Here is a 57,671-nt window from a genome sequence, read left to right as displayed (position 1 = left end):
GCGCGCTGCCCCTGCCGCCACAGGCGCGCCATCCGCGCCACCGGGGACGCGCCGGCGCCGCCCGGCACCGTCGGCGCGGACAGCGCTGGCGCCGCCTGGCCCAGGCGGCGGCGCAGCAGGCGGTCGAGCTGCTGCGCGCGGGCCTGGCGGTCGTGCCGGGCGCGTACCCCGGCGCAGTCGGCACCATCCTCGTCCACGTGCCGCTCCGCCAGCCGGATCAGGGTGGCCGCGGCGTCGGCCGGCGTCGCGGCGACCGCCGGCAGGCCCTGGAACGACAGCTGGCACAGCGGCGACCGCCCGAAATCGGCGGCGAGCACCACCGCCGCCCCGCAGGCGGTCCGGTTCAGCAATTCGGCGGCCGCCGCGATGCCCGGCCGGTCGGCGTGCAGCATCACCCGCGCCGAGCGGACCTGCCATTGCAGGCGCCAGCCCCACAGGCGCGGCCGGATGTGGCGGGCCACCGGATCGGGCACGCGCAGGCCCGGCTCCACATCGACGAAGAAGGCCGCCCGCAGCCGCCCATCCAGCACCGCCGGGCTCTCGGCCACCGCCTGCAGGCAGCGCAGGACCCCCTCGGATTCGGTGGTCAGCGTGCCGGCATAGACGATATCCCACAGGCCGTCGGCCATCGCCGCCGCCGGCGGATCCTGCCCGTCGGAGAACGGCAGCAGCCCGCTCAGCTCGCCGGTCCCCGGCCACGGCGCCAGGACATCGAAGCCGTGCGCGCGCGGTTCGGCGGCCGGGCTCGGCCCGCCGACGACCAGCCGCGGACGCCACGCGGTCAGCGATGGGAGACGGCTGGCGAACAGGTCCTGGTCGATGACGTGCAGCACGTCCGGCGCCATCCGCTCGATCTGTGCGGCCAGCACGCGCGTCATCCAGTCGGGCGCCGTCAGCAGGTCGGCGCAGCCCTGCTCGCGCGCCCAGCGCTCCTGGTGCTGGCGGGCGTTGGCGACGACCAGCGCCGCGTCCCAGCCGTGATCGCGCATCGGTTCCGCAAGGTCGCGCCCGATGAGAAGCCCGGATTCCGCGATGGCGGCGTGCTGTTCGGCCGCGCTCCGCGCGTCGAGCCCGTCATGGCCGCCGTAGAGCCAGGAAAGCGCAGCCTGTTCGAGCGTGACGATCTGGAGATAACGCATCCTGCGTTCCTGCACTGGCAAATGGGGGCGGCTCAGGCGAAGATCGGTTGCCAGGCCATGCGGCCCGGGTCACCGATGGGGGTGCGCTCCGGCCGCGGCTCACTATGCCATTCCATCGCCACGTCGAGGAACCGGTCAAATCCGTTGGCGTCGCGGTAGCGCTGCCCGGCCTCGGCCGAGCGGGCGGCGTGCTCGGGGTGCTCCTCCAGCAGGCGCGCCAGGGCGTCCGTGATCTCGCCGGCCTCCATCCGCTCGAAGGTGACGCGACCGGCCTTGTAGGCCTTGCTCTCCACGTCCATCCACGAGGCGGTGGGGACGACCACCGGCGCGTCGTAGTACAGCGCTTCCATCAGCACGCCCGAGGACATGTCGCGGTAGATCTCCGAATCGTACGGCAGAACGAAGGCGCCGGCGCTGCTCACCGTACGGTAGTAGTCCTCGCAGCTCAAGAAACCTTCGACAACCCTGACGTTGGGGTTCGCGGCGGCCAGTTCGCGGATCCGCTCGATTTCCGCGGCGAAGCGGATGCGATACCCCTCCACGCCGTGGATCTGGATGAAGTAGTCCGCCGGCAGGCCGCGCTCCAGCGCCTGCGTCAGCACGTCCGGCACGAGGTGGAAACCCTTGTCGGGCTTGATCTCGCCGATGTACAGCACGACCTGCGGGCGGCGCCCCTGGCGCGCGGCGCGGCCTTCGAGCAGGTACCGGGGGTCGGGCGTGCCGCACAGGGTGGGGTGGAAGCGGATCGGGCCGCCGTACAGCGCCGAGTACGCCCGGATGATCGATTCCGTGTTGGAGCAGAGGACGCAGTTCTCCTGCCCCGGGCGCGCGAAGCCGGCCAGCCCCGTGCGGTAGACGTTGGCCATCTCCAGGTCCTTGACGACGAACTCCGTCTCGGACTCGAACAGGACGCCGGCCTGGAGCATCAGCGATACGATCATCGTCGTGCGGTTGCCGGGGGGCAGCGACACGTTCCAGCGCTGGATCGCGTCGATGAGAAGCTGGTTGGCCGTCGGGAAGACCACGATGCTGTCGCGGAAGTCGTACTGCGCCGACAGCTCCTTCAGGTGCCTGAGGAAGAGCCGGTTGAGGTTCAGGTACTTCCAGGCCAGGGAGGTCGAAGGCTCGGTCGTCAGGGTGGTTTCGGTGAACAGCGGGATCAGGAAGGGTTCTTCCTGCGGCTCCGGCCGGAACAGCCGGTTGGCGAAGATCCGGCAGTCCAGGCCGGCCCGCCGGGCCGTGTCGGCCAGACCGACGGCGATGTTGTACATGTGCCCGCGCCGCTCGGTCAGCGCCGGATCGATGACGTAGAGCGACTTGACGCTTGCCGACATGTTAGTCCCCACCAGGAAGAGGCCGCATCAGTGCACGGGTGCCGGGATCGACGCGGAGCGGACCGGCGCCGTCGGCCGGATGGACGAGGCGACGACGCTTCGCATGCTCCGGCACCACAGCTCGAGGACCAGCGCCTTGAACGGCAGGTCGACCGGGCTGGCGCCGTACGACCGGTCGAAGCGCGCCAGATCGCGGCCGGCTTCCGGCGTCAGGATGCCGGCGCTCACCAGCACGCCGTCCTGCAGCGCGTGGCCGTAGGCGGCGAAGAGGCTGGTCAGCCATTCCTCGACCGGCGGCGTGAAGCCGCGCTTGGGCCGCAGCATGACTTCGTCGGGCAGGATGCCCTTCAGGGCCTGCTTCAGCCAGTGCTTGGGGTCCAGGTTGTCGTCGCGGTAGGTCTTGCGCAGCCCGATCACCGTCTCGGCCAGCCGGTAGTCGAGGAAGGGAAGGCGCTGCTCGATCGACGACGCCATGCCCAGGCGTTCGCCCTGCGTCACGCCGTTGCCCAGAAGGTACGTCTGACAGATGAGCTGCGTCACCGACACCGCCGGCCATTCCCAGAGATGGCTGCCGGTGAACAGGCGCTGCGCCGCGTCCTCGTCCAGCACCGCGCGGTACAGTTCGGTGAACGCGCGCTCACCGGCCCGGGCGGTGGATTCGAAACCGGGCGAGATGTCGTAGAAGACGAGCTGGTCTTCCGGCCCCAAGTCCGGCGCCGGCGCGTTGCGCCGCTGGAGGCGCGCCAGCGCCTTGTCGTGGCTGCGTTGCGCGGCTTCGGCCACCCAGGCATAGCCCCAGAACAGCTCGTCCGCCCCCTGGCCCTGCACCAGGACCGGGATGCCCGCCGCCAGCGCCGTGCGCATGACCATGTCGTAGCCGAAGCCGGAGATGTCGGCGATCGGGTCGTCGCGCCAGTAGACGAGGTCGGCGAAGCCGTCGGTCATCGCCTCCGTTTCGAGTTCGGCGTCATGGAAGACGATGCCGAGGGAATCGGCCAGCGCCTTGGCCTCCGCCCGCTCGTCGCACGGCGGCCGGCCGGGGTAGCCGACCGAGAAGGCGTGCAGGTTGCCGGGGTACTTGCGCGCCAGCAGGCAGGCGATGGCGCCGGAATCGATGCCGCCGCTCAGCGCCAGCCCGACCGGCACGTCGGCGCGGATGATGATGTCGCTGATGGTGTCGAGCTGCTCGGCGATCAGCGTGGCCGGGTCGCCCTCCAGCGGCTCCGCGCGGGTCATGTCCCAGTAGATCGTCTCGGAGATCGTCCAGGTGTCGACGTCGATCACCATCATGCCGCCCGGCGGCAGCTTGCGCACGCCCTTCAGCGGGGTGCCCGGCTCCGGCACGAACAGGTAATGGAAGTACAGGTTGATCTGCGCCGGGTCGAGCTGGAACGGCACCATGCCCGACCGCAGCAGCGACTTCATCTCCGAGGCGAACAGGATCTGCCGCGGCGTCTGGTAGATGTACAGGGGCTTCTCGCCCATGCGGTCGCGGCACAGCACGAAGCGGCGGCGCGTCTTGTCCCACAGCGCGAAGGCGAACATGCCGCGCAGCTTGTGGACGCACTCCAGCCCGTATTCCTCGTACAGGTGGATGATGGTCTCGCAGTCGCTGCCGGTGGCGAAGCGGTGGCCCTTGGCCTGAAGCTCGGCCCGCAGCTCGATGTAATTGTAGATCTCGCCGTTGGCGACGAGGACGATGGACTTCGTCTCGTTGTACAGGGGCTGCCATCCGCCGTGCAGGTCGATGATGCTCAGCCGGCGCATCGCCATGGAGATCCATTCGTCGGAATAGTTTCCGCCGCCGTCCGGACCGCGGTGCGTCATGGCCGCCTGCATGGCCGGCACGGGGTCGGCGGCGCCGGCATCCGGGTTGCGCCTGACGAGTCCGGTGATTCCGCACATGGCTGTCTTCCTTCCCCGATTACCGCGCTGCCGCCCGGCAGAACGCGTGCATCCGCTCGATCACATAGTCGATGTGCGGCTCCTGGAGCCCCGGATAGACGCCGATCCAGAAGGTGGAAGTCATCACCGTGTCGCTGGCGTCGAGCGAGCCGTGCACACGGTACCGCTGGTCCTTCATGTACGGCTGGCGGATCAGGTTGCCGCCGAACAGCAGGCGGGTGCCGATCCTGTGCTCGTTCAGGAACTTCACCAGATCGTCGCGCGAGAAGGGCGCGCCGGCGCGCACGGTGATCGGGAAGCCGAACCACGACGGTTCGGAGCGCGGCGTCGCCTGCGGCCGGATCAGGAACTCGTCCAGGTCGGCAAGCCCCTCGTGCAGGCGGGCGTAGTTCCGCCGGCGCGCGTCGATGAAGCCGTCCAGGTGGTCGAGCTGCGCCAGCCCGACCGCCGCCTGCATGTCCGTGATCTTCAGGTTGTAGCCGATCTGGGAGTACGTGTACTTGTGGTCGTAGCCGGCCGGCAGCTCGCCGAGCTGCTGGTCGAACCGCTTCTTGCAGGTGTTGTCCATGCCCGGCGCGCACCAGCAGTCCCGGCCCCAGTCGCGCAGCGATTCCAGCACGCGCTTGAGCTTGCTGTTGTCGGTGAACACCGCGCCGCCCTCGCCCATGGTGATGTGGTGCGCGGGGTAGAAGCTGACGGTGCCGATGTCGCCGAAGGTGCCGACCGGGCGCCCGTCGTACAGCGCGCCCAGCGCGTCGCAGGTGTCCTCGACCACGTACAGGTTGTGCGCCTTGGCGACGCGCATCACGGTGTCGAGGTCGAACGGATTGCCCAGCGTGTGGGCGACGACGATGGCCCGCGTCCGCTCGGTGATCGCCTCTTCGATCAGGTCGGCGCGGATGTTGTAGGTCGGGATGTCGACGTCGAGGAAGACCGGCACCAGACCGTTCTGCAGCAGCGGGTTGACCGTGGTGGGGAAGCCGGTGGCGCAGGTGATGACCTCGTCGCCCGGCCGCATCGGCCGGCGGATCAGCGGCGAGCACAGGGCCGACACCGCCAGCAGGTTGGCCGAGGAGCCGGAGTTGCAGGTCAGCGTGTGGCGCACGCCCAGCCGCCGGCGCAGGCGCTCCTCGAAGGCATCGTTGAAGCGGCCGGTGGTGAGCCAGAAATCGAGTGCCGAATCGACCAGCGTCCGCATGTCGTGCGCGTCGTAGACGCGGCCGGACACCGGCACCGGCGAGGTCCCCGCCTGGAACGGCTTCGGCGCGTGCGCAAGCCCGGCGTACCGTGCCGTGAGGTCGAGAATGAGCGCGCGCAGGGCGTCGGCATCCTGCAGAACGCTGTCGTTCAGGACCGGGTCAGACATCGGCGATGGGCTCCAGGGTCGGGCGTTCCGCCGCGGGGGCGGACGACGCGCGCTCGTACAGGTCGATCTGGTCGAGGGTGAAGGCCTGCATGGCGCGGCCTTCGGCGTGGGCGCGGTACCACGCCACGGTCTGCGTCAGGGTTTCCTCGAAATCCCACCGCGGCCACCAGCCCAGCAGGCGGCGGGCCTTGGTGGAATCGAGCGTGAGCAGCCCGGCTTCGTGCGGCTGCCGAGGGTCGGCGTCGACGCGCAGACGGTCGGGCGTGCCCCACAGCGCGCACACCGAGCGCGCGACGTCCAGGGTGGTGCGCTCGCTGCCGCCGTCGGGGCCGAAGTTCCAGGCGTCCCACGGCCCCTTGGGCCGGGTGCACAGGCGCTCGGCCACCGCCAGGTAGCCCGACAGCGGCTCCAGCACGTGCTGCCACGGGCGCACGGCGGCGGGCTGGCGGATGCGCACCGTCTCGCCCGCGGACAGCCCGCGCATGAGGTCCACCATCAGGCGGTTGGCGGCCCAGTCCCCGCCCCCCACGACGTTGCCGGCGCGCACCGACGCGATGCCGCCCAGGCGCTCGTCCGCGGCGAAGAAGGACTTGCCGTAGGAGGCGGTCACCAGCTCGGTGCAGGCCTTGCTGCTGCTGTAGGGGTCGTGCCCGCCCAGCGCGTCGCCCTCGCGGTACCCCCAGATGGTCTCGCGGTTCTCGTAGCACTTGTCGCTGGTGACGACGACCGTGGCGGCCACCCCGCCGACCCGGCGCACCGCCTCCAGGACGTTCACGGTGCCGATGACGTTCGTCTCGTAGGTCGCGACGGGTTCGGCGTAGGACTGCAGGACGAGCGGCTGCGCCGCCATATGGATGACGACGTCGGGCGCGCACCGCCGCAGCGCGGCCTCCAGGGCGGCCGGGTCGCGCACGTCGCCGATGGTGCTCTCCATCCCCGCGCCGACGTCGGCGGCGGTGAACAGGTTCGGCTCGGTCGGCGGCGTCAGGGCGTAGCCGCTCACCTCGGCGCCGAGCCGCTGGAGCCAGAGGCACAGCCAGCCGCCCTTGAACCCGGTGTGGCCGGTGACGAAGACCCGCCGGCCCGTCCAGAAGTCGCGGTTCATGCCCCCTCCCGCCACATCTTCCAGGGCGCTTTTCCGCTCTCCCACAGGCCTTCCAGAAGCTTGCGGTCGCGCAGCGTGTCCATGGGCTGCCAGAACCCCTCGTGTTCGAAGGCCATGAGTTCGCCGGCGCGGGCCAGCCGCTCCATCGGTTCGCGCTCCCACACCGTGTCGTCGCCGTCGATGTAGTCGAGGGCGCGACGCGACAGGACGAAGAAGCCGCCGTTGATCAGGCCGCCTTCCGACACCGGCTTCTCGTTGAAGTCGCGCACCATCCCGCCCTCGATCTCGAGCGCGCCGAAGCGGGCGAGCGGCCGCACGGCCGTCACCGTGGCGGTGCGCCCGTGCGACTTGTGGAAGGCGATGGCCTGTCCGATGTCGACGTCGGCGACGCCGTCGCCGTAGGTCATGCAGAAGGTGTCGTCGTCGCCCAGGTATTTGGCGATCCGCTTGATCCGCCCGCCGGTCATGGTGCTGTCGCCGGTCTCCACCAGCGTGATGCGCCAGGGGTCGGCCGCGCTCTCGTGCACGGTCATGCCGTTGCACACATCGATGGTGACGTCCGAGACGTGCAGGTTGTAGTGGTAGAAATATTCCTTCAGCACATAACCCTTGTACCCCAGGCACACGATGAAATCGTGGATGCCGAAGTGCGAGTACATCTTCATGATGTGCCAGATGATCGGCCGGCCGCCGATGGAAACCATTGGCTTTGGTTTGGTCTCCGTCTCTTCGTTCAGGCGGGTGCCCAAACCTCCGGCAAGGATGACGGCCTTCATGATTGCTGTCCTTCGCGACGAAGCGAGCCTGTTGGGTGATGGAGGGTGGATCGGCGCTGGTCCGGCCGGGTCATGCCGCCACGGGATCGGCGCAGCCCGGCTGCGGTGCCGGCGCCGGGCCGGACGACAGCGGACCCACGTCGTACTCGTGCTGCCCGTGCTCCTCGAACCACCGCTGCAGGTCTGCCCGTCCCTCGGCCGTGAGCAGGTCGAAGGCCTGTTGCAGGTCCGGGCGCAGGGCGTGGATCACACCGGCCAGCCGGCTCACCGGCTGGCCGCGGGCGCCCATGTCCTCGTCGTTGGCCGCCGCCGGTTCGAGCGGCTGGCTCAGCAGCCGCTGGATGTCGGCGATGGTGCCGATGCCCACGCCCAGCCCCTCGCGGCGGCCCCACAGCCAGATCCACGCGCAGACGGCGGCGAAGCCTTCGGCGGTGGACGGGTCATAGCCGCCGCGCAGGTCGTCGCGCCGCGTCCACAGGCGCAGCACCTCCAACACCGTGGTGTCGGCCAGCGCGAACGACGTGGCCCCCTGCGCGCCGACCCGCTGCGCCAGGGCGGCGAGCGTGGTCTGCGGAAACTCGGCGGGGCGCGCCGTGCGGGACCAGTTGGCCAGCCCGTCCACCCCGGACGGGGTGAGCAGGTCGAACTGTTCCATCAGGTCCGCCCGCAGCAGGTAGAGCCCGACGGCGAGGTTGCCGAGCCCCGCGGCCTTGGCATACGGGAAGAGCGGCGTCGGCGCGTACAGCGCGCCATAGACGTCGACCCAGCCGGCGGCGCTGAGGCCCAGCCGCTCCTGGTGGCCGTGCAGCGCGCACCACGTCAGCAGGCCGATCCAGCCGGCGATGCCGTCCAGCGGATAGGCGTCCTGCAGGTCGCTGCGCGTCGACCAGAAGGCGTGCAGCACGTCGACGGTGGCGTCGGCCATGCCGAAGACGCGCAACGCCTCGCGATCGATGACGTCCCGCGGATCGGCCATCCACAGCGCCGGCCGGCGCACCCCGCCGGTCTCGTGCGCGGTGTCGGGACGGATGCAGAATTCCGACAGCCGGAGGACGCTGGGGGTTCCCATCTGGCGCACCGCCAGCTGGGCGACGCCGCTCTGCGCCAGCGCGCCGTCCGGGACCGGGAAATGGTAGGCGTGCCAGCCGGGCTTGACCGACACGGTGCGCATCAGGCGGGTGCCCCAGTAGACGCCGACCACGATGGGGGCGTCCACCCCCGACGCCAGCGTCATCTCCACCGCCATCGGCGTTTCCCGCGCGGCAACCGAGAAACGCAGCACGGCCTCGGGCAGGGTCGTCTGGGCGTATCCCGTGGCGTAGCCGTTCCAGCCGGTGCCCAGGTACATGTTCCCGGCCAGCGGAACCTGATTGGCGTCGATGCCGCAGGGGAACGCCTCGCCGAATCCATAGCCCGGGATGGCCGGCCGCGATCCCGGAGGCAACCCGTGCTCGCGGGCCAGCGCCTGCGCCTCGGCGTTCTGCACCATGGTGACGCCGATGAAGTCCAGCAGCGCGCGGTTGCGCGGATCGAGGCCGAGCGAGGGGGGCAGGTCGAGAAGCTCGGGCACGGCCACCCGCTCCCCGCGCTCCACGGTCGCCATCGCCGAGGTGGCGGCGAAACGCTCGGGCATCGACAGCGGCCGGCGGAACCGCGGGCTCAGGTCGTCGTAGAGGTCGAGCAGCTGGCGGGCGGCGATGTCGTCGGTGTGCCGCACCTCGATCGTCCGGCGGGCCCGCCGTCCCATGCGCCACAGCTCGCCCGGAGCCTGCACGAGGTCCACCAGCGCCGCCGCGAACGCTTCCGTTCCGCCACCGTGCGGGACGAGGCGGCCGTTGTCGCCATCGACGATCACGTCCCGGAAGGCGCCGCGATCGAAGGCGAGCAGCGGCAGGCCGCAGCTCATCGCCTCGATGGCGGCGGGGGGGACGTGGTCCGACGGTGTCGGCATCAGCATCAGGTCGGCCATGCCGTAGAAGTCGGCGACCCCCCGTTCCGTCAGCGAGTGCCCGTACAGCAGCGTCGAGATATCCAGGCGGGTGCGGTCGAACGTCGGGAATCCCAGGAAGACCAGCACGACCTTCTGGGCCAGGCACAGCTCGCGGAACGTCGCGCTTTCCAGGGCGCGCAGCAGCGTCGCGTAGATTTCCGGCTCGCCGCCCGAGCGCGCGCTGTGCTCGTCCATGTGGCAGAGCAGGACGACGGAGTCGTTGTCGATGCTGCACTGCTGGCGGCTATCGATCCGGCGCCGCCAGTCGGACGTCCGGTAGATGGTGCTCGGCGTCGGGTGGCCGATGACCTCGACCCGCTTGTCGCGGAACAGCGGGCTGCGCCGCACCTGCTCGGCCACGAAGGGCGTCGGCGCGACCAGCGTCAGGTCGAGGTCGGCCAGCAGGGCGCGCTTGTCGGCCAGATGCCGGCCGGCCAGGACGTTGGGGTCGTAGGGAAGCTGCTCGCAGGGCGAGCATTCGCCAAGGTGTCCCTCGCAGCCGAAGCGGTCGCGGCAGCCGCCGGTCAGCGGCCGGTCGTCGTGCACCGACCAGACCAGCGGCCGGCCGGTTTCGCCCAGCCGCCGGATCGACAGCGGCGACAGGAAGTCGGCGACCGAGTGCAGATGCAGCGCGCGCGCCATGCGCGCGACCGGCAGCACCGAGACGTCGACGCCCGGGACCGGCAGCGTGAACTCGACCACGCCGTCGTTGATCGGGCAATTGCGGCGATACGGGTTCACCACCGTGTCGTTGAAGAACCGCTTGGCCTGCGCCTCCACGCCGTCGTCCGGAACCTCGCGCCGGTCGACGCCGAGGGCGCGCGGGTCGCTGCCGCCCCGGTCCTTCACGACCAGGAAGGACTGGCATCCCTGGCCCAGCAGGCTGCGGTGGGTGCGGGACGCGGCGGTCCCGGCGGCGGTCCGTCCGTCATCGGTGCTGAAATGACAAACCAGCATGTCTCGATCGGCCTTCGGGTTGGGGGCTCGCGAACGCGGTCAGGCCGGGGAAACGGCCGTGGGGGCGCCAAGGAGGCTGAGCAGAGCCTGCTCCATGAGCGCGGAATTGTGGTCCTTGCCGATCACCGACTGGTACGCCAGCATCACGTCCGCGGCGAAGCCCGGAAGCTTGATCAGCACGGAAAACGCGAAAAGGAGCAGCATCGCCCGTTCCCGGGGGCGCGGCGGCAGGCGCAGGACGTGTTCGATCGTGCGCAGGTAGCGCGCCTCGGCGGCGGTCGGGCTCTTGCCCAGCCGGTCGAGGAGAGCGGCGGGTGACGGCGCGCCCACCAGATCGGTCAGGTAGCGGACCGTATCCGGGCGGGTCCGGGCGTACCGCTGGTGATCGAGTTGGGCAAGCCAGAAGCCGTTGTTGATGAGATAGTCGTGGATGACGTGGAACTGGTCTTCCGTCTGGTAATACTCGTGGAAGCCCGGTTCGGTGTCCACGGCCACCAGACGGTCGAAGGCGTCCTGGTGCAGGTTGCGCAGGATGCGCAGGTCGCAGCCCTGGGCATCGACCTTGATCCAGTCGATCTGCGGCAGCCTCAACTCTTCCAGAGTGCGGTTGAGCGACGTCGCCCGCACCTGCACCTCCCGCTTCACCTCGAAGAACTCGTGGAAGCAGTAGTGCGCCAGCACGGGGTCGTTGGGGTACAGGTGGCTGCTGCACGACGGATGCGCGGTCAGCACGATGCGCATGGTCTGGTCGCGGTCGTTGTCGCACACCGCCGCCTGCACCAGCGCCGCCTGCCGGAACCCTTCGCCGAAGCCGCGGTCGATGTCGCGGTCGTCGGGGTCGTAACCGATCAGGTAGGAGTATTGCTTGATCGGCTGCCAGATGGGCAGGGCCGGACCGGAGCAGCCGATATCCAGAAGCACCGGCGTCAGACCGGTTGCCGTCAGAACGCTGTCCAACACCTGCGCTTCCATTCACCACTCCGAATAAGCTCAATGTTCCTGAAAAATCAGGGTTCCTGAAACGTCAGGCCGCATCCACGCCGGCGCGCAAAAGCGCCTGGCGAAGCTCGCGGGCCTGCGCATGGTCCGGCTTGAACCAGAGCACGCGGGCGATGCGGCGCCGGGCCTCATCGTAGCGGTGCAGCTGGAAGGCCAGCACGCTTTGCCGCCACGCCAGCCGCCAGTGAACCATGCCCATCCGCTCCGCCGCGCCGAACGCCGCCAGCGCCGGTTCGAGCGCGCCCCGGCCGGCCAGAAGCAGGCCGAGCCAGTACTGCAGGTAGGGGTCCCGCGGATGCGCCGTGGCGTAGGCGCCGAGCACCGCCTCCAGCTCGCCGCCCCGGAGGGCTCCGGCGCCCTGGATGTCGGCGTCGGCCGGCTCCACCTCGTCGGCGCGCGACGACAGCAGGCTGACCGCGAACGGCGCTCCCGCCGCGCCCAGCGAGCGCACGAACTCAAGCGCCGCTCCGCCGCCGTGCGGCGCCGGCAGCAGCTCGGCGGCGCCGAACTCCCGCGCCGGGGCGGCGGCGGCATCGTCCTGCCCCCACTGCCGGCTGCGCCGCGGCAGCTTGATGAGGCGGCGGTACGCGGCCTCGAGGTCCTCCACGGCCGCACGCTCGCCGAACCCGCGGGCGGCCGCGGCCTGTGCCCGCGCGCCCAGGCCGGCGCGGACGCCCGGATCGGCCAGATAGGCGAGCGCCGCCCTCAGATCCGGAACGCTGTCGGTGGCGAAGCCGGTCACGTTGTCGATCACGCCCGCGGTGCAGGCCGGCGCGAACGCCAGGATGGCGGGCACGCCGGCGGCGGCGGCGGCGCGCAGCAGCGCCGAGTTCCACGACCGCGCGCTTTCCTCGCCGAAGCTGACGATGACGTCGGCGCGGCGGAGCCCCTCGTCGGGGCCGATGGCGGCGACCTCGACGGCGCCGGCGCCGTCCAGGTCCTGGCGCAGCCGCTCGGCGCCGCTGCCGGCGGCGATCAGGAAGCTGACGCCGGGCGCCGCCATGTCCCGCGCCACCTGCACGAAGCGGCGGTGGCAGTCCACCAGCGCGGCGGCCTCGGCGTGGACGACCGTCAGGCCGGCTCCACGCCCGGCCGCGGCGGGGCCCGCGGCGGCCGGCGCGATCACCGGAACGGCGGCGCATCGGGCGGGCCGGCGGTCGGCGGGCCACGCGCGCAGCGGTTCGGGCAGGGCGGTGCCGGCGCGCAGCAGCAGGACGTCGGCGAACGCCGTCAGCGGACGGGTCACCACGTGCGGCGGCTCGGTGCCGGCGGCATAGACAGACACCATCAGGCGGCAGGTCGGCCAGCCGCGGCGCAGCAGCGCGTTGAGCGCCGGCGTGTTCCAATAGTGGACGTGCACCAGGTCGGCCGCCGCGACCTCCTCCAGCACCTGGTCGGCGCTGCAGCCGCCCAGCCATTCGACGGCGTCGGCGTCGGACGGAACCCCGGGGGAGGGATCCAGCGAAACGATGCGGTGGCGGCGCAGGTGCAGCAGCGCCATCGCCCGCGCTTCCTCGGCGATGGCCTTGACCGTGCCGGAGTCTGCGGGCGCGTCGATGATGTGAAGGATCTGGGTCATCAGAAATCGGCCCCTGTGGACAGGGCGGCGAGCAGCGCGGCGCTCACCGGGTCGTGGCCTCCGTCCGGCAGCCGTTCGGAGAGGATGCGGCGCGCCTGCGCGGGCTCGCCGAGGCGGGCGTGCAGAAGGGCGCGGCCGTAGCGGATGCCGCTCACCTCCGGCACGCGCGGCGTCAGCCCGTCGAGGATCGACAGGGCCTGCCGGGACCGGCCGCAGGTCGCCATCAGCGACGCGCGCTGAAGCTGGCGGACCGGGCTTTCGCCGGCCGTGTCGGGCAGCGGAGAGCCGTATCGCCCGCTGAACACCGTCTGCTCGATGAAGTCGTCGGCGTTGGCGTTGCGCACGACCTCCGGCGGGTGGCGCAGCGGGAAGCTGATCGGCGTCAGCGGCGCCGCCGAACGGATCTCGCCGACGCCGGAGTTGGTGGTGTGCGTGGCGCCCTCACCATAGCCGATGTTGGAGATCGCGTTGACCGATGCGTTGGCGCTGAGCCCGGCGTTGTGCCAGCACGACAGCATCCATGGCGTGGCCCAGGAGTTGAACCCTTCGTAGTTCCGCTGGTACCAGTCGTACCAGAAGTTGATGGCCCGGCGGTCGCCCAGCACGTCCTTCAGCCAGTCCGTGTCGGCGAGAACCGGCCACTGGCTCATCTCCAGGTCGAAATGCGCCCAGGCCCGGCGCCACGTCGCCCATCCCCAGATCAGCGCGTAGCGGTTGAAGTAATAGCTGTAGGAATCCGTGTATCCGTGGGCGTTGTCGCCCGAAATCATCATGACGCGTTCGTCATGGAGATACCGCTCCAGCAGCTCCTCGCAGTACCGGAAGAACGTGGGGTGCGGAAGGCAGTCATCCTCCAGCAGGATGGCGCGGTCGACGTTCTCGTACACCCAGGAGATGCCGCTGGACATGCGGCGGCGCAGGCCCATGTTCGCCGGGGCGAAGTTGGTCTTGCACTCGCAGTCCCAATCGACCAGCGTCGCGATGCGCCGCGCCTCCTCGCACGCCTCCGCCTCGCCCGGGCGGTCGGCGCGCGGGCCGTCGGCGACGATGAACAGCTGCCGCGGGCGAACGGCGCGCACCGCGTCCATCACCCGCGCCGTCTGCTCCGGCCTGCGGAAGATGATGACGGCAACCGGCACGTTACAGACATACTCGGCCATGGACCCCGTTCCTGCTTCTGGTCTGTCGGGCTGCGCCGACCGGATCACGGCGTCAGCCGCCAGCCCGAATTGTTGACGACGCCAAGGATGAACGCGTTGCGCGCCGCCAGCAGGTCACCGGGCGTGCAGCCGTACCGTTCCGCCAGCAGGAACAGCGGCTCTCCGCGCAGTTGGTCGCCGATCATCGCGCGCGAGGACCCGGCCAGCCGTTCCAGGAACTGCCACGGCCACGCCCGGATCGGCATCGCCGGCTGCCGTTCGTCGGACCGATCGGCGAAATAGCGTTCGTACGCGCGGCGCTCGGCCTCCAGGTAGATCGCGCTGGGCGGGCCGGACTCCCCGGAATGCGTCAGTTCGCCGAGGATCCCCTCGATCCCCTCCGAGAGCCGGTACGCCGCGAACCGGTCGGCGAGAGGCTGGACGGAGACGGCCCGGAAGAAGCCTTCCTCGTCGCCCTCGTGCCCCGGTATGGCCTGCCAGAGCTTCGACGCGGCGGCCAGACGGTCCGGGAAGCCGCGCTCGAACACGCGCGCCCAGAAGGGGGCGTTCCAGAACCGGTACGTCTTCCCCTTGCCGGCCGACCGCACCCTCACCCGGACCGGCGCCTTGCGCCCGACCATCAGCGCGATCTCGTCCAGCCAGGTGTCCGACCACCAGAAGGGAAAGTCGTCAGGCCAGAAGTAACCCACGCGCTCGCCCCACGCGCGCGTCATGATGGGCAGCGTAACCTGCTGGTCCTCGTTTCCGCCGTTGTCGATGATCGTGGTGTCGGGGACGTAGCCGAGGACGATTCCATCCGGATAGGCCGAGAACACCCGATCGAACTCAAGGTCCCAGGCCTTCGTCTCCATGACGTATTCGTCGCCGATGAAGAAGAAGAGGTCGCTGTCTTCCTTGGCCTTCTCGTAAAGCTGGTTGACGGCGATGCCGAGGGTCAGGGGGCGGGGACCGACGACGATGTCGAACTTGACGGATCCGCCTTCGCGGGACGCGGCCGGCAAGGTCGCCAACGACGCTTCGTCGTCGTCATCGACGTAGCACCAGACCTTGATCCTGTCGGTGAACAGAGCGTTGCGGTGAAACGAATCGACGAGCCTCAGGAATCTCTCGGGGCGGCCCCGCGTGGTGACGAGGATGGCGATGTTGAACTTGCGCATACGCTAACCTCTGCTTCCCAGAGCCCGGTGTGGAGTTTGTCAAAAGGATCGGTCTGACACTTAATTATTTCCGGCGGCGGCGGGCGGCTTCCGGTCCGGGTCGAGACAAGGGCGGAAGGGTGCGGCAAATTGTCTCGACGGACCCGGTGTGTACTCGCCACGCATCACTCGACCGCACCATCATCCAGGCCCACCGCAATCCCAGGTCCGCCGCACATGGCCGTACGTCGCGCAGCCCCGGCCACGCACGTTTCTGCGCCTGTCCGTCCCTCGATCGGGGGGAACAGGCCGCATTCACTTTACCAACATAACAAATTTACTAACGTATGCGCTACATATTCGATAAAAATATCTCAAAACACCTTGAATGAAGACGAGAAAAAGAAAGGAATGACTTAGCCATCCTTCCGAAGGACAGCGCCTAGGTAAGGTTTAATACCATGATTAGTTATTCTCGTCATAATATGAGGATACTCTGTGTTTGTCAACCGCGTTGATGGCTGTGATTTGTTTGTTCATGCGCGCGCGGCGTGCTTGCCTTCCGGATTCAGAAAGATGTTTGCGCATTGCGGAAATATAATGCTTGTGGTGGCGCAACCGTGCGGCACCGCACCGTCCGGTGAGCGCGGGCCTGCGGGCGAGCAGAGCGCGCTCAACAAGCCCGCCGAGTTGCGGTACACCAGCAGCCGTCCTGGACGCACGGTTTCACCGGAGGTGCTTGTGCACGGAAAAGTCGCCGATATCCTGGCCGCCACCGGCCCCGCCGCCACACCGCGCGAGGCGTGGCGGCGTCTGCTCGGCGCCGTCCCGGCCTTCTCGGAAGGGCTCCCGGCCCCGCTCACGGGGGCCATGCTGGCCATCTGGCTTGCACGGCCGGACCTGCAGGCCCTCTACCCGCTCGACACGGAGGACGGCCGCCGCGCCTTCGTCCTCTGGTGCTCGCTCAGCGGGCGGCGCGAATACCGCATCCTGGAGGAGAGCTACAACGCCGAGACCAGCGGCCTGTCCCGCCCGGCGGCGGGCGTGCCGGCCGACCGCTGCGGCCCGCTGGTGTCGGAGCTGATGCACCACCTGCACCGCAGCCGGCCGGACCTGCAGCGCGTCTTCGACCTCGCCACGCCCGACGGGCGCATGCGCTATCTCGGCTGGTTCCTGATGAGCGGCCGCGCCGAGGTGGGCGACGAAGGCCCGCTGCCCCCCTGGCAGGCCGACCTGATCCGCAGACCCTGCACCGAGGTGGCGCAGGACCAGGTCGTGCCGATCAGCTGGGGCATGGTCCTGCTGCGGGCCGCGCGGCCCGACCTGATCGCCGCCTTCGACCTCGCCACGCCGGAGGGGCGGGAGGCGTACGTGCGCTGGTTCTACCTGGACGGCCAGCCGGACCTCCGCCTGCCCGGCCTGCCGGGCGAGGCCGACGCGGCGGTGCTCGCCCGCCCGGTGATCGGCGGCGCCGAGCCGGGCGCCGACGCCGCCATCAGCCTGCTCGGCTGCTGGATCTGGAAGGCGCGGGAGGACCTGCAGCACGCCTTCTCCCTCGCCACGCCGGACGGGCGCCGCGCCTTCGCCGCGTGGCTGGCGGTGGAGGGGCCGGGGCAGTACGGCTACGACACCGCCCTGCTGTTCTCCCCCGCCCCGCCGCGGCCGGCCCCGGCCGCCGCGCGGGCGGACGGCCACCGGCCGGGCGTCAACCTGCTCGGCTACGCCTTCGGCGAGCTGGGCATCGGCGAGGACGTGCGCATGGCCGCGCGGGCGTGCGAGGCCGCCGCCCTGCCCTTCGGCGTCGTCAACTTCGCCCCCGGCGCCGAGGTGCGCCAGCAGGACACCAGCCTGTCCGCCCACGTCCGTCCGGGGTTCGACCACGCCGCCAACGTGCTGTGCATGACCGGGTTCGAGACGGTGCGCGCCTTCGCCCAGCTGGGCACGGCGCCCTTCGCCGGCCGCTACACCATCGGCTACTGGCCGTGGGAGCTGCCGGAATGGCCCGACGCGTGGCGCGTCGCCTTCGACGTGGTGGACGAGGTGTGGGTGTCCAGCCGCTACACCCAGGCGGCCTACGAATTGGTGTCGCCGGTGCCGGTGGTGCACATGCCGATGGCCGTCACCGTGGACCTGCCCCGGCGCCCGCCGCGTTCCGCCTTCGGCCTGCCGGAGGACCGGTTCCTGTTCGTCTTCGCCTTCGACGGGCTGTCGTATCTGGCCCGCAAGAACCCGCTGGCCGCCGTGCACGCTTTCCGCCGCGCCTTCCCGCGCGGCAGCGAGCCCGTCGGGCTGGTGATCAAGGCGATGAACGTCGCCGGCCGCCCGGAGTGGGAGTACCTGTGCGCCGAGGCCGAGCGCGACCCGCGCATCGTGCTGATCCCCCGCACCCTGGACCGCGCCGGCGTGCTGGGCCTGTACGCCGCCTGCGACGCCTTCGTCTCGCTGCACCGCGCCGAGGGCTTCGGCCGCGGGCTGGCGGAGGCGATGCTGCTGGAAAAGCCGGTCGTCGCCACCGCCTTTTCCGGCAACCTGGAGTTCTGCCACCCGCACACCGCCTGCCTCGTCGGCTACCGGACCGTGCCGTTGGAGCCCGGCGACTACCCCTGCGGCGAGGGGCAGAGCTGGGCCGACCCCGACGTGGACGAGGCGGCGGCCCACATGGCGGCGCTTGCCGCCGATCCGGCGCGCGCCCGCGCCCTCGGCCGCGCCGCGCGCGCATACGTCGAGGCGCACCACGCCCCGGCGGTGGTTGGCGCCCGCTACCGCCGCCGGCTCGCCGCCCTCGGCCTGCTCGGCGGCTGAGGCGCGGGGGAACGGCCATGGAGAACGGCCACGGCATCGCCGGCTGGTTCGACGGGCTGGCCGACGGCCTGATCCACGGCTGGGTGGCCGATCCCGCGCAACCCGGCCGGCGCCTGTTCGTCACGCTGTCCATCGACGGCGTTCCGTTCGCCACCGTGGCCGCCGACCGCTTCCGCGCCGACATCGCCGCTGCCGGGGTGGGCGACGGCGCCCACAGCTTCCAGGTCCCCGCACCCCCGGCCCTGGCCGACGGCCGCCCGCACCGGCTGGAGGCCGTCGTGGAGGAGGCCGGCGCGCCGCTGGCCGGCAGCCCGCGCGAGGTCGCCATCCCCCTGCCCGGCCTCGCCGCCCTGGGCACGCCGCTGTTCATCCTCGGCGCCCCGCGCTCCGGCACCACCTACCTCACGCGCCTCCTGAACGCGCATGGCGCCGTGTACCTGACGGAGGAGCTGCGCCTCTTCGCCTTCCTGCGCCACGTGCTGGAGGTGGCGCCCCACGCGCCCGCGGACACGGCGGAGTTCCTCCTGCACGGCCAGCCGCAGAAGGACCATTTCCTGGACGTGCTGCGCGAGGACGGCCTGCGGGCGGTGGAGCGCTATTTTCGCCTGCGCGCCTATCCAGCGGTGCCGGCGGTGTGGGGCGACAAGAACCCCTTCTACGCCGATCCGGTGCACAGTCCCGGCTGCCTGGATTTCATCGGCGCGGTGCTGCCGGACGCCCGTTTCCTGCACATCCACCGCGACCCCGCCGCCGTCGTCCGGTCCCTGGTCGCCAAGGGCTGGGCGGACGCGGCCGGGGCCGCCGCCCTGTGGTCGCGCGTCACCGCCACCGCGCGGCGCTTCGGCGCCGGCCTCGCCGAGGGCCGGTACCTGGAGGTGCGCTACGACGCGCTGCTGGCCGCCCCCGAGGAGAACGCCGACCGGATCCTGGCGTTCATCGGCCTGCGCCGCGACGACGGCACAACCGCCTTCCTCGCCCGCCAGCGCCGCGCGCCCGAGCTGTTCAGCGACCCGGTGTCCGCCACCGTTGCGCAGCTCGCCGCCGGCATCGACGCCACATCGGCCGGGGACGCACGCCTGCGCGCCCTCGTCGATCCGGCGCTGCTGGAAGCCTTCGGCTACGCGAAGCCGTAGAGCCGTAGAGCCGTAGGTTGGGTTGAGTTCTCACCGGCGAGCGCGCCGACCCGCAGCGGGATGAAACGAGGGCAAAGTCCCTCTCCCCTCGCGGGAGAGGGGTTGGGGAGAGGGGGATTACCGGCGGCAGCCGGGACAAGACTCTCTTCCGCCCTGCCGGGCTCTCAGCGGATGCCAAAGGCATCCGCCTGACGCCGGCAGCGCTGGCCTTCGGCCAGCGTGAGAGGCGTAACCACCCTCTCCCCAACCCCTCCCCCGTCAAGGGGGAGGGGCTATGAGGAGCACCTGCCTCTTGTTTCTTTCTAGCGCCAGCGAAAACCCAACGATCCTCGCCATGCCACCACTTCGGGTTTTCGGCTGACGCCTCAACCCAACCTAAGGCTTCAATCTCACACCAGAACCTTGCGGCCCACCGCCCGCGCCACGGCGTCCATCGCCTTCATCATGGAGGCGAACTCCGCGTAGTCCACCGGCTGCAGCGGGTCGACCGCCGCGTTCGACGGATCCGGGTGCACCTCGATCATGATGCCGTCGGCCCCGGCGCCGATGGAGGCCAGCGCCATCGGCTGCACCCACGGGCGCCAGAAGGTGGCGTGCGACGGGTCGGTGACCACCGGCAGGTGCGTCACCTCCTTGGCCGCCGGCACCACCTGCAGGTCCAGGAGGAAGCGCGACGAGCCGCGGTGCGTGTGCGGGGCGACGACGCCGCGCTCGCACAGGATGACCTGCGTGTTGCCCTCCAGCAGGATGTATTCGGCCGCCCCCAGCCAGTCGCGCAACGACGCGCCGAAGCCGCGCTTCAGCATGATCGGCTTGCCGGTCTTCGCCACCGCGGTCAGCAGCGGGTAGTTCTGCATGTTGCGGGTGCCGATCTGCAGGATGTCGGCCACCGCGGCGACCGCCGGGATGGTCTCGGTCGACATCACCTCGGTGATGATCGGCAGGCCGCTGGCGTCGCGGGCCTTGGCCATCCACTCCAGCCCCTGCTCGCGCGGCTCGAAGTACTTTTCCGAGCGGTAGGGGAAGGTCAGCGGCTTGAAGGCGCCGCCGCGCAGGATGTGGCCGCCGGCGTCGCGCACCGCCTTGGCGGTCTCGACGATCATCGGCTCGTTCTCGACCGTGTTCGGCCCGGCCATGACCGGGATCAGCGGGCCGCCGAACTCCACGCCGCGCACGCTGAAGCGGGTGACGTGGTCGGGCGACTTCTTGGCGGCCAGCGGGAACTTGCTGACGAGGTCCTCGGCGGAGACGTCCTTGCCGGGCGCGGCGTTGCTGATGGTCATGCTGGTCCTCGGAATGTCTGCATCGGTTCCGCGGCGGGACCGAACCCGGCGTCCGCCGTCCGTGGATCCGGCCGTATAGCAGAAGCGCCCCGGCCCTGAACAGCGCCCTGACTCCGGAAGCGGCAACTCCGGAAGCGCCAACTCTGGAAACGCCAACTCTGGAAACGCCGCCCCGGCCACGGCTACTCTCGTTCACGCAAACCGCACAGGTGACGCCGATGGACGATCCCTATCTCGACGGCACGAGCCGGCTGGTGCCCGGCGACGCGGTCGCCGCCATCCTGCGGCGCGCCGATGGCCGCTACCTGATGCAGCTGCGCGACCCGAAGCCGGAGATCTTCTTCCCCGCCCACTGGGGCCTGTTCGGCGGCGGCATCGAGCCCGGCGAGGACGAGCTGCAGGCCCTGCTGCGCGAGTTGGAGGAGGAGCTGAACCTGCGCGTGGACGCCGCCGCCGCGCGCTATTTCACGCGCATCGACTTCGACTGCACCTTCGCCGGCCACGGCCGGCTGTTCCGCACCTTCTTCGAGGTGACGGTGAGCGACGCCGCCTTCGCCACCCTGCGCCTGAACGAGGGCCGCCGCATGGAGGCCTTCACCGGCCGCGAGGCCCTGGCGCTGGCCCCCGTCACCCCCTACGACGCCTTCGCCCTGTGGCTGCACGTGCAGCAGGACCGCCTGATGCGCGCGTGACGTCAAAAGCCCCTCTCCCCTGGCTCTCGCCGGATCTTCGATCCGGCTGACGCGACAGGCGGGTCCTTTGGACCCGCTGAGAGCGGGAGAGGGGCTTCCTAACCCCTCAAATGAAATCCAGATGCTGCGGCGGCGCGCCGGCGGGGGTTTCCAGCACGAGGCGGCCCTTGCGGTGGGCGTCCAGAACCTCGTTCACCTTGTGCTGCAGGCACAGCGTGCCGCACATGGTCTGCGCGTTGAAGTCCGGCCCGGCCAGGAGGTTCATCACCTCCCAATAGCGCTCGGATGCCCACAGGTCCTTGAAGCGGGTGTCGCAGATGTTGCCGATGTGGAACTTCTTGTAGCGCTCGTTGAACAGCATGCCGCACGGCGCCACCAGCCCCGATCCCGACAGCTGGATGATGAACGGCGGGCCGTAGCAGCGCTGGTAGGAGCGGCGGTGCCCGTCCTGGATCTTCGACCACTTGACGGAGACCTGGTACCCCTCGTCCGACAGCGCCTCCGCCTCGCGCAGGCGGTCGTACAGCGCCTCGTAGCCGCTGTAATCGACGCCGAGCGAGCCGTCCTCGTCGTCCGAACAGTGCTTGATCACCAGATAGTCCGGCCGCAGCTCCTTGCCCAGGCGCGCCAGCGGCAGGATCTGGTCGGCGTACTGCGGCATCAGCACCATCTGCAGCCCGATGGTGACGGAGAGGTTCAGGCGCTTCTTGATGGCGACCATCTCGCGGATGTTCTCCACCACGCGGTCGAACCAGTGCTCCTTCACGCCCATGATCTCGGCATAGCGGTGCCGCTCGCCGGCCGAGATGTTGACCCGCAGGTAGGTCATGTGCGGCAGGATCTCCTCCAGCTTGCGCCGGTTCAGCACGAAGCCGTTGGTCCCCGCCGCCATGGACAGGCCGAGCTGCGATCCGCGCACGACGGTGTCGACGAAGACGGGGGAGATGGTGCTCTCGCCGTCCGACACCAGGGAGATGCCCTTGACGCCGATGTCCGCGCAGTCCTCCAGGAAGTCGTAGATGACCCGCTGGTTGATCACGCCCCGGTCGTTCTCCTGCAGCATGGCGTAGCAGAAGTGGCAGCCATAGTTGCAGGCCCGCGTCAGCGCCATGTCGATGGTGATGGGGGCCACGCGCTCCCCCCGCTCCCACGCGCGCACGCGGTCCAGGTGCCAGGCGATCTTGGTGCCGTCGAGGATGAGCTGCGTGTGCTCCGGCAAGGCGTTCGTCATCGCGGCGTTCGTCATCGTGGGTCGATCCTCACAGCCGCCGGATGGCGTTCTGGTCCTTCAGCGCGGCGTGGTGGGTTTGCAGGCTGCGCTCCACGGTGCGCTTCAGGTGCCGTTCCAGCGCGCGCATCAGCCCCGGCTTCTCCGCTGCCGCGATACCGTCGGCGAAGCCGACGACGGCGCGCACGGGGTGGCCGTGCAGGTCCGGCTCCAGGCCCAGCACGCGCATCGCGCCGGGCGGGAACGCCGCCACCGCCGCCGTGACGCGCCCCAGCCGCTCCGCGTCGCCCAGTGCCCGCCACGCGTCCGTGGGCGGCCGGTCGAACTCGTTGTAGCTTTGCGGCGCGCCCGCCTTCTCCTCGTACCGGTCGCGCAGCGCGCGGATCAGGCGCAGCGCCGAGGCGAAGGCCGGGTCGGCGTTGCCGGGGTGCAGGATGCCGGGCACCGGGCGGCCCTTGTCCGGGTCGTGCAGCGCGCCCAGCACGCGGACCAGCCCATGCTCGGCCGCGTCGGCCACCGGCGTGCCCTCGATCTCCGCGCACAGCGCGTCGAGGATGGCGCGCTCCACCGGGTTCGCGGCCCCGCCGTGCCGCGCCGCCGTCACCGTGCGCCCCGTCGGATCGACGAGGATCGAGAGCGCGATGTCCCCCTCCACGGCACCCAGGCGGAGGCACCCGGCGGCCTCCGGCAAGGGGCCTTCGTGCGTCGGCGCCGACAGGCGCCGCTGGATGCCCTCGCGCAGCGACGGGTGCACACCGTGCACCGCCGCCGCGGCCCCCAGGCCGGTGACGCGCACGACGACCCCATCCCCCTCCGGCTCGATCGCCGCCGTGCCCAGCTCCGCCAGCAGCGCCAGCAGTTCGGCGTCGCGGTCCGCCGGCAGGGTTGCGCGGCGCACATCCACGGCGATCTCCGAAGCACCACAGCTCTCCGCCGATTCCGCCATGTTCAGCAGGCTGCGCACCGGGTCCTCGTCGGGCACCCACATCTCCAGGGCGCCATGCGACGTCGCATGGCCGCGCACGGCGTCGAGCAGCCCGGCCTCGAACTCCGCGACGGCGGCCTCGTAGAGGATGGGCTCGGTCATCGGGCACTCCCGAAGAAGCGGTTCACCGCGCGCGCCACGCGGGCGATGTCGTCGGGCGTCATGAACTGGTTGACCGGCAGCGTCAGGATGCGCCGCGCCTGCGCCTCCACCGCCGGGAAGTCGCCCTCGCGATAGCCCAGGCGCGCCGCCGCCGGCTGCAAGTGGATGGGGATGGGGTAGTGGATGCCGGTGCCGATGCCCTGCGCCGCCAGATGCGCCTGCAATTCGTCCCGCCGGTCCACCTGGATGACGAAGGTGTGGTGGGTGTCGAACGCCTCCTCCCGCTCCGCCGGCATGAAGACGTGCGCGGGGTCCAGCAGATCGCGGTAGAGGCGCGCGTTGCGCCGCCGCCGCTCGATCACGCCGGGCAGGCGCTTCAGCCGCATCAGCAGGATCGCCGCCTGCAGCGTGTCCAGGCGGGAGACGATGCCGAACTCCGCCACCGTGTTGCGGTCCACCATGCCGTGGTTGCGCAGCCGGCGCAGCCGCGCCGCCATCTCCGCGTCGCGCGTCACCAGGAATCCGGCGTCGCCGCAGGCGTTCAGGTTCTTCAGCGGATGCGCCGAGAAGCACCCGGCGTCGCCGATCGTCCCGGCCAGCCGCCCCCGATGGGCCGATCCGATGGACTGCGCCGCGTCCTCCACCACCTTCAGCCCGTGCGCCTCGGCCACCGCCATCAGCGCGTCCATGTCGCCCATGCGCCCGGTCAGGTGCACGGGCATGATTGCCCTGGTGCGCGGCGTGATCGCGCGCTCCGCCGCCTTCGGGTCCATGTTCTGGTCGGGCAGCACGTCCACCAGCACCGGCGTGGCGCCGGCCTGCACCACCGCCGCCGTCGAGGCGAAGAAGGAGTTGGCCGGCGTGATCACCTCGTCCCCCGGCCCGACGCCCAGCCCCTTGAGCGCCAGCGCCAGCGCGTCGGTGCCGGAATTGAGCGCCACCGCCTCCAGCCCGCCGTGAAACTCGCTCAGCGCCCGTTCCAGCTCGCCCACGGCCGCCCCGCCCACCCAGTCGCCGCGCGCCAGCGCCTCGGTGACCACGGCCAGCAGCTCGTCCCGCTCCTCGTCGAACTGGCGGGAGAGGTCGACGTAGGGAATGGGCCCCAAGGCGATGTCTTCAGCGCCGCTCATAGTACGCCCTGACCTGCTCGACGACGAAGTCCTGCTCCGCCCGGCTGATGTGCTGGTCGGTGGGGAAGGTGATGATCTCCCGCGTGTGGCGGTCGGTCACCGGGAAGGCGCCGTCCGGATAGCCCAGGTGCTTGAGCGCGTCCTGCCGGTACAGCGGGATCGGGTAGTGCACCTTGGCCTCGATGCCCTGGTCCAGCAGGTGCCGCAGCAGCCCGTCGCGGTCCTCGGCGAAGACGATGTACAGGTGATAGACCAGCCGCATGCCCGGCACCCGCGGCGGGATGCGGATCTGCGGGATCGCCGACAGCTCCCGGTCGAAGTACTCGGCGTTCGCGATGCGCTGGTCGGAGATGGCGCGCGCCGACCCGATCAGCCAGTTGCCGACCACCGCCTGCAAGCTGTCCAGCCGGCTGTTGCAGCCGAGGATCTCGATCTCGTCCCGGTTGCGCATGCCGTGGTTGCGCAGCAGGCGCAGCCGGTGCGCCAGTTCGTCGTCGTCGGTGACGATGATCCCGGCGTCGCCCCAGACGTTCAGGTTCTTCAGCGGGTGCAGCGAGAAGGCGCCCGCCCGCCCCCAGGTGCCGGCGTTGCGCCCCTGCTGGCTGGCCAGGATGGCCTGGCAGGCGTCCTCGACGATGGGCAGGCCGTGCGCCTCGGCGATGGGCGCCAGCCGCGTCATGTCGGTCATGTAGCCGGTGAAGTGCACGGGCACGATGGCCCTGGTGCGCGGCGTGATCGCCGCCTCCACCTGTCCCACGTCCATGCAGAAGGTATCGTCGCAGTCGACGAACACCGGCCGCGCGCCCAACTCGGCGATGGCGCCCACGGTGGCGATGAAGGTGTTGGCGGCGGTGATCACCTCGTCCCCGTGCCCCACGCCCAGCGCCTTCAGCGACAGCTTGATGGCGTCCGTCCCCGACCCGACGCCGATGGCGTGCCGCGTGCCGATCAGGCCGGCGAACCGCGCCTCGAACTCCGCCACCGGCTTGCCCAGCGTGAAGTCGCCGGTGGCGACGAAGCGCCGGATCTCCGCCATCAGGTCGTCGATCTCGGCGAACTGCTGCGGCAGGTAGGAATAGCGGACCTTCATCGACGCAACTCCGGTTCGAACGCTCACGCCGTCACGGCCGACGCGGTGGCCGCCGCCGGCTGCCACCCCATGCCCAGGTCGAGCACCGCGTGGCAGATCGTCTGGTGCGCCAGCTCGACGAAGCCATACTCCGCGCTCGCCACGTACAGGTTCAGGTCGCCCATGCCGCGCAGCGGGTTGTCCGCCGCGAAGCCGCTCAGCGTCGCCACGGCGCAGCCCTGCGCCCGCGCCGCCTCGGCCGCGTTGCGGATGTTCATCGACCGGCCGGAGCTGCTGATCGCCACCAGCAGGTCGCCCGGCCGGGCGTGCAGCGCGACCTGGCGGGCGAACACCTCCTCGTACCCGAAGTCGTTGCCGAAGCAGGTGAGCGCCGCCGCGTCGCTGAACGTCCGCGTGCGCAGTCCCGCGGTGCGCGCCCAGTCGGTGGCGCAGTGGCTGGCGATGGCGGCACTGCCGCCGTTGCCGACGAACATCACCGTGTTGCCGCAGGCGTGCGTGGTGCGCGCGGCGTGCTGCACCCAGGCGATGGCCTGCCCCAGCGGCAGGCGGGCACCGGTCCCGTCCGTCGCCTCGGTGGTGCGGCACAGGCGCGCCAGCGTCTCGACGTACGCCTCGAAATGCCCGGCCGCCTCGCGCAGCCGGCTGCCGCCGTCCATGGTCCGCCCTCCGTCAGCCATCGCTACTTCAGCAGCGTCTGCAAGTATTTGAGAACCGCACCCTTCTCCACCGACTGCCGGTGGCCGACGATGCCCACCTTCAAGGCGCCGGCCACGTTGCCGACGAAGCCGGCCTCCGCCATGGTGGCGCCGGCCGCCACCAGCGGGGCGGTCACGGCGAAGAAGGCGTCGCCCGCTCCCACCGTGTCGACCACCGTCTTGGTGAAGGCGGGGATGTGCACCACCAGCTCGTCCGGGCCATAAGTGACGCAGCCGTGCCGGCCGTTCGTGATGATCAGGTGCTTGCAGTCGATGCGCGCCGGCAGCAGCTCGCTGACCAGCCGTTCCACCTCGATGTGCTTGTCGGCGACGGCGAGGCGGGCCTCCGGCGCGTCGATGCAGATGAAGTCGGCGCGCGGGTACCGGGTGATCAGGTTGAAGCCGGTGTTGGCGCTGTTGGTCTGCGCGTTCACCGCCAGGAACGGGGCGCACTCGCTCAGCGCGCGGATGACGTTCGGCGTGACCAGCCCGTGCCCGAAGTCGGTGACGATGACGAGGTCGGCCGCCTTCGCCCGCTCGCGCAGCGTGGCGATGAACTCCGCCTCCTCCGCCGCGTCCAGCGGCGTGTCGTCCATGTGGTAGACCTCGAACAGCTTGCGCAGGTAGCTCTGGTCGATGAAGCGGCACTTGCGCGTCGTCGGCACGTTGGGCCGCGTCAGGTTCCAGAAGCGCACGTTGGGCTTCAGGCTGCGCCGCACCAGCTCCTCGTGGCTGTCCTCGCCGCCGCCCAGCAGCGACAGCACCTCCACCTCCCGGCAGAAGCTGGCCGTGTGGTTGGCCGCCGCCACCACGCCGCCGGCGAACAGCTCGGCGTTGTGGAAGCGGGTGGCGATCATGTTCTCCTTGGGCGATTTGCCCTGGGGCTGGACGTACTGGTACTCGTCCACGATGGTGTCGCCCACCATCAGGACCTTCAGCCCGCTCGCCCGCTCGATCACGCCGCTCAGCCGCTCCAGCGCGTTGCGCTGGCGGTGCTCGTTCAGGAAGGCGCGCAGCGGCGGGTCGTAGACGTCTAGGTGCCGGTTGATCAGCGCGGACGAGCTGAACGTCACCTCGTCGGTGAAGACGATCCGCCCGCCATGGCTTTCCACGAGGTTGCGCTCGCAGGTGATCTTGCCGGTGACGTCGTCCTCGGCGTTGGCGTAGTCGCTGCCCTTCACGTAGACGTCCGGCCGGATGGCCTCCAGCGCCGGCTCGGCCGTGGCGCCGTCGACGATGCCCACGAAGTCGACGCAGCCCAGCGAGGCCAGCATCTCCGCCCGGATGAACTGGTTGAACACCGGCCGGCCGGGACCCTTGTTGACGAAGGCGTCGGCGGTGATGGTCACCACCAGCGCGTCGCCTTCCTTGCGCGCCGCCTCCAGGTGGCGGACGTGCCCCAGGTGCAGCAGGTCGAAGGTGCCGTGCGCCAGCACGACGCGCCGGCCGGCCACGCGCAGGCTCTCTGCCGCGGCCGCCAGTTCGGGGACGCTCCTGATCTTGGCTTCCTGCTCTGGACCCATTGCACCGCCTGCCGAATCGATGCCGCGCATTGTGGCTTCGCATGGTGAACAAGTGATGAATTTCATCTGTTTCGGGGCCGTTTCAGGGCCGTTTCCGCTGCCCGACGGCGTTGGAAGGGCCGCCATGCGCCCACAGAGTATGCTTGATCCGCCCACCGGGGCGCGGTATTTCCGGCCCGATGGTGCCCTTTTCTATCGGATGGACAGCCCCGTGACGCCGAACGCCGCGCTCTTCCCCGGCCTGATCGACAATCCGGTCGTCCTGGAAACGGGCCGCTACGCCGCCATCCTCGGTTTGGCCCCGTCCAAGGGGGCGCGCTCGCCGCTGTTGTGGAACGCCGCCTTCGCCGCCGCCGGGATCGACGCCCGCATGGTGCCGATGGACGTGCCGCTCGACCGGCTGCCGGCGCTGGTGGCGGCGCTGAAGGCCGACGCCCGCTTCCTCGGCGGCGCGGTGACCATGCCGCACAAGCAGGCCATCCTCCCCCACCTCGACCGCGTGGAGCCGGAGGCGGCGGCCATCGGCGCCGTCAACGCGTTGTACCGCGACGGCGACGCGCTGGTCGGCGCCAACACCGACGGGGCCGGCGCGCTTTCGCAGCTGGAGGACCTCACCGGCGGCGCGCTGGCGGGCAAGCGCGTCCTGCTGGTCGGCACCGGCGGCGCCGGCTGCGCCGTGGCCGCCTACCTCGCCGGCCGGGTCGCCGCGCTGGCGCTCGCCAACCGCACGCCACGGACGGCCGCCGACCTCGCCGCCCGCCTGGGCAAGGGCGTCGTGGCGCTGCCCGGCCCGGTCACCGCGGCCGACCTCGCCGGCATCGATATCCTGGTCAACGGCTCCTCCGTCGGCTTCGCCAGCGGCCCGGCCGGCAGCCCGCTGGGCCCCGACACCGACGCGCTGCTGGCCGCGCTGCCGGCCGGCGCCCTGGTCTACGACATCATCTACCAGCCGGCGGAGACGGATCTGCTGGCCCGCGCCCGTGCCCGCGGCCTGAAGACCGCCAACGGCCTGGGCATGAACCTGGACCAGGCGGTGATCGCCTTCGACAAGTCCAATCCCGGCGCCTATCCCGGCTCCCCCGGCCGCGACGCGCTGCGCCGCGTGATGGCGGAGGCCGGGAAATGAACATGATGCGCACCCCGGCCGCCGAGGCCGCCGCCAAGGCTGCCGCAAAGACCGCCGCCAGGACCATCCTGCTCTGCCCGGACGCCGCCGACCTCGCGCGCATCCGCGCCGTCCCCGGCTGGGCCGACCGCTTCGACGAGGCCGTCGAGGGCACCGCCGCGGCGCTCTCCGGCCGCTACGACGTGCTGGTGCCCTATGACCAGCCGCACCGCCCGCCCCTGCTGGGCGCCGGCGCGCGGGTGGCCTTCCTGTGCACCGACCTGACGGCGTTCGAAGTGGCCCTGCGCAACCCGCCGCCGGGCGATCTGGTGTTCATGCCCTCGCCGCTGGCGCGGCTGGACGTGCTGGTGCGCACCCGCCGCACGCTGAAGGCGGCCCGCGACCTGCCGCGCGGCGTCGTCCTGTCCGCCGCCGACGTGGCCTACGAGGTGGGCGGGCAAGGCGCCGGGGCCGACTGCGCGGCCCACGTCATCGGCCGCTCCGCCCTCTACGACCTGCCCGAAGGCGCCCCGCTGGATTTCGGCGTGGTGGGCTGACGCGCCCCTGTTTACCCCTCCCCCGGCCCGGCGATCGGGCTGGAAAGCCCCTCTCCCCTGGCGGGAGAGGGGTTTGGGGAGAGGGGGACGGCACCTTTCCCGGCGAGCCACTCATCGGCCGGCGATTGGGGGCCACAGATGAACACAGATGAACACAGATTTTCTCCGATGCCGACGCTACGCCGCTGAACGGCAGCGGATCAGCCTTCATCTGTGTCTATCTGTGTGCATCTGTGGCTAAAATTCCCCCTCTCCCCAACCCCTCTCCCGCAAGGGGAGAGGGGCTATAGGGATTTCCCCCTGCTCAACCCACCACCGCCGGTGATCCCGCGGCCGCCGCCTCCACCCGCGGCTGCGCCAGCACGTCCCCCAGCGCCCCGGTCATGGCGTCCACCCAACCGCGCACGGCGGTGATCGTGCGCCCGCCCACCATCAGCGAGGCGCCGGTGGCGCGCACCACGTCGATCGGCTTGGCCGTGTAGATCTTGTCGAAGCGCCAGCCGCGCCCGGCCAGCATCGGGTACCCCTCGCGCGACAGCACGGGGATGCGGCGCACCTCCACGCCGTGGCGGGCCAGCGTGGCGCGGAACGCCTCGTACTCCGGCAGGCCCTTCAGCATGTCGACCTCGCCGTCCTTGTCGCAGAACAGCACGACGCGCCGCGCGTGCGGCAGGATCGCCGCCGAGGATTCGACGATGCGCTGGGCGGCGACCACCGCCTCGGCGTCCGCCGTCACCGGGATCAGCAGGCACACGCGCCGGCTGTCGACGATCTCGCTGAACATCGCCGCCTCGCCCCACGCGCGGAAATAGTCCCAGACCTGCGCGCCGAAGTCGACGACCAGCGGCCGTTCCACCTGGAACCACTTCACCAGCGGGTCCCAGAAGGTGGCGAGCGAGGCGCTGTCGGCGAACTGCCTCTCCCACTCCGGGCCGATCGAATGGCTGACGACGCCGTCGCCGAAGAAGCGGCGCAACTTCGGCTGGCGGTCGTACTCCACGGCGCGGATGGGCCGCACCTGACGCGACAGATGCAGGATGACGAACTGCGCCAGGGTGCTCTTCCCGACGCCACCCTTGTCGTTCGTGATGATGAACTTGCTGTGCATCCGTCGCAATCCTCTGGCTGTCTGGCTCTTTCCTCCGCGCCGAAGGCGAGGCGTGCGAGATCTACCATCGATAGCCGCAGCGTCTCAAGGGTCTATCCCGTCGCTGTACATCCCCTCGCCCGTAGCAAACATAAATACACGAATTATCGTCTTATGAGACGGCGACCGGATCGCCCCTCTTGTCGTTCAATACACCCATCAGCTCCGGCCAAAACGCCGCAGCGAAAGTCAAGACGCCGACAAAAGCAGGTTGCCACCAGCGCTGCATCACGCATGCAGCGGGCGTCGTCTTATGGGGTGCCGATGGACGAAACCGATATTCTTTATCCGGACGGCTGGACCTGGGAAAAAACGGCACTGACTTTTGGTATTGACCCCGCCGTGGCGCAGTGGACCCCGTGGGTGAAGGCGGCGCTGGAGCGCTGGGACCTCGCCAGCGGGTTGTCCTTCGCCCCCGCCGATCCCGGCGCGAAGCCCGACATCCTAGTGACCACGCTGAAGGCCGTCGACGCCCCCGCCGACGCCGTGGCCTGGAGCGGCTTCTGGACGGCCGAGGAAGGCACGGCGATCGTGCACGGCTTCATCGGCCTCGACCCCGCCTCGGATCCCAACGCCATGCCGCCGGGCGAGGCGCTGTGGACGGCCCTGCACGAGGCCGGGCACGCGCTGGGCCTGTCGCACCCGCACGGACACCGGCTGGGCGACGCGGGCGACCAGTCGCTGACCGTCATGTCCTACAACACCCCCGACGGCGGCGCCCTGCCCGACCGGCCCATGCCGTTGGACGTCGCCGCCGTGCAGCGGCTGTACGGCCCGGACCACGCGATGGCGGCGCCCGGCGACGGCCTGCCGGTCAGCGGCGGTCCCGGCTACGACGTGCTGGAGGGCAGCGCCTTCGCCGACGTGCTGTACGGCAACGAGGATCCGGACGCGCTGTACGGCCGTCCGGGCGACGACGCGCTGTTCGGCGGGCGGGATTCCGACACGCTGTTCGGCGGCCAGGGGGCCGACCTGCTGGCCGGCGGCCACGGCGGCGACGTGCTGGCGGGCGGCCTGGGCGCCGACACCTTCCTGTTCGGCCCGCAGGGCGGCCACGACACCATCCTCGACTTCGACCCGTTGTCCGGCGACCGCCTGCTGCTCTGGCCCGACGCCTCCCCGGTCCTCGCCGCCGTGGCGGAGGGCGCGCGCCTGGACTTCGCCGACGGCTCCGGCATCACCCTGCTCGGCATCGACCCCACCCGCCTGCCGCCCGGCTGGCTGGTGACCGCCTGACGCGGGCCTCCCAACTCCGGCCTGCGACGAAGCTCTGCTTCGGAGAAAGAGAATTTGAGACACGGACTCACATGGATAGAAGATAAATCCATATCATCTTTATCTGTGTTAATCTGTGTTCATCTGTGGCCAAACCCCCGTTCTCCGTTGCGCTTCTTTTCCAGCGGGCTGTGATTTTGCCACAGATGGACACAGATGGACACAGATGAAGGGATAGAGAATTGACAATGGTCCTATCTCATGCCAGAATACGGACGATAATCTGGCAATTCCCGTACCCATGACGCCCGCGCCCGGCACCGCCCGTGGCGACGGCGTGGAGCGCCTGACCGAAAACGACGCGGGTCCCCGAATGTGACACCCCCATCAAACCTGTATCATCCCGTATCATCCGGTTACATTTGCCCGAAAACGACGCCGGTGCCCCGATGCAACACCCTGCCCGATCCGTTGCATCCGGTTGCATCCCGTTGCATCCGCCCGGTTCCGCGGGGCGGCGCGCCTTCCGAATCCGTTGTCACCGGTGGGGCGGATGCGGTAGTTGATCGGCATCCGTTTCCCCTCGGTATGTCATGATCAGCGTCGTCCTCCGCTCCAAGAACGAAGCCACCTGGATCGGCCGGTGCTGCACCGCCCTGCAGAACCAGCGCGTCCGCGACATCGAGATCATCCTGGTGGACAATGAATCCACCGACGACACGGTCGCCATCGCCAGGCGGTTCGGCGTCACGGTGCTGAACATCACGCGCGAGGACTTCACCTACGGCCGCGCGCTCAACGTCGGCATCGAGGCGGCCAGCCACGAGGTGGTGGCGCTGGTCTCCGCCCACTGCGTGCCGGTGGACGAGCTGTGGGCCGACTACCTGCTGGCCCACCTGGGGCCGGACGGCGACCCCGCCGTGTGCGGCGTCTACGGCCGGCAGGAGCCGCTGCCCGAGACCTCGTTCATGGACCGCCGCGACCTGTGGACGACCTTCCGCGAGGAGCGGGTGCGCCAGCGCAAGGACTACTTCTTCCACAACGCCAACTCCGGCATCCGCAAGTCGATCTGGCGCAAGGAGCCGTTCGACGAGTTGATCCGCGGCGTCGAGGACCGCGAGTGGGGCCGGCGCATGATCAACGCCGGCCACGAGATCGTCTACGAGCCGCACATGCGCGTCTACCACCACCACGGCATCCACCAGGGCCGCGACGAGGGCCGCGCCAAGCGGGTCGCCGAGGTCATCGAGATCATCCGGAGTTCCAAGTGATGGCCGCGCCTCTGGTTCTCGTCCCCGTCCTCGCCGGCGGTTCCATCGACCGGCTGCTGACCCCGCTCGCCGGCCGCTCCAGCCTGGAGCGCACGCTGGCCGCCGCGGTGGAGGAGATGCCGGACGCCACCGTCGTCGTCACCACCGACAGCGACGCGGCCAAGGCCGCGGCGGCGGCGGTGCCCGGCGTGGTGGTGCACGACCGCACCATCCACGACTACGTCCCGGCACTCCTCGCCGCCCTCCAGGAGGTGCGCGGCGACGCCGAGATCGTCGTGGTGCTGGAGCCCACCCACCCCTTCCGCCCGCGCGGGCTGGTCGGCCGCACGGCGGCGAACCTGCGCGCCCGGCCGCACCTGGACAGCGTCGTCTGCGTGCGCCAGTTCAAGGCCAACCTCTGGCACCTGGACGAGGACAGCACGATCACGGCGCTCGGCCCCGGCGGCGACCGCCGCGACCAGACCTACTACCAGGAGCTGGTGGGCCTGGGCCTCGCCACCCGGCCGCACCTGCTGCGCCAGGGCCGGCGCCTGGGCGACGCCGTCGGCTTCGAGGTGGTGGACCAGTTCTGGGGCCTCGTCGACATCCGCGACGCGGTCAGCCTCGCGGTGGCGCAGGTCATCGCCGACAAACTCGAAACCCTGGAAGACACGATATCATGAGCCGCGTCCTCGCCATCATTCCCGCCCGCGGCGGCTCCAAGGGGCTGCCCAACAAGAACGTCCTGCCCGTCGGCGGCAAGCCGCTGATCGCGCATTCGGTGGAGCACGCCGTGCAGTCCGGCGTGTGCGACCGCGTGCTGATCACCACCGACAGCGAGGCGATCCGCGACGCCGCCGTGGCCGCCGGCGCCTGGGCGCCCTTCATGCGCGAGCCGACCCTGGCCGAGGACCTGACCCCGACCGAGCCGGTGCTGAAGGACGCGCTGGAGCGCGCCGAGGCGATCGACGGTCCCTTCGACATCGTCGTCTTCCTCCAGCCCACCGACATCTTCCGCAAGCCGGAGTGGATCACCCGCGCCGTCACGCTCCTGAAGGAGAAGCCGGAGCTGGACAGCGCCTTCGCCGCCTACAAGACGCACAAGAACTTCTGGTTCCGCACGCCCGAAGGCGAGCTGAAGCGCGTCTTCGACTGGATGGCCGTGTACGGGCCGCGCCAGACCCGCACGCCGATCTACCGCGAGGACACCGGGCTGGCCTGCGCCAGCCGCGCGTCCCTGATCAAGCAGGGGCGCCGCATCGGCGACCGCGTCGAGATCATCGAGGTGAGCAGCACCGAGTCCGGCATCGACATCCACGACGCCTTCGACCTGTGGCTGGCCGACCAGGCCTACCGCTACCTTCAGGAGCACGGCGGGCGCTGAGCACCGGCCACGAGGGTGCGTTGAGGCTTTGTTTACCGCGCGCGGTGTTATCTGGGGCGGGTCTCCCGTGATCCTGCGGAACGCGTGCAAGGGGTTGGCGCCGCAATGACGAGGAGCGTCGTCATCCTGGCCCTGGTGGCGCTGCTGCCCTGGTGGGCGTCCACCGTCGCCCACTGGATGGGGGTGCGCGCCGACTTCGCGGAGCGGATCTTCGGCAAGCCCACCGCGGAAGACATCTGGGACGACCTGAAGCCCATGCCCGGCTGGCGGGAGGACGCCTACCTCGCCGCCTACCCGGACGTGGCCGACGCCGTGAGGAAGGGCCACTTCGCCACCGGCTACGAGCACTTCCGCCTGAACGGCCGCAACGAGGGCCGCACCGCCGGCCTGCCGCAAGGACCCGGCCCGGCCATGGCCGTGGCCATCGACCCGCCGTCGGCCGAACCGCCATCGCCGCCCTCGCCAGCACCCTCGCCAACACCATCGCCGCCGCCGGCCGCCGCCCGGCCACCGGTGCCGCCGCCCGCCCCCACGGTCGCCGCGGCCCCGCCTGCCCCACCGGTTGCCGCCCCGCTGCCCGGCCGTCGCCCGGCGCCCCCGCCGGAGCCCCCCGAACCGGCACCGGCCCCGGCACCCGGCGGCGCCTCGCCCGCCCCGCTGCCGCCGGCCCTGCCCTCTGTCCTGGCGGCGCAGCGGCAGGAGGCGCCCAAGGCGCCGCCCACCGCCGACCGCTACGTGATCCGCAACGGCGGCACCATGGCAAAGGTCGCCGAGGTGACGGGGATCCCGCTGGCCGACATCCAGAAGGCCAACCCCGGCGTGCCCAACACCTGGCTCGGTCCCGGCACGGTGCTGGCGCTGCCGGCCGCACCCGCCCCGGCTCCCGCGGTCGCCGCCGCGCCGCCGGAACCCCGCGTGACCCTGGCGGCGCTGCCGCCAGCGCCTCCGTCGCCGGCCGCCGCGTCCGACGAGAAGCCCGCCGGGTCGGTGACCGGCATCCGCTTCGGCATGCACCCGGATTCCACGCGCGTGGTGCTCGACGTCTCGACGGTCACGCCCTTCCGGTCGATGGTGCAGACGGACCCGCGGACCATCATCGTCGAGCTGCCCGGCGCCCGCTGGGAGACGACGCCGGAGGGCAGCGTGGTCCGCACGGCCCCGCCCATCGCCTTCCACGCCGACCCCATGCCCGGCGGCACCCGCCTGACGCTGACCGGCCGCGACGACATCCGCATCAAGCAGGCCGCCGCCTTCCCGCCGGAAGGGGCGCGCGGCCACCGCATCGTCATCGACGTGGCGCGCGCCGCGCCCTAAAAAATCCACTCTCCCCCACCTGGATCTGCACATGGATGTTTCACATCGGCTGCTGTCAACGGCGCGCGCTTGCCTGAAGGCGGGCGATCTTCCCGGCGCCCTTGCCGCCGTACGGACGGCGCTTCCTTCAGACCCGGCCGGCGTGGGCGTCCTGAACGCGTTGGGCGTAATCGCCATGCGCATGGGGTGTACAGGCGATGCCATCCGCCATTTTAGCCGCGCGACCCTGCTCGACGATGCCCCGCAATCGGCCATGAACCACGCCATGGCCGTGGAAACCACGGACGACGCGCCAGCCGCGGCCGTCGCCTACGAGGCCCTGCTCGCCCGCTTTCCGGATCACGAACCGGCGAAGGCCCGCCTGAGCCGGGTCCAGTGCGCCTTCGGCCGGCGAGCGCTGGCCGAAGGGCGGCTGGCCGAGGCTGAGGCCGCTCTGCTCAAGGTTCTGGCGATGGCCCAGACGGAACCGGCACGGCTCGCGGAAGCTGCCTGCCTTCTGGGCCTGACGGCGGCCGGGCGCGACGAGCACGGCCGCGCCGTAGCACTGTTCGAACGCGCGCTGGTGTGTGAGCCCGATCTCGGTTTGGCGGCGCTCGGAATGGCCGGCTCCCTGCTGGACATCGCGTGGGCCGACCGGGCATGCCGGTTGCAACCGGACGCACCATCGGCATGGCTCACCGCCGGCGCGAACCGGTACATGCGCGGGCTGCTTGACAGGGCGGCGGACGACTACGTCCGCGCACTGCATCTGGTGGAACACCACGGACCGGACACGATTGTCGGCGATATCCACCTTCGCCTCGCCCGCACGCTCCTGACAAAGGACCGTGCCGCCGCACAAGCCCACCTCCAGCACGCCCGACGGGTAGTGGATCCCGCGATCCAAGCGCGCGTCGGCGATTGCGAAGCGGAATTCGCCCTGCACGACGGCGACCTTGTCGAGGCGGACCGGCGCTTCCGGTCCGACCCGGCTGCTCGCGACCCCCGCGCGGCGCAGATCCTCGCGACATTCCGCTGCGACCCGGCCTTCATCGACGCCTTGCCACCACCACCCGACGTTGCCATGGAAGCGGTCGCGGAGCGCGGCGGCGACGTGCGGCGCGTCGTCTTGGTAGCGTGCGATGGGAGCTACCTGGAGGCCTTCGGCGGCATGTTCGCCCGCTCGTTCGCCGCCACGCAGGACTCCGGAACGCTGCTGCACGTCCACGTGTGCGACGCTCCGGCGGAACGGATCGCCGCTTCGGCCGCCCTGCTCGATCAACTGGGCATTCTCTACCGGCTGACGCGGGGCCCGCTCCCGGACGGGTTCCGGGCCGAGCCCCGGGTAATCTATTCGTGTATGCGCTTCCTGATCGCGCCGCGCCTCCTGGCGCTGTACAGTCAACCCCTAGTGATCGCGGATGTCGACGCCGTGCTCGAAGTCGACATCGGTGACTTTCTTGGCAGCGTCCACGCGGACGTCGCCGTCATTGGCAAGAACTGGATCTTCGAGCCGCACATCCGCTATCTCGCGGGGCTCATGGTCCTGCGCCCCACCGCGGCAACCGCGACCCTGCTGGATCGTCTCTGCGCCTACCTCAGCCATTACCTCACCGACGGCTCGGCCCGGTGGTACATCGATCAGGTGGGGCTATGCGCCTGCCTGGAACTTGCCCGTCAGCGCGAATTGCCCCTGGCCATGCTCGACCGCTGGTCCCTGCCCCTGCACTTTCGGCCGGCTCGCGAGCCATGGGAGGCTGCGCGCCGCAGGCCGCCCTTCAGCCTTTACGGGGCGTAGCTCCGTCCGCCATCGTCATCCCGGAGCCGGCGCGGAACGCCTGCACCACCAGCGTCGCGACGGCCTCGACGTCGCCCAGCGTGTCGGTGTTGACCACCAGGTCGTACTGCAGCGGGTCGTCAGGCGGCACCCTGAACGTCTCGGTCAGGAACTCCGTGCGCTGCCGGTTCACCGTGCGGACCTCCTCCACCAGCGCCGGCACCCGCGTGGCATCGCCGCCGGCGAGGCGGCGGGCGCAGACCTCCTCGGAGCCGACGACGCGTACGCGAAAGCACGGCGTGCCGCGCAGGATCAGGTGGGCGCCGCGGCCGACGATGACGCCACCGCCCCAGGCGATGCCCTTCACCACGCGGGCCAGCGTGCGCTGGTATTCCGGCAGGGGGTCGTTGAGGCCCAGCAGGCTGGCGAACAGGAAAGTCCCTTCCCGTACTGGCAGCTTCTCGTCCAACGTGCGCATAGCCGCCTTGTCGGTCTGCGCCGCGCCCACCACGCCGTCCATCAGCTCCTTATCGAAGCAGGTTATGCCGAGTGTGGCCGCGACACGTGCGGCGATCGCCTCCCCACCCGAACCATGGCTGCGCGCCACGGTGATGACCGGCGGCCGTTCGGCCGAGGGCGGCGTCTGCGGCTGGTAGCGGTCGGCGGCCATGAAGGCCAGCAGCGTGTGCAACGGATCATTCTTCGCCATAGCAGCCTCACCCCCGAAAACTCGGCGGATCTTACGATGTGGACGGCCCGGATACAGAGGAAAAATCATGAGGAGCCCGGCCCAGGCACGGCCGAATCCGCTTGTCTCCCTACCCCCTTGTTTCTACAAGGATGCGCGCCGCCCGACGTGCACACCGGAGACGAGACATGAAAGTATTCGTCGTCACGCCCTATTACCGCGCCGACCCTGCCTGGCTCCGCCAAGCACACGAAAGCGTAAAGGCGCAGACCGTACCGGTGCATCACATACTTGTCTGCGACGGCTCGGAGCAAATCAACCTGGATGGATTCACCGGCGAACACATCGTCCTCCCCCGCAATCACAGTGACTATGGAAACACCCCACGCCTGATCGGCTGTTATTCTGCTGTAAGCCGGGGCGCGGACGCCATCGCCTTCCTGGACGCCGATAACTGGCTCCAGCCCGACCACATCGCCGGCCTGCTCGGCTTCGCCGACGCCAACGGGCTGGACGTGTGTGCGTCGGCCCGGATGCTGCATCGCCTGGACGGCACTCCCATGGTGAAGTGCCCGCACGTGGACGGCCGGCGGCATATCGATACGAACTGCCTGTTGGTGCGCAAGGCGGCTTTCCCACACCTGATCGGATGGGCTCTAGCACCGCAGGAGACGGCAGCGACCGGCGATCAATTCTTGTGGAAGTACATGCTGCGGCAAGGCGTGCGTTTCGGTTTCCTTGACCAGCCGACCGTGGCCTACCGCACGCGGCACGCCGTGCATTACCGCATCGCCCGGGAACCCGCGCCAGAGCAGGCCATCACGCGCGTCGACACCCACGGGGCGCGGTACTGCTGAAAGACCGGGCCGATCCAATATCTTTCCCGCAAATCAGCCATGCCATGGCAGGGCTTCTTCAAGCAGCGCCGCCAGCCGCGCGATGGGCTCGCCCCAATTACCCTCCCGCGCCTGGCGGATGAGCCGGAGGCTGGGGTACCAGGGCGACTCCTCGCCTTGATCGAACCAAAACCACAACGGAGTACGCGGCACCAGCACCAGTCCCGGCCTGCCCAGCGCACCGGCCATGTGGGCGTTTATGCCGGCGATGGTGACGACGGCGTCCAGCGCGGCGACCTGTGCCGCCAGATCCTCCAGGTCGTCGCGCAGCCGCGGGTTGGGATTTGCCGTCAGGTTGGTCACCCCCCGCGCGCGGGCCTGCACGATGTCGTCGTCGGCACCCGCGTACTGCAGGCTGACGAAGTGGACGCCGGGCACCGCCAGGACCGCGGCCCACTGCTCCAGCGGGATCGACTTGCGCCCGCCGGTGCGCGGGTTGTCGCTGGACCACGCCAGCCCGATCTTGGCGCCCGGCCCGAGCGCCATGAACGCTGCGCGGTGCGCCCGCACCCGCTCGGGATCGGGCTGCAGGTAGCCGCCGTGCCGGGGGAAATCGTCCATGCCGTGGCGGAACAGCATCGGCAGGCGCATCAGCGAGCTTTGCGCCGCGATGTCCGGCGCGCACGTCCGCCCGTCCGGCGGATCGCTGCGCGGCACCACCGTGACGGCAGGCCAGGAGCGTCGGAACAGCGGCACGAAGCGCGGGTCGCACTCCAGCACCACCGGGATGCCGCGCGCCAGCACGTCGCCCAGAAGCCCGGCCATTACCAACTCGTCGCCGACGCCGAACTCCCCCCACAGCAGAAGCCGCTGTCCCGGGCAGAGCGGCTCGCCGTTCCACAAGGGCGCCGGGAAACGGTGCTGGCGCAAGTCAGGGCCCGGCCGGCGCCAGCGGATGTCGTAGTCCGCGTATCCCCCGAGGTCGCCGCGCAGCAGCCGCACCCAGCCGCGCACGTAGACGGCGCTCGGATGGTCCGGGCAGCGCGCCAGCAGCGCGTCGGCCTGGGCCAGCGCCTCGTCCAGACGGCCCACCTCCTGCAGCGCGATGGCGAGGTTGGCGCGCGGGTCTAGGTCCGACGGGTCGTGCGCCAGGGCGTGTTCATAGAGCGGGATAGCCAGATCGGCCCGGCCACGCATCTGCTCGATCACCGCAAGGCCGTAAGCCGCCCGCGCTGGCGCGTTGCCGCACTCCAGGGCGCGGCGATAGGCCGCGGCGGCCGCATCGGGCGCATGGCGTCGGTCGTGCAGCAGGGCAAGGTTGTAATGGGCGTGGCCGTAACCCGGATCCAGTGCGACGGCGGCGCGCAAGTGCTGGTCGGCACCGGCGACGTCGTCGCGCAGCATGAGCACGAGGCCAAGGTTGTTGTGGGCGCGCGGATCGTCCACCGCAGCCGCGACTCCCTCACGGTAGAGTGCTTCGGCCCGGGGAAGGTCGCCTGCGGCCACGAGCACCTGCCCCAGGTTGGTGCGCGCCCCCGCGTGGAACGGGTCGGCGGACAGCGCCTGCTGGTAGCGGTCTGCGGCACGCCCGGTGTCGCCCAGGCGGCCGTATGCCACACCGAGGTTGTGGTACAGCTTCGCCGAACGCTCACCCAGGCGCTCGGCCTGCTCCATTTGCCTGATCGCTTCGGCGAAGGCGCCGCGCCGTGCCAGCAGCGCGGCCAGACGCAGGCGGGCCGCCGCGTCGGCGGGCGCGGCGTTGACCGCCGCCACCGCCGCCCGCTCCTCGGCGGATACAGCGGTATCGGCCAGGCTTCGGCTCACGGCGCGCCGAGACCGGCCGGCCGGCGGCGCGCAGCCACGTCCTCTATCAGCTTGAGCTGGGCCGGGATGCACACGCTGTGCAGGTCGTAGCGTTCGACGACGGTTCGCCGCGCGGCCTCGCGCAGCGCCGCCATGTGGTCGGAATGGTCGAGGACGGCGTCGAGCCGGTCGGCGACCCCCCGGGGATCGAAGAAGTCGGTCAGCAGGCCGTTGCGGCCATCCTCGATGGCTTCCATCACCGGCGCGGTGCTGGAGCCGACGATCAGGCAACCCGTCGACATCGCCTCCAGCATCGACCACGACAGGACGAACGGAAAGGTGAGATAAACGTGGGCGCGCGATACCTGCAGGACGGTCAGGAACTGCTGGTAGGGAACCTTGCCCAGGAAGTGCACGCGGTTGGGATCGATTCGCACCTCGGCCAGCATCTTCTCGCGCCAGTTCGGCGACCCCTCGGGCGCCGAACCGTAGCTGACGTCGTCGCCGCCGACGATCACCACCTGCGCGTTCGGCCGCCGCCGGCACACCTCTTCCAGCGCCCGCATGAAGATGTGGAACCCGCGGTACGGCTCCAGGTTGCGGGCGACGTAGGTGATCACCTCGTCATCGCGGGTCAGCACGCGGCCGTTGGGCAGCACCAGAGCCGCCGCCGGGTTCGGCTTGCACAAGCCGGTGTCAACGCCTTCGTGGATGACCGAGATGCGGTCGCGAAACGCCTCCGGATGCTGCTGCCACTGCCAGCGGGTGGGAGTCACGCCCCAGTCCATCGCTTCCATGCTGATCAGCATGTGGGAATTGCGGCAGCGCGTGCGGGCCATCTTGTCGACGTCCGGATCTGTGCCCGGCTCGAAGCCGATGTCGGCGCCCTTGGCACGGTAGTAGAATTCGCAGTACGCCAGCAGCGCGCTTTCCGGAAACACGTCCTTGATGAACATCGCCTCACCCCAGCCGGTGTGGGCGCAGACGATGTCGGGGACGAAGCCGCGCTGGCGCAACTGCAGGGCGGCCCGCACCGTCGCCTGACCGTACAGCACGTGCCCCTCCACGAAGCGCAGGTAATGGTGGGTCGACGGGTGCGGCTCCCGCGCCGGCTTGTACGAAACCCGCGCCACGCCGGGAATGTCGGGCTTCTCGCCCTTGGTGATGAACGCCACCTGATTGCCCGGATCTGCGGCCATGATCCTGGCCAGATGCTTGTACTGGCCAGGCATGTTCTGGTGTATGAACAGGATCTTCATGGGTATGACAGGCCCGTACGGTGATCGGTTGGCGTCGTCGCTGCCCTGGCATGCGGGAGAATTCCGTTGTCCGGGCAGCCGGCACAGGGCTATACACTCACGACCGCGCAACGATCAATGCGCGATCGTGGCGGGGATCACAGCGGCAGGCTCTTCGGCCGGCCCATCATGGCCGCTGCCGCCAGCGCATTCTTTTTTGGCACCGCGAAAGGCCCTGCCACTTCGGTCCGCCAATTTTGTATGATGCTGGGACCCAGTGTTACCCCAGTTGGATTCACATTCGGGAATGGACGAGCATGAGCGTGACCGGCAAAGCGGCTGCCGTGGCGACCAACGGTGATCCCGACGATCTGATGCGTCAGGTGTTCACGTCTTGCAGGAGCGCCCTGGCCGCCGTCGGCGTGTTCAGCCTGGTGGTCAACCTGTTCGTGCTGGTGCTGCCGCTGTACATGTTCTCGGTCTTCGACCGCGTGCTGAACAGCCACAGTCTGCCGACACTGCTCTTTCTGTTCCTGATCGCCAACTTCGCGCTCCTGGTGCAACTCGCGGTCGACGTCGCCCGCTCCTTCGTCCTGGTGCACCTCAGCGCGTGGCTGGACCGCGGCCTGAGCACGCCGGTCCTGAACGCCTGCATCGCGGGGGCGCTGGTGCGCGGCGCGCCGCGCGACATGGCTGCCCTGAACAAGCTGCAGTCCCTGCGCCAATTCCTGTCCGGCCAAACCATCTACGTCATCATGGACGCGCCCTGGATCCCGGTGTTCCTGGGCGTGCTCTTCCTGCTGAACTTCTGGATCGGCATGGTGGCCCTGGGCGGCGCCGTGCTGTTGGTGGTGCTGACGCTGGCCAACGAGTTCGTGACGCGGCCCGCCCTGAAGCGGGCCAACGCCGCCCACAGCAAGGCGACTAAGTCGGTGACAGCGGCGGTGCGCAACGCCAACGTGGTTGAAGCCATGGGCATGACGCCGCACGTGTTGGCGCGCTGGAGCCAGAACAACGAGCGCGTGCTGGACGAGCAGGGGGCGGCGAGCCAGAAGGCAGCGATCATCGCCGCCACGTCGAAGTACGCCCGCATGCTCATTCAGATGAGCATCATGTCGGTGGCGGCGATGGAGATCATCGCCCCCAACAGCACATTGACGGGCGGCGCCATGATGGCCTGCACGATCCTGTCTGGCCGTGCCCTGATGCCTTTGGAGCAGATCATCACCAACTGGCGCCAGTTGGCGGACGCACGGCAGAGCTACCACGAACTCAAGGAGATCCTGCGGCGCGTCGCGGCACGGCCGCGGGCCAGCGTGGTGCCGCCGACACCCAAGGGCCGGCTGTCGGTGGAGAACGTGTGGTTCCATCCGCGCGGCGCAGAGCGGCCGGTGCTGTCGCGCATCACCTTCGCCGTCGAGCCGGGCGAGGTGCTGGGCATCGTCGGCCCCTCGGCCGCCGGCAAGTCGACGCTGGCGCATCTGCTCGTCGGTCTTCAGGCGCCGACGCAGGGGCATGTCCGCCTTGACAACGCCGATGTGTACGCCTGGCCGTCGGAAGACCTTGGCCGCTACATCGGCTACCTTCCGCAGGACGTCGAGCTGTTCGGCGGCCCCTTGAAGGACAACATCTGCCGCCTCGCCCCCAACGCTTCGCCGGAAGACATCATCGAAGCGGCTGAATTGGCCGGCCTGCACGAGATGATCATGCACCTGCCGCGCGGATACGACACCGAGGTGGGCGATCAGGCGGCGTTGCTGTCGGGCGGCCAGCGCCAGCGCGTCGGCTTGGCGCGCGCGCTGTACGGTAACCCGCGCCTGCTCATCCTCGATGAACCGAACGCCAGCCTCGATGCCAGCGGCGAGCAGGCGCTGCTGAAGGCGGTCGCCGCAGCCAAGAAACGCGGGGCGGCGATCATCATCATCGCCCACCGGCCGAGCATCCTGAGCGTCGCCGACCGCATCCTGGTGCTGCAGAACGGCACCGTGCAGCGCCTGGGTGAGCGCGACCAGATCCTGCCGCTCATCACAGGCGGCCGTCCCATCGCCGCACCCGCTCAGAACGTCACGATGATCAGCAAGCAGGTCAACGGATGACCGCCGTGAGTCAGAACGCCCTGACCCAAGACACAGGGACCGTGCCGGCCGTGAGCCACGCCGGCCTGCCGCAGACCACCGGCCTCCCGCCGTCTATCGACCGGCGGCCGCCCTCGCCGCCCTGGCGCAAGGCGAGTCTCGCCGGCTACCTGATGATCTTGGTCTTCTTCGGCGGCTTCGGCACTTGGGCCGCAACCGTTCCCCTTGGCAGCGCGGTGATCGCCCAGGGCTCGCTTCGCGTCGACACGGCGCGCAAGACCGTGCAGCCCATCATCAGCGGCGTCGTCGACGAGTTGCTGGTGCAGGAAGGCCAGATGGTGCGCGAGGGGCAGGTGCTGGTGCGCCTCAACCGTCTGCAGACCGAGGCGCAGCTTGATCTGGTCCGCAACCAATACTACGCCGTGCGCGTCCAGGAGGCGCGCCTGCTGGCCGAGCGCGACCAGCTGCCGGCCATCGTCTACCCCGCGGAGATCGAGGCGCTGCGCGGCACGCCCCTGGTCGATCGGCTGATCGAGACCCAGCAGAATGTCTTTGCCAAGCGCCGGCTGTCGCTTGAGGGCCAAGCGAAGATCCTGAATGAGCGCATCGCGCAGACCCGCACCGAGATCAACGCCTTCACCGACCGCCGTAAGTCTCTCGTCAAGCAGCTCGAACTGATCCACCGGGAAACCGAGGGCGTACGCGAACTGTACAACAAGGGGATGGAGCGCCTGCCCCGCCTGCTCGCGCAGGAACGGGCGGAAGTCTCCATGCAGGGAGATATCAACAATCTGGACGCCTCGGTCGCCCGCGCTTACCAGCGTGTCGGCGAGATGGAACTGCAGATCATCGACCTGACGACTCAGTTCGACAAGGGCATCAGCGATGAGTTGCGCACCGCCGACGTCCAGCTCAACGATCTGCGCGAACGCACCCGCATCGCCCAGGACAACCTGCGCCACCTGGACATCGCAGCCCCGCGCAGCGGCCGGGTGGTGGACCTGAAGATTCACACCGTGGGCGGCCTCGTCCAGGCTGGCCAGCCGCTGTTTGACATCGTGCCGCAAGACGACGAACTGATCGTCGAAGCACGGGTCCTACCCCGCGACATTGACAACGTCTCGGTCGGTGCCAGCGTGCAGGTCCGGCTGACGTCCTTCAGCCAGCGCTACACCCACCCCATCGACGCCACCCTCGTGTCGATTTCCGCCGACGCCATTACCGAGCAGGGAAACCCAATCGGCCCGTACTACCGCGCCCTGATCCGGCTGGACAAGGAAGCACGTGAACGCGTGCTGCCGGGCATCGAACTGGCGTCGGGCATGCCGGTGATGTGCCTGATTTCGGTGGGCGAGCGGACGCTGCTCGCCTACTGGCTGACGCCGTTGCTGCAAAGCTTCGAACTGGCGCTGCGTGAACCCTAAGCGCGTATCGCGGTGACTCGCCACCTGGATCAAGCACTCACTCATGGATAACCCCCGGATATTCTACATCACCGACAACACCTCGACGCCAACGGGCGGTGGCCTGATCGCGCGCCGGCATGTCAAGATCCTGGTGGACAACGGCTTCGACGCGATGCTGCTGCTGCGGCGCGATATGGGGCCGACGTTTTTCGACATCGACGTGCCGTCCGTACCGTGGACAGAGGATTTCGTCACCCGGTCGACGGATATCTATGTCATTCCCGAACCGTGGAACGACCAACTGTTGGCGTTCAAGGACCGGGACTGCCGCAAGGTTGTTTTCTGCCAGAATCACCATTACATCTTTTATGGAATCGGCCGCGGCGAGAGCTACGAGAAGTCCTACGGCGTCTCGACGGTGTTCTGTTGTGGCGACGTCATCGCAGAATACTTGCGGAATAGTCTGGGCTACCAGCGCGTGCCAGTGGTTCACAACGGCATCGACCTAGATCTCTTCAAGCCCCGCGTGAAGCGCCGCGTAATCGCCTATATGCCGCGCAAGATGACCGTGGAGTCGACTTTCATCCGCGGCACCTTCCGTTGCCGCCACCCGCAGTACAAGAACGTCCCCTGGATCGGCATCCATGACCTGCCACAGTCGGAGGTTGCCCGTATCCTTGGCGAGTCGGCCGTGTTCCTTTCTCTAGGCAAGCTGGAGGGCGTTGGGCTGCCGCCGTTGGAGGCGATGGCGGCGGGTTGCTTCGTCGTCGGCTTCAAGGGCGACGGTGGCCGTGAGTTCGCCACCGACGATAACGGCTTTTGGTGTGATGCCGAGGACCTCGTGTCGTGCGCCGACCAGCTCGCCCGCGCCATGTCGCTGTGCGAGCAGCCCAACGAGGAGACCCGTCGGCGGCGGGCCGCCATGAGGCAGACGGTGAACGGTTACACCCTGGATCGCATGGCCGCCGAACTTCTAGCCTTCTGGCGCGAAGAGATCCGTTTGTGATGACCGAACGGCTAGTAACCATCGATGCCGCGCTAGAGGAAGCGCGGCGGGAGTTGGCCCGCGGGCGATTCGACCGGGCGATCGGGATTTGCCGGCAGGTCGAACAGGCAAAACCCGGCCACATTCGTGCAGCGGATCTGCGGGCCAAGGCCCTGCAACGCCTAGAACGGTTCGACGAAGCGGTGGTGTTGCTGCGGCGGGTGGTGGCCAGCGAGCCGCGCTTGGCCAAGCTCCTCTTCAACCTGGGCAACGCCCTGCGCAATTCCGGCGACATGCGGGGTGCCCTCGCCATCTACCGCCGTGCCGCACGTGTAGCGCCCCACGTCGAGAAGATCCGTGTCGGGCTTGCGCTGACGCTTCTCCAGATTGGGGAATGGGAAGAGGGCTTTGACGAGTATGAGCGTCGCTCCGCCCGGCAGCAGGTGATCCAGGCAGCTCGCGCCGCCGAAGTGCCAATGTGGGATGGCAGCCCCTTGGACGGCCGGACCATCGTGCTGGTCGCCGAGCAGGGGGTGGGCGACACCATACATTTCTTGCGTTACGCATCCCTGCTCGCCGCCCAAGGAGCTGAGGTGCGGATCCACGCTCAGCCCGGGCTGCGCCGTCTGATCCCAACTGTGCCGGGCGTCGCTGGGATCGTCGAAGGGCGCATCGGCTCGTGCGACTTCATCGAACTGCTGATGAGCCTGCCCCATCGCCTAGCCACGCGACCGGACACGGTGCCTGCGAACATCCCCTACATTTCGGCACCAGCGCAGGCGCCGATCCGGCTGGAAAGTACTGGCCGGCTGCGCGTCGGGCTGGTGTGGGCAGGTAACCCGGCCCACGTGCGCGACCGCTGGCGATCGATCCCCTTTGCCCGCTTCGCAAGGCTGCTGGACGTAGCGGGGGTCGACTTCTATGCCCTTCAGAAGGCGGGCGCCGTTGAAACGTCGGGGATGCGGAATCTCGGGCCCCTGCTGGACGATTTCGCCGACACCGCGGCCGTTATCGAACAGCTCGATCTGGTCATCTCCGTCGACACGTCCGTGGCGCACTTGGCGGGGGCGCTAGGCAAGCCGGTGTGGATCCTGCTGGCGCGCAACGCCGACTGGCGCTGGCTGGTGGACCGCGACGATACGCCCTGGTATCCCACGGCCCGCCTCTTCCGTCAGGACCGGCTGGGCGACTGGGACGGTGTGCTCGCCCGCGTCGCCCAGGAACTCCGGGTCCTTATGGGCCGGTGATCGGGTCGCCTATCTTCCATTCCCCGGCCAACCATGCCTTCAGCTCGCTGCGCACAGTGTTGAACGACGTTTCCCACGACGCCAGCGGGTGGCGGAAGAACAGGCGCATGCTCGGACACCAGGGGATCATGGGAGTGCCCAGCTGCTGCCAGATCAGCGGGGTCTCCGAGGTCCGCAGAACCCAGGTGGGCACGCCGAGGGCGCCCGCCATCCAAGCCACCGAGATCAGCGGCGTCACCACCAGATCCAGGGCCGATATCAGCGCCATCACGTCGTCCAGGTCATCCTTGAGGTCGACGCCCTCCGGATGCAGGAAATGGAAGCCAAACCGCTGCCCGGCCTTCGTAAAGATCTCGACTTCCTCGGGCTCCGTCGCATACTGAAGATTGATAAGGGCGATGTCGTAGCCAAAGATCTGCGCGATGTCTTCGGGGGCCGTGTACTGAAGGTCGCGCATACGGTTGTGGATTGCGCTGCGCCACGATACGCCGATCAGCGGACGCCCGCCGAAGCGGTCGCGCAGGTACGCGCGCCAATACTCGACGCGGGTGGCATCGGCGACAAGGTACGGATCGGTGCGGACCATATGCCGGTTGGCAAGGCTCCAGACCGTGCGGATGTGCTCGCGCGTTTCATACCAATAGTGCTTGGGCAGGTGGCCGACCGGCGCCTTGTAACGCAGGCCGGGGTCGGCCGCGCGCGGATCCACCTTGACCCGGCGCTGGACGTACTCGAACTCCGGGAAGGTGCGCTTGAACAGCGGGATCAGCCGGTGGTCGCACTCCAGCATGACGCGCTTTGCATCGCGCCGTAGGAGGTGCAAATACCACGAGAACATGATCTCGTCGCCCATTCCCTGTTCCATGTAGACGAGGATGCCGTCTTCGGTGAGATCCTGGCCGTCCCAGATGGGCTTGCGGTAGGGGCGCCGCGCGGAGGTGAAACCCGGAATGGCCCAGCGGGAATCGTAGGCCTTGAAGCCCTGCTCGATCTCGCCGACGGTCAGCAGCGCGTAGGCCAGCCCATGTTCGGCCTCAACGTACTTCGGATCGAGTTCCAGCGCCTTGCGCAAACATCGGATGGAGGCACCGAAATCGCCGCGGCCGCGCATCACCGCGGACAGGTTGAGGTAGGCGGACTTGAGCTTCGGGTTGAGCTTCAGGGCGGCCTGAGCCGCGGCGGCCGCCTCCTCGTTGCGGAACTGGAAGCTGAGGGCAACGCACAGGGAGTTCCACGCCTTGGCATACTTCGGGGCCAGGATGACCGCCCGCTTCAGCGCCTGCTCCGCCTCCTCGGCGCGGGTCAGCTCGTTGAGCGTGTTGCCGAGGTTGTACAGAAGAACCGGCTCGCTCGGAAAGAGGGCGACGGACCGGCGCATGTACTGCGTCGCCAGTTCCGGCTGCCCGGCCGTCTTCAGCTCGATGCTCAGCGCGTTCCAGCACGTGGGGTCGTCCGGCACCTTGTCGAGGACGGAGCGGATGAGTTCCGTCACCTCAGCGTTGCGCTTGAGCTGGAGAAGGCTCTGGACCAGGGCGTCAGTGAGCGTCGCGCTCTCGGGGTCGGCGTCGTGGCCGATCTTCAGAAAAGCGACCGCGTCCTGGTGGCGGTTGCGCGAGCGCAGGAACAGGCCAAGTTCACGGCTCGCCGGTACGCGCTGCGTCGGGAACAGGGTGGCGCGAAGCAGCCAGGATTCGGCCTGCGGCGCCTCGTGGGTGCGCACGAACGTCTGCCCGAGGAGCAGGATCGCGTCGGCGCTGGCGGGGTCCTGGGCGAGGACGCGGCGAAGCATGGACAGCGTCGGCGCGTTCTGCGAGCGTGCGGCGAGCAGCCCGGCCTTCGCCAGCTGCGCCGGAAGGTGGTCCGGAGCTGTGTGCAGGAGCTGGTCCAGCAGCGCCTCGCCTGCCGCTGGCCTGCCCAGCTTCAGGTAACACAGGGCAAGGGCGTACCGGGTTTCGGGCGCCAAATCGGTGGGCTCGGCCCAAAAATCAGCCACGGCGACGGCGCGCTCCGTGGCGCCTACAGCGGTGCAGGTGCGGATCAGGCGTTCGCGCGCTTTCCGGTGTTCGGGCTGCGCCGCCAGAATGGCTTCGTAGACTGCGATGGCCTGCTCCCGGTCGCCGATCATCTCCAGCGCCAAGGCATGGTTCATCGCGGAGCGCGGCGTGCTGTCGAGCGGCGCGGCCTGGGCAAGCAGCTCCGCCGCCTCGCGCGGGTTTCCGCACTGGATGGCGATGTTGGCAAGGAGGTTCAGGCCATCCACCGATTTCGGATCGTGCTCTAGGGCAGCCCGGACGAGGGTGGAGGCATGGTCCACGTGACCGTGCGCCAGGGCGGATCGCGCTTCGCTGATACGTGCGTCCATGGGTGAAGCTGTCGTTCTCTAAGGCCGTGTGTCGGGCGGAATCGTGCCGCGGGACCATAGCACGTTTCGCGGTACGGCAGGCATAGGCACAAAAAAAACGGGGGCGCCGAAGCGCCCCCGCCCTAGACCCGTGATTTCGATTAGAACTCGAAATCGTTGGCGTCAACGGTGCTGACGCCCTGGATCTGCAGCGTCAGGTACTGCGAACCCGTGCCGTGGATGAGCACGGTCACCTGGTTGTCACCCGACGAGTAGAAGGTGACGGTGCTGACGGCCGGGGTGCCCACCGCGCCAGCGCTGGCCACCGCGGTGAAGCCCGGAGCGCCACCAGCGTACGAACCGAAGCCGACGAGGCGGATCTTGTCCGAACCGTCCTGGAAGCCGTACACCTGGTGCGTGCCGGCAGCCGCGAACGACACGCCGACCTGCGAGAAGACGAAGCGATCGGCACCGTCGCCACCGTACAGGGTGTCGTTGGCAATGCTGCTGTCACCAGCCCACAGGGTGTCGTTGCCGTCACCGCCCGACAGGATGTCGGCAACGCTGACGTTGCCGTACATCAGGTCGTTGCCGGCGCCACCGAACAGCGTGTCACCAGCGGTGGTGCCGGCGTTGGCGCCGAGACCACCGGTCGAGGTGCCGGTGATGGTGTCGTTGCCGTCGTCACCATACACGGTCTGCGAAGCGGTCGAGGTGATGATCAGGTCATTGCCCGTGCCGCCGTACAGCAGGGCGGTGCCCGTGCCGTTCAGACCGTCGATGGTGTCATCGCCGTCGCCGCCGAAGATGGTGGCGGCCGCAGCGTCCGACAGGCCGAGGAAGTCGTTGCCGGCCTCGCCGAAGATGCGCAGGGTCGCGCCCGTGCCACCCGTGACGGTATCCGCACCCTCACCGCCGTACAGCGTGTCGGTGCCGGCAATGGCGTTGATGACGTCGTTGCCCGCGCCGCCCGACACGAGGTCGTCGCCAGCGCCGGCGATCAGGCTGTCGTTGCCGTCGCCGCCGAACAGCGAGTCGTTGCCGTCCGTGCCGTCGACGGTGTCGTTGCCGGCATCACCGTACAGCAGGTCGTTGCCCACGCCGCCGTCGAGGTTGTCGTTGCCGTCGCCGCCGAACAGGCTGTCGGCATCCGAACCACCCGACAGGGCGTCGTCGCCCAGGTTGCCGTACAGCAGGTCGGTGCCGGCGGCGCCCGTCAGGACATCGTTGCCCTGGCCACCGAACAGCGAGTCGTTGCCATCACCGCCATCGAGCACGTCGTCGCCCAGGTTGCCATACAGCAAGTCGGCACCGGTCGCGCCGCGAGCCACGTCGTTGCCCTGGCCGCCGAACAGCGAATCGGCGCCGTCGCCACCGCTCAGCAGGTCGGCACCGAGATTGCCCTCGAGGACGTCGTCGCCAGCGTCGCCCAGCAACGTGTCGTTATCCTGACCGCCGTACAGCGTGTCAGCGTCTTCGCCACCGGCGATGCTGTCGGCGCCAAGGTTGCCGTACAGCACGTCGCCGCTGCTGCCACCGTCGATGATGTCGCCGTCCTGACCGCCGAACACGGTGTCGACACCAGCGCCGCTGGAGATCAGGTCGCTGCCCTGGTTGCCGTAAACGATGTCGTTGCCGTCCAGAGCGACGATGGTGTCGGAACCCGCCAGGCCGCTGATCGAGTCGGCGCCCGACGTTCCGGTGAGCGAATCGCTCGAAGTGGTACCAGTGATGTTCGCCATATTTATAACTCCCGTAAGCTTCGAAGCTATTGCGAGAATTGTTGGGGAGGCTGAATTAAGGTCAGCTCCTGACGAGGATCTATTACCTTACAATTCACATGTACCCCCCATCAATCACGAACCCCGCGCCCTTGCCGGCCAAGGGGGACGAAGCAAGCTTCTTGTACAGTGACCTAGCGGCGCACGCAAGCGCGGCACGCAACTCCTGATAATATGCAGACGGCCTTTGAGTTTTGTAGCTTTCGAGTGTGGCGGGCGCGCAACACTCGCACGCGGCAAATCCCGTCCCAAGCCGCTTCCGAGCCCCTCCGACCGTCCGTTTGCGCCTGAAACGCCCCGGAACCTGTGCCGAGAGCCCTCGCCGTAGCCGACTCAGGCGGGCGAAACCGCACCAGAAGGGTGATTCGACAGCCAAGTCCCCAGTTCAGAGGCCAATCGCTCAACCACGGTGTCCCAATCGTCCTGTTCTTCCTGCCAGAAGCCACGAACGGTGGGGAGCCAGCGCGAGCACCTCCCTTTGAAATCATAGCGCCAGTCGTTCTGGTCGCGGCGAAGGAGCGCGAAGGCTGGGCGACCAATGGCGTGGGCCATCGGTATGGTGGAGTTGGCGATTGAAACGACGGCGTCGCAGGCCGCAACCTGCGCAGCGAGCGCATCCAGGCTCCTCAGCGCGTCGAGGTCGGGATCGGACAGGACGTCGACACCGTGCATGGCCCGCACGGCGGCAAGATCTGCTGCGACGTCGCCATATTGCAGGCTGACGAAAGTGATCCCCGGCAGCGAAAACACCGGTCCCCAATGCTCCAACGGGAAGGCAAACGACCGGTGCGCGATTGGTTTCAAACTGCGCCACGCGATGCCGACGACGGGCCCCCCGGTGCGGCGGTACCGGCGGCACAGGCGCCGGACAAGGTCGGGGTCAGCCTTGAAATAGCCCGACGGAACGGGCCGGCCGGCGGCGCCCAGCCGCCACGCGAGGCCGCCCATCGCGCACTGCACATCGGTCGTCCCGGCGGCGCGGTCGGGCGGCGCGGTGCGCTCGACGACGCGCGCGCTGGGGAACGAGCGCTGCATAAGCCCGACGAGCCGGTGATCGCACTCCACAACGCACCGGGTGCCGCCACGCAGAAGCGGCTCCAGGTATCCCGAATCCCAGATCTCGTCACCGATGCCCTGTTCGGCCCAGACCAGCAGCGTGCGGCCGTTCAGCGGTTCGCCGTTCCACACCGGTTGCGGAAAGGATTGCAGCGGCCAGAGCTGACGGGCGGAGGGGAAGTCCGGCAACTTCCACCGCCATTCATACTCGGGCAGGCCCTCTTCGGCACGCCCGACGGCCAGCAGGGCGACGGCCCGGTTGAACCGGCCGCGCGGGGCGTCGGGCGTCAGCCGCGCACCTTCATCATAGTGCGGCATCGCCTCGTCGATCCGCCCCCGATTCTTCAGCACCATCGCCAAGCCATAGTGGAATGCCCCCTGATTCGGGGCAACGCGCAGCGCGCGCCGCGCCAGCCGTTCCGCCTCACGCCAGCGGCGCACCTCGACCAGAGGCGCCTGAGCGTTGGCATACAGCCACGGATCGTCCGGATAACGGGCCAGCGTCCGCCGCGTCCAGGCGACGGCGGCGTCGAAGCGCAACTGCCCGGTTAGGGCCGAGGTGATGCAATTCATCGCCGCACGGTCGCGGGTGTCCAGCGCCAGCGCCCGCCGCGCCCAGCGTTCGCCCTCGACGAATCGGCTCTGGCGGCACAGGGCTTCGGCGAGGCGCGTCAGCACCGGCGCGTCGTCGGGCGTCCGGACGAGAGCGTCGCGGGCGACTGCTGCGGCTTCCTCCGGACGGTTCCGGTCCAGATACAGTCTGCACAGCGCCAGACGGGGCTCCCGCGCGTCGGGGGCGAGACGGAGCGCCCGGTTCCAAGCAGCGATGCTGCCGCCTGCGTCCCCCGTCTTCCGCCGCGCCTTGGCCAACTGCTCCCAGGCGCCTCCGTCGCCGGGGGCCAGGGTGAGGGCCTTGCACAGCGTGTCAGCTGCCTCCTCAGGACGGTCGAGTATGAGCAGTACGGCGCCGCAGTTGCGCCACACCGCCGGCTGCGCGGGCGCGAGGCGAAGGGCGTCGCCATAGGCGGCCAGGGCTTCGGCAAAGCGTTCGGTGCTGACGAGAAGCGCGGCGACGTTGGTGTGGGCATCCGCGAAGTCGGGCTGCACTGCGACGGCGTGACGCAAGGCCGCCATCGCGTGGCCGGATCGTCCGAGGTCCTTCCGGCAAAGGCCGAGATTGCACCACGCTTCGGCGAACTCCGGCTTGAGGGCGACAGCGCGTTGGAAGGCGTGCACGGCCGCCTCGTGCCGTGCGCCGGCCCGCAGCAAATTGCCGAAGTTGAAGTGCAGTTCGGCGCGCTCGGGCTCCAGCCGCAGCGCCCGGTCCATCATCACCTCGGCCTCGGCCGCCGCCCCGTCACGGCGCAGCGCCTGGGCGAGATTGGCGAAGGCAGTGGCCTGATGCGGAACGCAGGCAATCAGCCGGCGGTAGGCGGCAATGGCCGCCTCGATCCGGCCGGTGCGCAGCAGCACCCGACCCGCCAACATGCGAGCTTCGGCGTTGTCGGGAGCATGCTCCAACAGCAAGGTCAGCGTGCCCAGCGCCTGCGCCAGTTGCCCCGTGGCGAGCGCCTGTCCGGCCTTCGAAATCAGTCTCGCCGTTTGAAGGGGATCAAAGGCCAAGGCGCGCCGAGACGGGGGCGTCGGCCAGCGACACCCAGCCGCCCCGCTCCATGCTGGTGTACAGCGCGTGCAGCAGCCGCAGCGACTTCATGCCCTCGTCCACGCCGACGGGCACATCGGTGCGTCCCTGCCGCAGCGTCTCCAGGACGCCGCGCAGGTAGGGGCCGTGGCCCAGGCCGTAGCCGGTCGGCACCTCCTGCGAATGCAGCGCCGGCACGTCGGCGTCGCCAGGGTGCGCGTCGACCGGTTCCCACGTCTCGATGCGGTTCAGCGCGATGCCGCCGATCTTGGCCAGCGCTTTCTCGCCGACCAGATGCAGCGACGCTTCGAAGTCGCGCGGGCGGGCCGAGGTCGTCGCCTCGATGGTGCCCATGGCGCCAGATGCGAAGCGCACCGCGGCCACCGCCGTGTCCTCGGCCTCCAGGCTGTTCAGCACGGCTTGGCCGGCGGCGCATACGGCCTCGACCGGGCCGGCCACCCACTGCAGCGCGTCCAGGTGGTGGATGGCCTGCTGCGCCAGGACGCCGCCGTCCATCGACCAGCGGCCGTGCCAGGGGTCATCGTAGTAGGCCTGGGTGCGGCACCAGTGCACACGCACGCCGGCCAGCACGATGCGGCCGAACCGCCCCTCCTCCACGGCGCCGCGCACGAAGCGCATTGCCGGGTTGTAGCGGTTCTGCTTCACTACGGCGCAGATCAGGCCGCGCGTCGCGGCGGCGTCGCGCATGGCCAGCGCGTCCTCGGGCCGCAGGGCGACCGGCTTTTCGACGACCACGTTCACGCCGCGCTCGATCAGCGCCAGCACGTGCTTGGCATGGTTGCCGGATTCGGTGAGCACGCAGACCAGGTCCGGCTCCGCCGCGGCGAGGCCGTCCAGGCCGTTGACGACGCGAGCCCCTAATGCGGCGGCGAAGCGCTCCGCCTTCTCCGGCACCAGATCGGCGCAGGCCACCACCTGGGCCTCGCCCGCCAATTCGTCGCGGAACACTTCGAGATAGCGTTGCGCCACACGGCCGCAGCCGAGCACGCCGATACGCACGGGATTGCTCAAGACGACGCCTTCCTGCTAGTTCGACGGTTCGAATCGGATCGTACCAGAGTCGCCGGCCGGAATCGCCGGCGCCGGGGGTACGTTGGTACGCTTAGCGGCTCCCGCCGCACCGGCCAAGTGAAAACGGCCGGTCACGCTTGACTGGAACCGGGCTGACGCATGCACGACGCCGCCATTTTCCTGACCGAGGGCACCAGCAACACCGGCCCGCGCCTGTTCGGCAAGGACGTTGCCAACGCCGGCCTGATCCGCGCCCTGGTCGGCGCACAGGCCGAGCGGCCGCTGCACTTCTGCGTGGCCGACCGGCGCACGCCGGACGCCATCGCCGCGCAGTTCGGCTTCGACAAGCCAACGGCGGCGCGTGTACGGCCGATCGCCTTCGACCAGATCACGCAGGCACCGGGCGTCGACGTGCTGATGCACGGGCAGCCGAACATCTACCACTTCGCCTGGCAGCGCCGGCCGGAGCACGCGCGCGCCTTCAGCCTGTGCGGCCTGATCCACACGCTGGCCCCGCCGGCCACGCAGGACGTCATCGGCAAGGTGCTGACCACGCCCGTGCAGCCCTGGGACGCCCTGGTGTGCACGTCGCGCGCCGTGCTGCACACCGTGCGCGACCTGCTGGACGGTTGGGGTGAGTTCCACAAGGCGCGCTTCGGCGGCAGCCGCGTGCCGCAGATCCAGTTGCCCATCATCCCGCTGGGCGTCGACTGCGCGCGGTTCGAGCGCACGCCGGCCCGCCTCGCAAAGGGACAGGAATGGCGCAAGCGGCTGCGCATCCAGGACGGCGAGGTCGCCATCCTGTGGATGGGCCGTCTTTCCTTCTTCGAGAAGATGCACCCCTTCGCTACGCTGGCCGCGGCCGAGATGGCGGCGAAGCGGACGTCACGCAAGCTGCACCTGATCTTCGCCGGCTGGTTCCCGCACGAGGCGCACGAAGCACAGTACCGCCAGCTGGCCACCGCCTTCGCCCCGTCGGTGACCGTTCACTTCGTGGACGGCAACAACCCGGACGTGCAGAACGGAATCTGGTACGCGGCCGACGTCTTCACGTCACTGGTGGACAATGTTCAGGAAACCTTCGGACTGGCGCCGGTGGAGGCCATGGCCGCCGGCCTGCCCTCGGTGGTCAGCGACTGGGACGGCTACCGCGATACCGTCACCGAAGGCGAGGTGGGCTTCCGCATCCGCACCATCATGCCCGCCGCCGGCTGCGGCTTCGAACTGACCCGCACGCACACGTCGCATCATATGAGCTACCAGAACTACGTGGGCGCGGTGGCGCAGAGCACCGCGGTGGACATCGAGGCGGCCGCCCAGGCCTTCGCCACCCTGGCCGACGATGCGGAACTGCGCCGTCGATTCGGCGAGGCGGCGCGGACCCGCGCGCTCCAGGTGTTCGACTGGCCGGTGATCGCGCGGCAGTACCGCGCGCTGTGGGCCGACCTCGCCACCGTGCGCGCCAAGGCGCCGGAGGTGGCGCATCCCGGCTACCCGCTGATGCGCGACCCTTACGCCCTGTTCGCCAATTTCGCCAGCGAGAGCCTGGGTTCGGACAGTGTGCTGACGCTGGCCGATGACGCGGCGCCCCAACGGCTGGCCGCCATCCGCGCCGTCGACATCAACACCTTCGCCCGCTACTGGCAGTTCGACGCGGCGGGCATGCAGGCGCTGCTCGACCGGGTCGCCGTCGCCGGCACCACG

Annotated in this window: 43 protein-coding genes (1 of these 43 running past the window's edge); 17 read left to right on the top strand and 26 right to left on the bottom strand. The window is 69.5% G+C overall.

Annotation, left to right across the window (positions count from 1 at the left end; all coding sequences use genetic code 11):
- From VED21_RS00285 to VED21_RS00235, 11 genes are all read right to left on the bottom strand, one after another.
- A protein-coding gene (locus VED21_RS00285; RefSeq protein WP_324880301.1) for a hypothetical protein crosses the window boundary here: on the bottom strand, positions 1–1,139 show its beginning. It extends 1,417 nt beyond the left edge of the window; the window shows 1,139 of its 2,556 coding nt (coding positions 1–1,139); its start codon is at positions 1,137–1,139; its stop codon lies off the left edge, out of view.
- Between the two features lie 32 nt (positions 1,140–1,171).
- Positions 1,172–2,473, bottom strand: a complete 1,302-nt coding sequence (locus VED21_RS00280; protein WP_324880300.1) for a glycosyltransferase — start codon at positions 2,471–2,473, stop codon at positions 1,172–1,174.
- 27 nt (positions 2,474–2,500) lie between these two features.
- Positions 2,501–4,378, bottom strand: a complete 1,878-nt coding sequence (gene asnB / locus VED21_RS00275; RefSeq protein WP_324880299.1) for an asparagine synthase (glutamine-hydrolyzing) — start codon at positions 4,376–4,378, stop codon at positions 2,501–2,503.
- 19 nt (positions 4,379–4,397) lie between these two features.
- Positions 4,398–5,744, bottom strand: a complete 1,347-nt coding sequence (rfbH, locus tag VED21_RS00270) for a lipopolysaccharide biosynthesis protein RfbH (protein ID WP_324880298.1) — start codon at positions 5,742–5,744, stop codon at positions 4,398–4,400.
- Positions 5,737–6,849 carry a CDP-glucose 4,6-dehydratase gene (rfbG, locus tag VED21_RS00265; RefSeq protein ID WP_324880297.1) on the bottom strand — a complete coding sequence of 371 codons (1,113 nt, stop codon included), beginning with the start codon at positions 6,847–6,849 and terminating at the stop codon, positions 5,737–5,739. The genes rfbH and rfbG overlap by 8 nt, the downstream gene beginning before the upstream one ends.
- Positions 6,846–7,625: a glucose-1-phosphate cytidylyltransferase gene (rfbF, locus tag VED21_RS00260; RefSeq protein ID WP_324880296.1), complete on the bottom strand. Its 780-nt coding sequence runs from the start codon at positions 7,623–7,625 to the stop codon at positions 6,846–6,848. The genes rfbG and rfbF overlap by 4 nt, the downstream gene beginning before the upstream one ends.
- A 70-nt stretch (positions 7,626–7,695) precedes the next feature.
- A complete protein-coding gene (locus VED21_RS00255) occupies positions 7,696–10,572 on the bottom strand; it encodes a glycosyltransferase (protein WP_324880295.1) in 2,877 nt (958 codons plus the stop codon).
- A gap of 39 nt (positions 10,573–10,611) precedes the next feature.
- The gene (locus VED21_RS00250; RefSeq protein WP_324880293.1) at positions 10,612–11,544 is read right to left on the bottom strand and encodes an FkbM family methyltransferase; all 933 of its coding nucleotides are present in this window, start codon (positions 11,542–11,544) and stop codon (positions 10,612–10,614) included.
- 52 nt (positions 11,545–11,596) lie between these two features.
- Positions 11,597–13,150 carry a hypothetical protein gene (locus VED21_RS00245; RefSeq protein WP_324880292.1) on the bottom strand — a complete coding sequence of 518 codons (1,554 nt, stop codon included), beginning with the start codon at positions 13,148–13,150 and terminating at the stop codon, positions 11,597–11,599.
- A complete protein-coding gene (locus VED21_RS00240; protein WP_324880291.1) occupies positions 13,150–14,310 on the bottom strand; it encodes a hypothetical protein in 1,161 nt (386 codons plus the stop codon). Before VED21_RS00240 ends, VED21_RS00245 begins: the two co-directional genes overlap by 1 nt.
- A 44-nt stretch (positions 14,311–14,354) precedes the next feature.
- Complete coding sequence (locus VED21_RS00235) at positions 14,355–15,467, bottom strand: hypothetical protein (protein ID WP_324880290.1); 1,113 nt, start codon at positions 15,465–15,467, stop codon at positions 14,355–14,357.
- A 720-nt stretch (positions 15,468–16,187) separates the two neighbouring features.
- Here VED21_RS00235 and VED21_RS00230 point away from each other — a divergent pair.
- Both VED21_RS00230 and VED21_RS00225 read left to right on the top strand, forming a co-directional pair.
- Positions 16,188–18,248 (top strand): glycosyltransferase, encoded by a 2,061-nt coding sequence (locus tag VED21_RS00230; RefSeq protein WP_324880289.1) that lies wholly within the window; start codon positions 16,188–16,190, stop codon positions 18,246–18,248.
- A 17-nt stretch (positions 18,249–18,265) separates the two neighbouring features.
- Positions 18,266–19,381: a sulfotransferase gene (locus tag VED21_RS00225; protein ID WP_324880288.1), complete on the top strand. Its 1,116-nt coding sequence runs from the start codon at positions 18,266–18,268 to the stop codon at positions 19,379–19,381.
- Between the two features lie 389 nt (positions 19,382–19,770).
- Here VED21_RS00225 and aroF read toward each other — a convergent pair whose 3' ends face one another.
- Positions 19,771–20,664: a 3-deoxy-7-phosphoheptulonate synthase gene (gene aroF, locus VED21_RS00220; RefSeq protein ID WP_324880287.1), complete on the bottom strand. Its 894-nt coding sequence runs from the start codon at positions 20,662–20,664 to the stop codon at positions 19,771–19,773.
- Between the two features lie 218 nt (positions 20,665–20,882).
- Between aroF and VED21_RS00215 the strand changes: the two genes are divergently transcribed.
- A complete protein-coding gene (locus VED21_RS00215) occupies positions 20,883–21,356 on the top strand; it encodes an NUDIX domain-containing protein (RefSeq protein WP_324880286.1) in 474 nt (157 codons plus the stop codon).
- Positions 21,357–21,462: 106 nt separating this feature from the next.
- On the opposite strand, the gene VED21_RS00210 is transcribed toward VED21_RS00215, so the two are convergent.
- The 6 genes from VED21_RS00210 to VED21_RS00185 are packed head-to-tail and all read right to left on the bottom strand — an operon-like array spanning position 21,463 to position 28,109.
- Complete coding sequence (locus VED21_RS00210) at positions 21,463–22,602, bottom strand: radical SAM protein (RefSeq protein ID WP_324880285.1); 1,140 nt, start codon at positions 22,600–22,602, stop codon at positions 21,463–21,465.
- Between the two features lie 13 nt (positions 22,603–22,615).
- A complete protein-coding gene (locus tag VED21_RS00205; protein WP_324880284.1) occupies positions 22,616–23,671 on the bottom strand; it encodes a hypothetical protein in 1,056 nt (351 codons plus the stop codon).
- Positions 23,668–24,801 (bottom strand): DegT/DnrJ/EryC1/StrS family aminotransferase, encoded by a 1,134-nt coding sequence (locus tag VED21_RS00200; RefSeq protein WP_324880283.1) that lies wholly within the window; start codon positions 24,799–24,801, stop codon positions 23,668–23,670. The genes VED21_RS00205 and VED21_RS00200 overlap by 4 nt, the downstream gene beginning before the upstream one ends.
- Positions 24,788–25,891 carry a DegT/DnrJ/EryC1/StrS family aminotransferase gene (locus VED21_RS00195; protein WP_324880282.1) on the bottom strand — a complete coding sequence of 368 codons (1,104 nt, stop codon included), beginning with the start codon at positions 25,889–25,891 and terminating at the stop codon, positions 24,788–24,790. Before VED21_RS00195 ends, VED21_RS00200 begins: the two co-directional genes overlap by 14 nt.
- A 23-nt stretch (positions 25,892–25,914) precedes the next feature.
- On the bottom strand, positions 25,915–26,547 hold the full coding sequence (locus VED21_RS00190; protein WP_324880281.1) for an SIS domain-containing protein: 633 nt from the start codon (positions 26,545–26,547) through the stop codon (positions 25,915–25,917).
- A gap of 23 nt (positions 26,548–26,570) precedes the next feature.
- Complete coding sequence (locus VED21_RS00185; RefSeq protein WP_324880280.1) at positions 26,571–28,109, bottom strand: PfkB family carbohydrate kinase; 1,539 nt, start codon at positions 28,107–28,109, stop codon at positions 26,571–26,573.
- Between the two features lie 211 nt (positions 28,110–28,320).
- Here VED21_RS00185 and VED21_RS00180 point away from each other — a divergent pair, with 211 nt between their 5' ends.
- Both VED21_RS00180 and VED21_RS00175 read left to right on the top strand, forming a co-directional pair.
- On the top strand, positions 28,321–29,235 hold the full coding sequence (locus VED21_RS00180) for a shikimate dehydrogenase (RefSeq protein ID WP_324880279.1): 915 nt from the start codon (positions 28,321–28,323) through the stop codon (positions 29,233–29,235).
- 2 nt (positions 29,236–29,237) lie between these two features.
- Complete coding sequence (locus VED21_RS00175; RefSeq protein WP_324880278.1) at positions 29,238–29,771, top strand: SAF domain-containing protein; 534 nt, start codon at positions 29,238–29,240, stop codon at positions 29,769–29,771.
- A gap of 304 nt (positions 29,772–30,075) precedes the next feature.
- Here the strand turns inward: VED21_RS00175 and VED21_RS00170 are convergent, their stop codons facing one another.
- The gene (locus VED21_RS00170; protein WP_324880277.1) at positions 30,076–30,879 is read right to left on the bottom strand and encodes a hypothetical protein; all 804 of its coding nucleotides are present in this window, start codon (positions 30,877–30,879) and stop codon (positions 30,076–30,078) included.
- Between the two features lie 303 nt (positions 30,880–31,182).
- On the opposite strand from VED21_RS00170, the gene VED21_RS00165 reads away from it, so the two are divergent.
- The 6 genes from VED21_RS00165 (at position 31,183) to VED21_RS00140 (ending at position 37,858) form a co-directional block, all read left to right on the top strand.
- Positions 31,183–32,154, top strand: a complete 972-nt coding sequence (locus tag VED21_RS00165) for a hypothetical protein (RefSeq protein WP_324880276.1) — start codon at positions 31,183–31,185, stop codon at positions 32,152–32,154.
- A gap of 572 nt (positions 32,155–32,726) precedes the next feature.
- The gene (locus VED21_RS00160; protein WP_324880275.1) at positions 32,727–33,404 is read left to right on the top strand and encodes a glycosyltransferase family 2 protein; all 678 of its coding nucleotides are present in this window, start codon (positions 32,727–32,729) and stop codon (positions 33,402–33,404) included.
- The gene (locus VED21_RS00155; RefSeq protein ID WP_324880274.1) at positions 33,404–34,066 is read left to right on the top strand and encodes an NTP transferase domain-containing protein; all 663 of its coding nucleotides are present in this window, start codon (positions 33,404–33,406) and stop codon (positions 34,064–34,066) included. Before VED21_RS00160 ends, VED21_RS00155 begins: the two co-directional genes overlap by 1 nt.
- On the top strand, positions 34,063–34,767 hold the full coding sequence (locus VED21_RS00150; protein WP_324880273.1) for an acylneuraminate cytidylyltransferase family protein: 705 nt from the start codon (positions 34,063–34,065) through the stop codon (positions 34,765–34,767). Before VED21_RS00155 ends, VED21_RS00150 begins: the two co-directional genes overlap by 4 nt.
- A gap of 105 nt (positions 34,768–34,872) precedes the next feature.
- Complete coding sequence (locus VED21_RS00145; protein WP_324880272.1) at positions 34,873–36,081, top strand: AMIN domain-containing protein; 1,209 nt, start codon at positions 34,873–34,875, stop codon at positions 36,079–36,081.
- 31 nt (positions 36,082–36,112) lie between these two features.
- Positions 36,113–37,858 carry a hypothetical protein gene (locus VED21_RS00140; RefSeq protein WP_324880271.1) on the top strand — a complete coding sequence of 582 codons (1,746 nt, stop codon included), beginning with the start codon at positions 36,113–36,115 and terminating at the stop codon, positions 37,856–37,858.
- Here the strand turns inward: VED21_RS00140 and VED21_RS00135 are convergent.
- Entirely contained in the window at positions 37,839–38,546 is a 708-nt protein-coding gene (locus VED21_RS00135) for a cytidylate kinase-like family protein (RefSeq protein WP_324880270.1), read from the bottom strand. The genes VED21_RS00140 and VED21_RS00135 overlap by 20 nt on opposite strands.
- 167 nt (positions 38,547–38,713) lie before the next feature.
- Between VED21_RS00135 and VED21_RS00130 the strand changes: the two genes are divergently transcribed.
- Positions 38,714–39,382 carry a glycosyltransferase family 2 protein gene (locus VED21_RS00130; protein WP_324880269.1) on the top strand — a complete coding sequence of 223 codons (669 nt, stop codon included), beginning with the start codon at positions 38,714–38,716 and terminating at the stop codon, positions 39,380–39,382.
- A gap of 33 nt (positions 39,383–39,415) precedes the next feature.
- Here the strand turns inward: VED21_RS00130 and VED21_RS00125 are convergent, their stop codons facing one another.
- Both VED21_RS00125 and VED21_RS00120 read right to left on the bottom strand, forming a co-directional pair.
- Positions 39,416–41,185: a tetratricopeptide repeat protein gene (locus VED21_RS00125; RefSeq protein WP_324880268.1), complete on the bottom strand. Its 1,770-nt coding sequence runs from the start codon at positions 41,183–41,185 to the stop codon at positions 39,416–39,418.
- Positions 41,182–42,423 (bottom strand): glycosyltransferase family 4 protein, encoded by a 1,242-nt coding sequence (locus VED21_RS00120; RefSeq protein ID WP_324880267.1) that lies wholly within the window; start codon positions 42,421–42,423, stop codon positions 41,182–41,184. Before VED21_RS00120 ends, VED21_RS00125 begins: the two co-directional genes overlap by 4 nt.
- Positions 42,424–42,719: 296 nt before the next feature.
- On the opposite strand from VED21_RS00120, the gene VED21_RS00115 reads away from it, so the two are divergent.
- From VED21_RS00115 to VED21_RS00100, 4 genes are read left to right on the top strand one after another with little or no spacing between them, the layout of a single operon-like run.
- Positions 42,720–44,498: a type I secretion system permease/ATPase gene (locus VED21_RS00115; protein ID WP_324880266.1), complete on the top strand. Its 1,779-nt coding sequence runs from the start codon at positions 42,720–42,722 to the stop codon at positions 44,496–44,498.
- Complete coding sequence (locus tag VED21_RS00110) at positions 44,495–45,901, top strand: HlyD family type I secretion periplasmic adaptor subunit (protein WP_324880265.1); 1,407 nt, start codon at positions 44,495–44,497, stop codon at positions 45,899–45,901. The genes VED21_RS00115 and VED21_RS00110 overlap by 4 nt, the downstream gene beginning before the upstream one ends.
- Positions 45,902–45,944: 43 nt before the next feature.
- Positions 45,945–46,889, top strand: coding sequence for a glycosyltransferase (locus VED21_RS00105; RefSeq protein WP_324880264.1), 945 nt, complete (start codon positions 45,945–45,947; stop codon positions 46,887–46,889).
- Positions 46,889–48,115, top strand: a complete 1,227-nt coding sequence (locus VED21_RS00100) for a tetratricopeptide repeat-containing glycosyltransferase family protein (RefSeq protein WP_324880263.1) — start codon at positions 46,889–46,891, stop codon at positions 48,113–48,115. Before VED21_RS00105 ends, VED21_RS00100 begins: the two co-directional genes overlap by 1 nt.
- Here the strand turns inward: VED21_RS00100 and VED21_RS00095 are convergent.
- From VED21_RS00095 to VED21_RS00080, 4 genes are all read right to left on the bottom strand, one after another.
- A complete protein-coding gene (locus VED21_RS00095; RefSeq protein WP_324880262.1) occupies positions 48,102–50,477 on the bottom strand; it encodes a tetratricopeptide repeat protein in 2,376 nt (791 codons plus the stop codon). The genes VED21_RS00100 and VED21_RS00095 overlap by 14 nt on opposite strands.
- 140 nt (positions 50,478–50,617) lie before the next feature.
- Complete coding sequence (locus VED21_RS00090; protein WP_324880261.1) at positions 50,618–52,198, bottom strand: calcium-binding protein; 1,581 nt, start codon at positions 52,196–52,198, stop codon at positions 50,618–50,620.
- A 372-nt stretch (positions 52,199–52,570) separates the two neighbouring features.
- On the bottom strand, positions 52,571–54,916 hold the full coding sequence (locus VED21_RS00085) for a tetratricopeptide repeat protein (protein ID WP_324880260.1): 2,346 nt from the start codon (positions 54,914–54,916) through the stop codon (positions 52,571–52,573).
- Positions 54,906–55,967, bottom strand: a complete 1,062-nt coding sequence (locus VED21_RS00080) for a Gfo/Idh/MocA family oxidoreductase (RefSeq protein ID WP_324880259.1) — start codon at positions 55,965–55,967, stop codon at positions 54,906–54,908. The genes VED21_RS00085 and VED21_RS00080 overlap by 11 nt, the downstream gene beginning before the upstream one ends.
- A gap of 159 nt (positions 55,968–56,126) precedes the next feature.
- Here VED21_RS00080 and VED21_RS00075 point away from each other — a divergent pair.
- On the top strand, positions 56,127–57,671 hold a 1,545-nt coding region (locus VED21_RS00075), incomplete at its 3' end, for a glycosyltransferase family 4 protein (RefSeq protein ID WP_324880258.1).

The sequence above is a fragment of the Azospirillum sp. genome (assembly GCF_035627195.1).
Taxonomy (GTDB): domain Bacteria; phylum Pseudomonadota; class Alphaproteobacteria; order Azospirillales; family Azospirillaceae; genus Azospirillum.
This window is presented reverse-complemented; position numbering and strand designations above follow the sequence as displayed.

What these genes read in the sequence shown, in the direction of transcription:
- VED21_RS00145 (WP_324880272.1), top strand. Translation starts at nt 34,873, where the DNA reads ATGACGAGGAGCGTCGTCATCCTGGCCCTGGTGGCGCTGCTGCCCTGG.
- VED21_RS00130 (WP_324880269.1), top strand. Translation starts at nt 38,714, where the DNA reads ATGAAAGTATTCGTCGTCACGCCCTATTACCGCGCCGACCCTGCCTGG.
- VED21_RS00190 (WP_324880281.1), bottom strand. Translation starts at nt 26,547, where the DNA reads ATGGACGGCGGCAGCCGGCTGCGCGAGGCGGCCGGGCATTTCGAGGCG.
- VED21_RS00280 (WP_324880300.1), bottom strand. Translation starts at nt 2,473, where the DNA reads ATGTCGGCAAGCGTCAAGTCGCTCTACGTCATCGATCCGGCGCTGACC.
- VED21_RS00210 (WP_324880285.1), bottom strand. Translation starts at nt 22,602, where the DNA reads ATGACGAACGCCGCGATGACGAACGCCTTGCCGGAGCACACGCAGCTC.
- VED21_RS00160 (WP_324880275.1), top strand. Translation starts at nt 32,727, where the DNA reads ATGATCAGCGTCGTCCTCCGCTCCAAGAACGAAGCCACCTGGATCGGC.
- VED21_RS00095 (WP_324880262.1), bottom strand. Translation starts at nt 50,477, where the DNA reads ATGGACGCACGTATCAGCGAAGCGCGATCCGCCCTGGCGCACGGTCAC.
- VED21_RS00140 (WP_324880271.1), top strand. Translation starts at nt 36,113, where the DNA reads ATGGATGTTTCACATCGGCTGCTGTCAACGGCGCGCGCTTGCCTGAAG.
- VED21_RS00255 (WP_324880295.1), bottom strand. Translation starts at nt 10,572, where the DNA reads ATGCTGGTTTGTCATTTCAGCACCGATGACGGACGGACCGCCGCCGGG.
- VED21_RS00195 (WP_324880282.1), bottom strand. Translation starts at nt 25,891, where the DNA reads ATGAAGGTCCGCTATTCCTACCTGCCGCAGCAGTTCGCCGAGATCGAC.
- VED21_RS00165 (WP_324880276.1), top strand. Translation starts at nt 31,183, where the DNA reads ATGGACGAAACCGATATTCTTTATCCGGACGGCTGGACCTGGGAAAAA.
- VED21_RS00250 (WP_324880293.1), bottom strand. Translation starts at nt 11,544, where the DNA reads ATGGAAGCGCAGGTGTTGGACAGCGTTCTGACGGCAACCGGTCTGACG.
- VED21_RS00090 (WP_324880261.1), bottom strand. Translation starts at nt 52,198, where the DNA reads ATGGCGAACATCACTGGTACCACTTCGAGCGATTCGCTCACCGGAACG.
- VED21_RS00115 (WP_324880266.1), top strand. Translation starts at nt 42,720, where the DNA reads ATGAGCGTGACCGGCAAAGCGGCTGCCGTGGCGACCAACGGTGATCCC.
- VED21_RS00120 (WP_324880267.1), bottom strand. Translation starts at nt 42,423, where the DNA reads ATGAAGATCCTGTTCATACACCAGAACATGCCTGGCCAGTACAAGCAT.
- rfbH (WP_324880298.1), bottom strand. Translation starts at nt 5,744, where the DNA reads ATGTCTGACCCGGTCCTGAACGACAGCGTTCTGCAGGATGCCGACGCC.
- VED21_RS00240 (WP_324880291.1), bottom strand. Translation starts at nt 14,310, where the DNA reads ATGGCCGAGTATGTCTGTAACGTGCCGGTTGCCGTCATCATCTTCCGC.
- VED21_RS00100 (WP_324880263.1), top strand. Translation starts at nt 46,889, where the DNA reads ATGACCGAACGGCTAGTAACCATCGATGCCGCGCTAGAGGAAGCGCGG.
- VED21_RS00150 (WP_324880273.1), top strand. Translation starts at nt 34,063, where the DNA reads ATGAGCCGCGTCCTCGCCATCATTCCCGCCCGCGGCGGCTCCAAGGGG.
- VED21_RS00205 (WP_324880284.1), bottom strand. Translation starts at nt 23,671, where the DNA reads ATGACCGAGCCCATCCTCTACGAGGCCGCCGTCGCGGAGTTCGAGGCC.
- VED21_RS00155 (WP_324880274.1), top strand. Translation starts at nt 33,404, where the DNA reads ATGGCCGCGCCTCTGGTTCTCGTCCCCGTCCTCGCCGGCGGTTCCATC.
- VED21_RS00245 (WP_324880292.1), bottom strand. Translation starts at nt 13,150, where the DNA reads ATGACCCAGATCCTTCACATCATCGACGCGCCCGCAGACTCCGGCACG.
- asnB (WP_324880299.1), bottom strand. Translation starts at nt 4,378, where the DNA reads ATGTGCGGAATCACCGGACTCGTCAGGCGCAACCCGGATGCCGGCGCC.
- VED21_RS00225 (WP_324880288.1), top strand. Translation starts at nt 18,266, where the DNA reads ATGGAGAACGGCCACGGCATCGCCGGCTGGTTCGACGGGCTGGCCGAC.
- VED21_RS00110 (WP_324880265.1), top strand. Translation starts at nt 44,495, where the DNA reads ATGACCGCCGTGAGTCAGAACGCCCTGACCCAAGACACAGGGACCGTG.
- VED21_RS00170 (WP_324880277.1), bottom strand. Translation starts at nt 30,879, where the DNA reads ATGCACAGCAAGTTCATCATCACGAACGACAAGGGTGGCGTCGGGAAG.
- VED21_RS00215 (WP_324880286.1), top strand. Translation starts at nt 20,883, where the DNA reads ATGGACGATCCCTATCTCGACGGCACGAGCCGGCTGGTGCCCGGCGAC.
- rfbG (WP_324880297.1), bottom strand. Translation starts at nt 6,849, where the DNA reads ATGAACCGCGACTTCTGGACGGGCCGGCGGGTCTTCGTCACCGGCCAC.
- VED21_RS00235 (WP_324880290.1), bottom strand. Translation starts at nt 15,467, where the DNA reads ATGCGCAAGTTCAACATCGCCATCCTCGTCACCACGCGGGGCCGCCCC.
- VED21_RS00105 (WP_324880264.1), top strand. Translation starts at nt 45,945, where the DNA reads ATGGATAACCCCCGGATATTCTACATCACCGACAACACCTCGACGCCA.
- rfbF (WP_324880296.1), bottom strand. Translation starts at nt 7,625, where the DNA reads ATGAAGGCCGTCATCCTTGCCGGAGGTTTGGGCACCCGCCTGAACGAA.
- VED21_RS00135 (WP_324880270.1), bottom strand. Translation starts at nt 38,546, where the DNA reads ATGGCGAAGAATGATCCGTTGCACACGCTGCTGGCCTTCATGGCCGCC.
- aroF (WP_324880287.1), bottom strand. Translation starts at nt 20,664, where the DNA reads ATGACCATCAGCAACGCCGCGCCCGGCAAGGACGTCTCCGCCGAGGAC.
- VED21_RS00185 (WP_324880280.1), bottom strand. Translation starts at nt 28,109, where the DNA reads ATGGGTCCAGAGCAGGAAGCCAAGATCAGGAGCGTCCCCGAACTGGCG.
- VED21_RS00200 (WP_324880283.1), bottom strand. Translation starts at nt 24,801, where the DNA reads ATGAGCGGCGCTGAAGACATCGCCTTGGGGCCCATTCCCTACGTCGAC.
- VED21_RS00175 (WP_324880278.1), top strand. Translation starts at nt 29,238, where the DNA reads ATGATGCGCACCCCGGCCGCCGAGGCCGCCGCCAAGGCTGCCGCAAAG.